This is a genomic window from Caulobacter sp. GW821-FHT05F04, from assembly GCF_059419665.1.
The window spans coordinates 1-55,711 of the sequence record NZ_JBWKSF010000002.1; the positions used below are offsets into that span (position 1 = coordinate 1).

At 68.6% G+C, this 55,711-nt stretch carries 51 protein-coding genes and 2 pseudogenes (1 of these 53 cut by a window edge); 25 read left to right on the forward strand and 28 right to left on the reverse strand.

From position 1 onward, the window contains the following. Positions 1-131: 131 nt before the first annotated feature. Both AC07R7_RS04370 and AC07R7_RS04375 read right to left on the reverse strand, forming a co-directional pair. Complete coding sequence (locus tag AC07R7_RS04370) at positions 132-2,156, reverse strand: phytase (RefSeq protein WP_494634285.1); 2,025 nt, start codon at positions 2,154-2,156, stop codon at positions 132-134. A gap of 112 nt (positions 2,157-2,268) precedes the next feature. Next, the gene (locus AC07R7_RS04375) at positions 2,269-3,750 is read right to left on the reverse strand and encodes a CYTH and CHAD domain-containing protein (RefSeq protein ID WP_494634286.1); all 1,482 of its coding nucleotides are present in this window, start codon (positions 3,748-3,750) and stop codon (positions 2,269-2,271) included. Positions 3,751-3,849: 99 nt separating this feature from the next. On the opposite strand from AC07R7_RS04375, the gene bioB reads away from it, so the two are divergent. From bioB to AC07R7_RS04390, 3 genes are all read left to right on the forward strand, one after another. Beyond that, positions 3,850-4,893: a biotin synthase BioB gene (gene bioB / locus AC07R7_RS04380; protein ID WP_494634287.1), complete on the forward strand. Its 1,044-nt coding sequence runs from the start codon at positions 3,850-3,852 to the stop codon at positions 4,891-4,893. A 639-nt stretch (positions 4,894-5,532) separates the two neighbouring features. Beyond that, on the forward strand, positions 5,533-6,474 hold the full coding sequence (locus tag AC07R7_RS04385; protein WP_494634288.1) for an IS1595 family transposase: 942 nt from the start codon (positions 5,533-5,535) through the stop codon (positions 6,472-6,474). A 57-nt stretch (positions 6,475-6,531) separates the two neighbouring features. Then, on the forward strand, positions 6,532-7,419 hold the full coding sequence (locus AC07R7_RS04390; RefSeq protein WP_494634289.1) for a hypothetical protein: 888 nt from the start codon (positions 6,532-6,534) through the stop codon (positions 7,417-7,419). A 1,435-nt stretch (positions 7,420-8,854) separates the two neighbouring features. On the opposite strand, the gene AC07R7_RS04395 is transcribed toward AC07R7_RS04390, so the two are convergent. From AC07R7_RS04395 to chvI, 5 genes are all read right to left on the reverse strand, one after another. After that, positions 8,855-9,124, reverse strand: a complete 270-nt coding sequence (locus AC07R7_RS04395) for an HPr family phosphocarrier protein (RefSeq protein ID WP_492888257.1) — start codon at positions 9,122-9,124, stop codon at positions 8,855-8,857. A 3-nt stretch (positions 9,125-9,127) separates the two neighbouring features. Further along, positions 9,128-9,535: a PTS sugar transporter subunit IIA gene (locus AC07R7_RS04400; protein WP_125154933.1), complete on the reverse strand. Its 408-nt coding sequence runs from the start codon at positions 9,533-9,535 to the stop codon at positions 9,128-9,130. Between the two features lie 75 nt (positions 9,536-9,610). Beyond that, on the reverse strand, positions 9,611-10,042 hold the full coding sequence (locus AC07R7_RS04405) for an HPr kinase/phosphorylase (RefSeq protein ID WP_494634844.1): 432 nt from the start codon (positions 10,040-10,042) through the stop codon (positions 9,611-9,613). Between the two features lie 35 nt (positions 10,043-10,077). Next, positions 10,078-11,694 (reverse strand): two-component sensor histidine kinase ChvG, encoded by a 1,617-nt coding sequence (chvG, locus tag AC07R7_RS04410; RefSeq protein ID WP_492888256.1) that lies wholly within the window; start codon positions 11,692-11,694, stop codon positions 10,078-10,080. Beyond that, positions 11,669-12,388: a two-component response regulator ChvI gene (chvI, locus tag AC07R7_RS04415; RefSeq protein ID WP_047412158.1), complete on the reverse strand. Its 720-nt coding sequence runs from the start codon at positions 12,386-12,388 to the stop codon at positions 11,669-11,671. Before chvI ends, chvG begins: the two co-directional genes overlap by 26 nt. A gap of 221 nt (positions 12,389-12,609) precedes the next feature. Here chvI and AC07R7_RS04420 point away from each other — a divergent pair, with 221 nt between their 5' ends. Continuing rightward, on the forward strand, positions 12,610-14,310 hold the full coding sequence (locus AC07R7_RS04420; RefSeq protein WP_492888255.1) for a hypothetical protein: 1,701 nt from the start codon (positions 12,610-12,612) through the stop codon (positions 14,308-14,310). A 28-nt stretch (positions 14,311-14,338) separates the two neighbouring features. Here the strand turns inward: AC07R7_RS04420 and AC07R7_RS04425 are convergent, their stop codons facing one another. The 3 genes from AC07R7_RS04425 to pseB all read right to left on the reverse strand — a co-directional run bounded on the left by AC07R7_RS04425 (position 14,339) and on the right by pseB (position 17,870). Continuing rightward, positions 14,339-15,439 carry a DUF5694 domain-containing protein gene (locus AC07R7_RS04425; RefSeq protein ID WP_494634290.1) on the reverse strand — a complete coding sequence of 367 codons (1,101 nt, stop codon included), beginning with the start codon at positions 15,437-15,439 and terminating at the stop codon, positions 14,339-14,341. 236 nt (positions 15,440-15,675) lie between these two features. After that, positions 15,676-16,833 carry a UDP-4-amino-4,6-dideoxy-N-acetyl-beta-L-altrosamine transaminase gene (gene pseC, locus AC07R7_RS04430; RefSeq protein ID WP_494634291.1) on the reverse strand — a complete coding sequence of 386 codons (1,158 nt, stop codon included), beginning with the start codon at positions 16,831-16,833 and terminating at the stop codon, positions 15,676-15,678. Next, positions 16,830-17,870 (reverse strand): UDP-N-acetylglucosamine 4,6-dehydratase (inverting), encoded by a 1,041-nt coding sequence (gene pseB, locus AC07R7_RS04435; RefSeq protein WP_492888252.1) that lies wholly within the window; start codon positions 17,868-17,870, stop codon positions 16,830-16,832. The genes pseC and pseB overlap by 4 nt, the downstream gene beginning before the upstream one ends. A gap of 132 nt (positions 17,871-18,002) precedes the next feature. Here pseB and AC07R7_RS04440 point away from each other — a divergent pair, with 132 nt between their 5' ends. Beyond that, entirely contained in the window at positions 18,003-18,422 is a 420-nt protein-coding gene (locus AC07R7_RS04440) for a hypothetical protein (RefSeq protein ID WP_492888251.1), read from the forward strand. Here AC07R7_RS04440 and tadA read toward each other — a convergent pair. Next, on the reverse strand, positions 18,419-18,916 hold the full coding sequence (gene tadA, locus AC07R7_RS04445) for a tRNA adenosine(34) deaminase TadA (protein ID WP_494634292.1): 498 nt from the start codon (positions 18,914-18,916) through the stop codon (positions 18,419-18,421). The two genes, AC07R7_RS04440 and tadA, sit on opposite strands and share 4 nt — an antisense overlap. A gap of 58 nt (positions 18,917-18,974) precedes the next feature. Here tadA and AC07R7_RS04450 point away from each other — a divergent pair, with 58 nt between their 5' ends. Both AC07R7_RS04450 and AC07R7_RS04455 read left to right on the forward strand, forming a co-directional pair. After that, the gene (locus AC07R7_RS04450) at positions 18,975-20,234 is read left to right on the forward strand and encodes a pseudouridine synthase (protein ID WP_494634293.1); all 1,260 of its coding nucleotides are present in this window, start codon (positions 18,975-18,977) and stop codon (positions 20,232-20,234) included. Positions 20,235-20,240: 6 nt separating this feature from the next. Then, a pseudogene (locus AC07R7_RS04455) lies at positions 20,241-20,333 on the forward strand (hypothetical protein); the annotation flags it as partial. Positions 20,334-20,342: 9 nt separating this feature from the next. Here AC07R7_RS04455 and AC07R7_RS04460 read toward each other — a convergent pair. Continuing rightward, entirely contained in the window at positions 20,343-21,314 is a 972-nt protein-coding gene (locus tag AC07R7_RS04460) for a CPBP family intramembrane glutamic endopeptidase (RefSeq protein WP_494634294.1), read from the reverse strand. A gap of 260 nt (positions 21,315-21,574) precedes the next feature. Between AC07R7_RS04460 and rsmD the strand changes: the two genes are divergently transcribed. Further along, positions 21,575-22,138 (forward strand): 16S rRNA (guanine(966)-N(2))-methyltransferase RsmD, encoded by a 564-nt coding sequence (gene rsmD / locus AC07R7_RS04465; protein WP_494634295.1) that lies wholly within the window; start codon positions 21,575-21,577, stop codon positions 22,136-22,138. Between the two features lies 1 nt (position 22,139). On the opposite strand, the gene AC07R7_RS04470 is transcribed toward rsmD, so the two are convergent. From AC07R7_RS04470 to AC07R7_RS04485, 4 genes are all read right to left on the reverse strand, one after another. Then, the gene (locus AC07R7_RS04470) at positions 22,140-22,415 is read right to left on the reverse strand and encodes a YjhX family toxin (protein ID WP_492888245.1); all 276 of its coding nucleotides are present in this window, start codon (positions 22,413-22,415) and stop codon (positions 22,140-22,142) included. Between the two features lie 243 nt (positions 22,416-22,658). Beyond that, on the reverse strand, positions 22,659-24,740 hold the full coding sequence (locus AC07R7_RS04475; RefSeq protein WP_494634296.1) for an AsmA family protein: 2,082 nt from the start codon (positions 24,738-24,740) through the stop codon (positions 22,659-22,661). 74 nt (positions 24,741-24,814) lie between these two features. Further along, the gene (locus AC07R7_RS04480; RefSeq protein ID WP_492837548.1) at positions 24,815-24,919 is read right to left on the reverse strand and encodes a hypothetical protein; all 105 of its coding nucleotides are present in this window, start codon (positions 24,917-24,919) and stop codon (positions 24,815-24,817) included. A 76-nt stretch (positions 24,920-24,995) separates the two neighbouring features. Continuing rightward, complete coding sequence (locus tag AC07R7_RS04485; RefSeq protein WP_494634297.1) at positions 24,996-25,595, reverse strand: hypothetical protein; 600 nt, start codon at positions 25,593-25,595, stop codon at positions 24,996-24,998. A 145-nt stretch (positions 25,596-25,740) separates the two neighbouring features. Here AC07R7_RS04485 and AC07R7_RS04490 point away from each other — a divergent pair, with 145 nt between their 5' ends. The 3 genes from AC07R7_RS04490 (at position 25,741) to AC07R7_RS04500 (ending at position 27,687) form a co-directional block, all read left to right on the forward strand. Further along, positions 25,741-26,382: an HAD-IA family hydrolase gene (locus AC07R7_RS04490; RefSeq protein WP_494634298.1), complete on the forward strand. Its 642-nt coding sequence runs from the start codon at positions 25,741-25,743 to the stop codon at positions 26,380-26,382. Positions 26,383-26,443: 61 nt separating this feature from the next. Further along, positions 26,444-26,725, forward strand: a complete 282-nt coding sequence (locus AC07R7_RS04495; protein ID WP_494634299.1) for a 4a-hydroxytetrahydrobiopterin dehydratase — start codon at positions 26,444-26,446, stop codon at positions 26,723-26,725. Positions 26,726-26,901: 176 nt separating this feature from the next. Continuing rightward, the gene (locus AC07R7_RS04500; RefSeq protein WP_494634300.1) at positions 26,902-27,687 is read left to right on the forward strand and encodes an SDR family oxidoreductase; all 786 of its coding nucleotides are present in this window, start codon (positions 26,902-26,904) and stop codon (positions 27,685-27,687) included. A 43-nt stretch (positions 27,688-27,730) separates the two neighbouring features. Here AC07R7_RS04500 and spdR read toward each other — a convergent pair whose 3' ends face one another. Continuing rightward, the gene (gene spdR, locus AC07R7_RS04505; RefSeq protein WP_492888238.1) at positions 27,731-28,288 is read right to left on the reverse strand and encodes a stationary phase response regulator transcription factor SpdR; all 558 of its coding nucleotides are present in this window, start codon (positions 28,286-28,288) and stop codon (positions 27,731-27,733) included. A 76-nt stretch (positions 28,289-28,364) separates the two neighbouring features. Continuing rightward, the gene (locus tag AC07R7_RS04510) at positions 28,365-29,765 is read right to left on the reverse strand and encodes an ActS/PrrB/RegB family redox-sensitive histidine kinase (protein ID WP_492837541.1); all 1,401 of its coding nucleotides are present in this window, start codon (positions 29,763-29,765) and stop codon (positions 28,365-28,367) included. A gap of 74 nt (positions 29,766-29,839) precedes the next feature. Between AC07R7_RS04510 and AC07R7_RS04515 the strand changes: the two genes are divergently transcribed. The 4 genes and pseudogenes from AC07R7_RS04515 to AC07R7_RS04530 all read left to right on the forward strand — a co-directional run bounded on the left by AC07R7_RS04515 (position 29,840) and on the right by AC07R7_RS04530 (position 32,771). Next, entirely contained in the window at positions 29,840-30,430 is a 591-nt protein-coding gene (locus tag AC07R7_RS04515) for an SCO family protein (RefSeq protein ID WP_494634301.1), read from the forward strand. Between the two features lie 114 nt (positions 30,431-30,544). Continuing rightward, the gene (locus tag AC07R7_RS04520; RefSeq protein ID WP_494634302.1) at positions 30,545-31,807 is read left to right on the forward strand and encodes a polyhydroxyalkanoate depolymerase; all 1,263 of its coding nucleotides are present in this window, start codon (positions 30,545-30,547) and stop codon (positions 31,805-31,807) included. Then, positions 31,749-31,990 (forward strand): annotated as a pseudogene (locus AC07R7_RS04525) (hypothetical protein); the annotation flags it as partial. The gene AC07R7_RS04520 and the pseudogene AC07R7_RS04525, both read left to right, overlap by 59 nt. A gap of 37 nt (positions 31,991-32,027) precedes the next feature. After that, positions 32,028-32,771 (forward strand): YgjP family zinc-dependent metalloprotease, encoded by a 744-nt coding sequence (locus AC07R7_RS04530; RefSeq protein WP_492888234.1) that lies wholly within the window; start codon positions 32,028-32,030, stop codon positions 32,769-32,771. On the opposite strand, the gene AC07R7_RS04535 is transcribed toward AC07R7_RS04530, so the two are convergent. Further along, the gene (locus AC07R7_RS04535; protein ID WP_494634303.1) at positions 32,768-34,729 is read right to left on the reverse strand and encodes a transglycosylase domain-containing protein; all 1,962 of its coding nucleotides are present in this window, start codon (positions 34,727-34,729) and stop codon (positions 32,768-32,770) included. The genes AC07R7_RS04530 and AC07R7_RS04535 overlap by 4 nt on opposite strands. 245 nt (positions 34,730-34,974) lie before the next feature. Here AC07R7_RS04535 and recQ point away from each other — a divergent pair, with 245 nt between their 5' ends. Both recQ and AC07R7_RS04545 read left to right on the forward strand, forming a co-directional pair. Then, the gene (recQ, locus tag AC07R7_RS04540) at positions 34,975-36,816 is read left to right on the forward strand and encodes a DNA helicase RecQ (RefSeq protein WP_492837536.1); all 1,842 of its coding nucleotides are present in this window, start codon (positions 34,975-34,977) and stop codon (positions 36,814-36,816) included. A gap of 48 nt (positions 36,817-36,864) precedes the next feature. Next, positions 36,865-37,194, forward strand: a complete 330-nt coding sequence (locus tag AC07R7_RS04545) for a hypothetical protein (RefSeq protein WP_494634304.1) — start codon at positions 36,865-36,867, stop codon at positions 37,192-37,194. A gap of 8 nt (positions 37,195-37,202) precedes the next feature. On the opposite strand, the gene mmcB is transcribed toward AC07R7_RS04545, so the two are convergent. From mmcB to AC07R7_RS04565, 4 genes are all read right to left on the reverse strand, one after another. Beyond that, the gene (gene mmcB / locus AC07R7_RS04550) at positions 37,203-37,658 is read right to left on the reverse strand and encodes a DNA repair putative endonuclease MmcB (protein ID WP_492837534.1); all 456 of its coding nucleotides are present in this window, start codon (positions 37,656-37,658) and stop codon (positions 37,203-37,205) included. A gap of 44 nt (positions 37,659-37,702) precedes the next feature. Further along, positions 37,703-38,236 carry a lipocalin family protein gene (locus tag AC07R7_RS04555; RefSeq protein WP_494634305.1) on the reverse strand — a complete coding sequence of 178 codons (534 nt, stop codon included), beginning with the start codon at positions 38,234-38,236 and terminating at the stop codon, positions 37,703-37,705. Between the two features lie 131 nt (positions 38,237-38,367). Continuing rightward, entirely contained in the window at positions 38,368-39,510 is a 1,143-nt protein-coding gene (locus AC07R7_RS04560; protein WP_494634306.1) for a ferritin-like domain-containing protein, read from the reverse strand. Between the two features lie 166 nt (positions 39,511-39,676). Then, on the reverse strand, positions 39,677-40,300 hold the full coding sequence (locus AC07R7_RS04565) for a class I SAM-dependent methyltransferase (RefSeq protein WP_494634307.1): 624 nt from the start codon (positions 40,298-40,300) through the stop codon (positions 39,677-39,679). A gap of 128 nt (positions 40,301-40,428) precedes the next feature. Between AC07R7_RS04565 and AC07R7_RS04570 the strand changes: the two genes are divergently transcribed. Continuing rightward, the gene (locus AC07R7_RS04570) at positions 40,429-40,914 is read left to right on the forward strand and encodes a GFA family protein (protein ID WP_494634308.1); all 486 of its coding nucleotides are present in this window, start codon (positions 40,429-40,431) and stop codon (positions 40,912-40,914) included. On the opposite strand, the gene AC07R7_RS04575 is transcribed toward AC07R7_RS04570, so the two are convergent. Together AC07R7_RS04575 and AC07R7_RS04580 are read right to left on the reverse strand one after the other, a co-directional pair. Continuing rightward, positions 40,911-41,330, reverse strand: coding sequence for an SWIM zinc finger family protein (locus AC07R7_RS04575; protein WP_494634309.1), 420 nt, complete (start codon positions 41,328-41,330; stop codon positions 40,911-40,913). The genes AC07R7_RS04570 and AC07R7_RS04575 overlap by 4 nt on opposite strands. Then, positions 41,327-41,728, reverse strand: coding sequence for a metallopeptidase family protein (locus AC07R7_RS04580; RefSeq protein WP_492888225.1), 402 nt, complete (start codon positions 41,726-41,728; stop codon positions 41,327-41,329). The genes AC07R7_RS04575 and AC07R7_RS04580 overlap by 4 nt, the downstream gene beginning before the upstream one ends. 154 nt (positions 41,729-41,882) lie before the next feature. On the opposite strand from AC07R7_RS04580, the gene divL reads away from it, so the two are divergent. From divL to AC07R7_RS04610, 6 genes are all read left to right on the forward strand, one after another. Next, on the forward strand, positions 41,883-44,207 hold the full coding sequence (gene divL / locus AC07R7_RS04585; protein WP_494634310.1) for a cell cycle protein kinase DivL: 2,325 nt from the start codon (positions 41,883-41,885) through the stop codon (positions 44,205-44,207). Positions 44,208-44,227: 20 nt separating this feature from the next. Further along, positions 44,228-45,226 carry a DUF1176 domain-containing protein gene (locus tag AC07R7_RS04590; protein ID WP_494634311.1) on the forward strand — a complete coding sequence of 333 codons (999 nt, stop codon included), beginning with the start codon at positions 44,228-44,230 and terminating at the stop codon, positions 45,224-45,226. Positions 45,227-45,323: 97 nt separating this feature from the next. After that, positions 45,324-46,715 carry an adenosylhomocysteinase gene (gene ahcY, locus AC07R7_RS04595; RefSeq protein ID WP_492837525.1) on the forward strand — a complete coding sequence of 464 codons (1,392 nt, stop codon included), beginning with the start codon at positions 45,324-45,326 and terminating at the stop codon, positions 46,713-46,715. 145 nt (positions 46,716-46,860) lie between these two features. Then, on the forward strand, positions 46,861-47,712 hold the full coding sequence (locus tag AC07R7_RS04600; RefSeq protein WP_492837524.1) for a bifunctional hydroxymethylpyrimidine kinase/phosphomethylpyrimidine kinase: 852 nt from the start codon (positions 46,861-46,863) through the stop codon (positions 47,710-47,712). Between the two features lie 4 nt (positions 47,713-47,716). Continuing rightward, positions 47,717-48,841, forward strand: coding sequence for a serine hydrolase domain-containing protein (locus AC07R7_RS04605; RefSeq protein ID WP_494634846.1), 1,125 nt, complete (start codon positions 47,717-47,719; stop codon positions 48,839-48,841). Positions 48,842-48,994: 153 nt separating this feature from the next. Continuing rightward, complete coding sequence (locus AC07R7_RS04610) at positions 48,995-49,789, forward strand: transporter (protein ID WP_494634312.1); 795 nt, start codon at positions 48,995-48,997, stop codon at positions 49,787-49,789. A gap of 17 nt (positions 49,790-49,806) precedes the next feature. On the opposite strand, the gene rarD is transcribed toward AC07R7_RS04610, so the two are convergent. The 3 genes from rarD to AC07R7_RS04625 form a co-directional block, all read right to left on the reverse strand. After that, on the reverse strand, positions 49,807-50,718 hold the full coding sequence (gene rarD / locus AC07R7_RS04615; protein WP_494634313.1) for an EamA family transporter RarD: 912 nt from the start codon (positions 50,716-50,718) through the stop codon (positions 49,807-49,809). A 216-nt stretch (positions 50,719-50,934) separates the two neighbouring features. Then, on the reverse strand, positions 50,935-51,963 hold the full coding sequence (locus AC07R7_RS04620; protein WP_492837519.1) for an aspartate-semialdehyde dehydrogenase: 1,029 nt from the start codon (positions 51,961-51,963) through the stop codon (positions 50,935-50,937). 96 nt (positions 51,964-52,059) lie between these two features. Beyond that, a complete protein-coding gene (locus tag AC07R7_RS04625; RefSeq protein WP_494634314.1) occupies positions 52,060-53,427 on the reverse strand; it encodes a TonB family protein in 1,368 nt (455 codons plus the stop codon). Positions 53,428-53,553: 126 nt separating this feature from the next. Between AC07R7_RS04625 and polA the strand changes: the two genes are divergently transcribed. Then, positions 53,554-55,711, forward strand: the 5' portion of a protein-coding gene (gene polA, locus AC07R7_RS04630; RefSeq protein WP_494634315.1) for a DNA polymerase I. It continues 734 nt past the right edge of the window; the window shows 2,158 of its 2,892 coding nt (coding positions 1-2,158); its start codon is at positions 53,554-53,556; the stop codon falls past the right edge of the window.

The window sequence follows — 55,711 nt, forward strand, 5'->3', positions numbered from 1 at the left end:
GGGGTGGAGCAGCCCGGTAGCTCGTCAGGCTCATAACCTGAAGGTCACAGGTTCAAATCCTGTCCCCGCACCCAAGGGTCTTTCGTGAAACAGCCGCCTTCGGGCGGCTTTTTTCGTTTCTGGGCGCCGTCTCACTCAAGTTTCAGCTTCGCCGCGATCGCCGACCATGGCGTGAGCTTGAAGTTCTGGTGCTCGGGGGGCGAGATGTTGCGGCCGTCCTGGGCGACGAAGGCGCCGGTCTCCAGGCCCGCGCCGAGCGAGGCGCTGGTCACATCCAGGCCGTCGGTCTCCGAGATGCCGTCGACGCCGTTGTCGCCATTGGCGGTCACCGCGAAGCTGCCGACATAGGCGTTGTCGCCCTCGCGGCGGAATACGGCGTAGCTGTTATTGCCCTGGCTGGAGACGACCAGATAACCTTTGCCGCCGGCCTGGGCGTAGAGGCCGACGCCTTCGAGGTCGTCCTTCAAGGCCGGGTTGTCGGCCACCCTGATGACGGCTTTCCGGGTCTGGCCGGCCTTGGCGTCGGCGCCCAGCTTCCAGAGGGCGACGTCTTCCTCGGCGACGTAGAGCGCCCCGGTCTCGTCGTCGGTGACGCAGCCTTCGGTCTGGGTGGCGAACCTGAGGTCGCGCACGGCCTGGGCGGCGACCTTGCCGGCTGGGGTGGCGGTCAGCTTCCACTGGCGCACCAGGCCGTCGGGATCGCTGATGAAGACGAAGGTCCCGCCTCTGCGGTCGCGATACATGCACAGGCCATAGGGATCCGAGAGACCGGTGGCCTGGACGCCGTCGGCGACACTGGTCAGCAGTCGGGTCTCGGGATCGATCGTGTAGAGCGCGATGGCCTTGTGGGTCCGGTCGCTGGCCGCGACCAGGGTCACGGTCTTGCCGCCCAACTTGAAGCCGCCGTGCAGGTCGACATTGTTCATCTTGCCGTCGGCCAGATATTGCAGCCGCTTGCCCGACAGGTCGTAGACCAGCAGGCCGCCCTTCTTGTCGGTGGCGATGATCGCGCTTCGGGACGGATCGGTCGGGTGGACCCAGATCGCCGGATCGTCGGCGGCGTCGCCGTCATGGCCGACCGGCTCGGTCTCCATGGTCGCCTGGACGAGCGCTGTCTTGCCGGGCTCAACCGCCGGCGCATCCTGGCCGAGCGACAGGTTCAGCGCCGAGGCGATGTCCCGCCACGACAGGATCTTGCTGTTGGCGCCGGCTTTGCGGTCGTCGGCGATTAGCAGCGCGCCGGCCGGCAGGCCTGGGCCGACGGGCGCGCGAACGCCGAACAAGCCCGAAGGCCCCTCGATCGCCGCCGTCCCGTTCGCCTGGACCTTGAAGGCGCCGAGGAAGCGGTCGCCCGCGCTCCGGTCATAGACGTTGTAGTCGCCAGCGTCGGCATTGACCGCGACCAGATAATCCGCGCCCTTGCCGCCGTTGATCACCGCCAGGCCACCCACCTCGCCGGCGATGTGGCCCAGGCGATTGATGTCGACGATGACCGGAACCGGCTCGGCCTCGGGATCGGCGTCGTAGCGCCAGACGCCGACGGCCTTCTGGGCGACATAGAGCGCGCCGCTGGCGTCATCGGCGACGCAGAACTTGGCTTCCGACGACAGGCGCAGGGTGCGGACGACGCGACCGTCGACCCTGCCGTCGGCGGTAGGGTAGAGCAGCCACTGATCAAGCTGCCCTTCGCGCCCCATGGTGAACGCGTAGAGCGCGCCGTCGCGGACGCTGCGATGCAGGCAGAGGCCTTCGCCCGAATAGCCCAGCAGCAGCGGGCGGGCGTCGATCGCCGTGGTCTCGCCGCTGGCGTGATCGCGGCCGAACAGCCGCAGGCGGCCGGCCTGGCGGTCCAGCACGGCCAGCAGGGCGCGCAGGCCGCCGTCACGGGTGTCGACCGCATAGACCTCGCCGCCCGGGATGGCCGCGATGCGCTGGCCGTCCAGGCCATAGAGCTCGAGCCCGCCCAGCTTGGCCGAGGCGGCGATCACGCTGCGCGTCGGATCCTTCGGGTCGCGCAGCAGCGCCACGGCGTTGGCGCCGCCCTGGGCGGTTGGAGCCGTGGCGCCGATGACGCCGACGCCAGGAGAGGTCTGAGCCAGGGCCGGCGCCGCGGTCATCAGGGCCAGCAGGCTGGCGGTGAGTCTCAGACGGTTCATGGCTTGGGCCCCTCGTGCTCGGCGGCCTGTCGCCCCGACCCCCGTTTCGTCCGCATACCGCGCGTCGATGACAGCCGCGTGAGACGGGGAGCAAGATTGCCGCCGATTCGCCTCACCAGAACCGCTTGGCCTCCCGAAGCGTCTTCAGCGCCTCGCGGGCCGCGTCGACGAGGTCGTCCTCGTCGTCGGCGAGGGCCACGCGCGCGACGGCGCGGGCCTGGTCCGCGTCGCCCTGAGTGGCCGTCTCGACCAGGGTCTCGCGGACGTTGCGATCGTTGAGCGCGCCCAAGGTGTCCTGCACCGCCCGCGCGGCCTCCAGGAACCGCTCGACCCGATGAGGATGGTGCGGGAACAGCGGGGCGAGATCCTCGGCCGCGTAGCGCAGGGTCTTGCCCTTCAGCCGCAGGCGATGCCGCGCCCGGGCGTCGAGGTCGTCGAAGTGCTTGGCGCGGGTTCGGACCTGCTTGAAGCGATGATCCAGCACCCGCGCGGCGAAGGCGTCGGCGCGGCCGTCGCGCACCTCGGCCAGGTCCGGATCGCGCGTCCAGGCGCCGGTCTCGAGCCAGGCCGCGGCCTCCAGCAGCACCTCGCGCGCCCGGGCGCTGGCCACCGCGGCCTCCATGCGCAGATAGGCGCTGGCGCGGGCGGCGTTCAGCGCCCGTTCGAAGTCGTCGCGACCGGCGAAGCTGGCGCGGCGACCGCCTTCGTCCCAGACGTCGCCGATGAAGACGTCGAGGTCGCGCGCCGTGTCGAACTCGGCCGCCAGCCAGTGCAGGCCTTCGTCGAGCCTCTGGGCGGCGGCGTCCTGAGCCAGCGGCTTGAAGATCTTCAGCAGCGCCCGCAGCCGGCGGGTGGCGACGCGGGCCTGGTGCACGCCCTCCGGCTCCGGCCGCTCGCGCAGCGATTCCAGCGCCGAACAGAGATGGCCCAGATCCGCGTGGCCCAAGGCCTGCAGCGTCTCGCCGACGGTGGCGTGGTGGTCCAGCGCCGCGGCCTGCCGACGAGGCAAGCCGCCCTCGTCGCCGGCGGCCAGGCCGTAGCCGCGCTCGGCCTTGCTGACCAACGACAGCCGCAAGGGCGCGTGGCGGGCGACCTCGCGCGCCAGGTCGAACAAGGCGCTGGCCGGGCCGCTCTTCAGCTCCAGCTCCAGCTCGCAGACCGGGGCCTGACGACCGCCGGCGAGGAGCTCGCCCTGGTCGAGGGCCGCCTCGATCACCGCGTCGCCCACCTCGACCAGCCGTACGGTGCGCTGGACGCGGGTGGTGAACACCGGCGCCAGGGTCTGGCCGACCAGCATGGCCGCGGCCGGGGTGCGGGACAGGGCGTCGGGGTCGGGATCGGGGCCGGCGATCCTCTCTTCCCATTCGCCGCGCGAGAACACGCCGCCGGCCGAGGCCGATTTCAGGGTCTGCTTGCGGCCGCCCTCGCCATCGCGCACCCGCAGGCCGAAGCCCGCCTTGCGCAGCGCATGGCCGGGGGTGTCGAAATAGGTGGCGTCCAGCTGGCGCACCTCGCCCTCGCCCTTCAACTGGGCCAGGGCCTCCGGCGCCGCCTCGGGTGGGATCAGGAATTTCAGTTCGATCTCGCGATCCATGACCTGACCAACTCCCGCGCGGCCCTTCGGCTCCCCTAGCGCTATGCCGCCTCGCCGACGTCTTGCCAAGCGTCATGGAGCGGTTCAAACCTGCGCGCCATGAGTAAGATCAACGCTTCGCCCGTCTCCCCGCCGGCTCGCCACGACTGGACCCTCGCCGAGGTGGAGGCGCTGTTCGAACGGCCCTTCATGGAGTTGGTGTTCGACGCCGCGACCGTCCACCGCGCCCACTTCGATCCCTCCGAGATGCAGCTGTCGCAGCTGCTGTCGGTCAAGACCGGCGGCTGCGCCGAGAACTGCGGCTATTGCAGCCAGTCGGCCCACTTCAAGACCGGGCTCAAGGCCGAGAAGCTGATGGCCGCCGACGACGTGGTGGCCAAGGCCCGCGCCGCCCGCGACGGCGGCGCCCAGCGCTTTTGCATGGGCGCGGCCTGGCGCGAGCTGAAGGACCGCGACCTGCCCAAGCTGACCGAAATGATCGGCGAGGTGAAGGCGCTCGGCCTGGAGACCTGCGCCACCCTGGGCATGCTGACCGCCGACCAGGCCAAGGCCCTGAAGGACGCGGGCCTCGACTACTACAATCACAACCTCGACACCGGTCCGGACTACTACAAGGACGTCGTCACCACGCGCACCTATCAGGAGCGCCTCGACACCCTGGCCCACGTCCGCGACGCTGGCATGAGCACCTGCTGCGGCGGCATCGTCGGCATGGGCGAGCAGCGCCGCGACCGCGCCGGCCTGCTGCACCAGCTGGCCACCCTGCCGGCTCATCCCGACAGCCTGCCGATCAACGGCCTGGTGCCGGTCAGCGGCACGCCGCTCGGCGACAAGGTGCTGGCTGAGGGCAAGACCATCGACGCCATCGAGTTCGTCCGCACCATCGCCGTCGCCCGCATCGTCTGTCCCAAGTCGATGGTCCGCCTGTCGGCCGGCCGCGAGGGCATGAGCCGCGAACTGCAGGCCCTGTGCTTCCTGGCCGGCGCCAACTCGATCTTCGTCGGCGGCAAGCTGCTGACCACGCCGCTGCCGGGCCAGGACGAGGACAGCCAGCTGTTCCAGGACCTGGACCTGCGGCCGATGGGCGGCGCGGTGCGGGTCGAGGCGCATCACCACGATCACGAGATCGTCGCGGCGGAGTAGGGCGCGCGGGCACGGCTTGGCGGCTTCACGCGGCGCGGCCGCTGAAGGCGTATGGGGAGGCGACGGAGCGGCCGGGCGAACCCGGAGACCGTGGGGTTTGTGTGTTTCGGCTCGCTTGACCGCTCCGCCAGGCTGTTCTTGCCCGTGAGGATGGGGGGCGTGAGCGTCTTTCAGCTCGGGACCCCACTAGCCCCCGGACGGGCGCGGACCAAGTCGATCGGCTACATCCGTCTCGACCCCGACGATCCACGATAGGCGGCTTGTACGATCACCGCCCTGTCGCTCCGCTGTCGGCTTGAACCCCGGACGGCTCCGTCACCCGCGTGCGCTCCTAAAGAGTAAGCGACGTGGCGTGATAGCGCCGCTCGGGAGCCGCCAGCGGCCCCGCTCAACCTATCCCCGCCGCCGTTTTGGGCCGGATCCAAACGCCCTCCCCCGCGACGGGGACGCATTGAGTATCGCGGCGGATTCGACGCCGATGATCCAGGGGCGCGAAAAATCGACAAGTCATTGATTTCGTGGGGTTCGACGCCGCGAACGCCGGGGACAGAGCGCCCTCAATCCCCTCTCTCTTAGAGGGGGGTTATATACTTGACAAAGCAGACCTGACGGCTAGGTTAGCTGTCAGGAGCCGCCGCTATGAATCTGACCTCGCCGATCTTCCAAGACGCCGATAAAGCCCGTGAGCATCTCGAAGCGCTCCGCTGGCCGCAAGGTCCGATCTGCCCGCATTGCGGCGTGGTGGATGACGCTACCGGCCTCAAGGGCAAGGCTCACCGTCCCGGCCTCTATCAGTGCAACGCTTGCCGCGAGCAGTTCACGGTCACGGTCAAGACCGTGTTCGAGAAGTCAAAGATCCCGCTCAACAAGTGGCTGCTGGCGACCTACCTCATGTCGTCCAGCAAGAAGGGCGTTTCGGCTCACCAGATCGGCCGCACGCTCGGCGTGACCTACAAAACCGCTTGGTTCATGTGCCACCGCATCCGCGAGGCCATGACCGAACGTTACGCGCCCGCTCCGATGGGCGGCGAAGGCAAGATCGTCGAAGTCGACGAGACCGTCATCGGCGGCAAGGAGAAGAACAAGCGCCTCTCCAAGCGCAATCCGAAGAACATCGGCGCCGTGGGTAAGCAAATCTGCTTCTCCCTGGTCGAGCGCCAAGGCCGCGTTCGCTCGTTCCACGTCCCAGCCGTCAACGCCAAGACGCTGCGTCCGATTATCACCCAGCACGTTCGCCGCGAGACCGCGCTCATGACCGACGACGCGGGCCAATACCGTATCATCGGACCCGAGTACGCACGCTATGAGACGGTCAACCACGGTATCGAAGAGTACGTGCGCGGCGACGTGTACACGAACACGATTGAGGGCTTCTTCTCGATCCTTAAGCGCGGGATCAACGGCATCTATCACCACGTCTCGGAAGCGCACCTGTCGCGCTACCTGTCCGAGTTCGACTTCCGCTATTCGAATCGTTCGGCGCTAGGCGTGAATGACGCCATGCGTACCGACGAGGCTCTTCGCATGATCGGTGGTAAGCGCCTGACTTACAGGAGTTCTAATCAAGGCGCGTACACGTAAACAGAAGGCAAAACGCCTCCAACGCCTGCGCAAGTCGACTACGACGACTTAGGGGCTTTGGACGACGGAGCAGCCCGATTCTTTTTTTTGTGCGGGGTCGGCGGCGTATTCACCAATTTCAGCAGCGTTCGCTCGAACGCGGCTGCTGCTTCCTCTTTAGGTTCGCTGGTCATGGGAATTACGTTTAGCAGCCCCCGCCATCTCCTCGCTAGCGCAGACGATCACATTCAGGAAGTCACCCAGCGAATTTCGCGCATCCCATATGACGGGGAATGGGAGCGCGTCATCGATACGGATGCGGATACCGGCGAGCAGGTCCACAAGGTTAAATACCGAATTTCCATTCCGCCGCTCGTGTGCGTTCGCGCTTTCAACATCGTTACGGAATTGCGAGCCGCTCTCGATCACGCAGTTTACGCCGCCTCTGTCGCCACAGGTTCTCGAGCCAAATACACTCGTACGGCCTTCGCATTCGGCGATGATCCCGCCGCCTACATAGCCGAGATTGATAAGCGCTGCGCTCACGTCCCACCGGACATCAAAACGCTGCTTTACGGGCTCAATCCGTACCCAGGAGGGGATGAAACCCTCTGGCGACTCAACAAGCTGAGGAACGTCAAAGACCACAGGCGTTTGCTTGTGCCACTGGTCTCGATTGCCGCTTTGAAGCTGAATGGGTCGATTGCGGCTGGTCCAGTCGGAGGGCGGATCGCCTTCAATCTCAAAGCTCCGGCAAATGACGAGATCACAATCATACGCCTGCCGGCCGGAGCGACAGCGGATTACAATTTGGAGCTCGCCATTAGAGTAGCGTTTGGCGATCCCGAAGAGCTCGCAGGAACGCCCGTCGTAGACTTTCTCATCATGGCGCGGAGCGCCGTTCTCAAGATCATCGAGTTTTTGGAAACGGAGACGGCCCTCCTCCTCAGAAGGCGAGCCACCTAGAGAGAAAGGCCCCCCGCTCGAATCATCGGCCGTTTCGGCTTGCTTTGCCAAGTATATAACTCCCCTCTTAGAGAGAGGGAGAGGCCCATCGCGCCGCGATGGGAGGGTGAGTGGTTACACCCGGGGCCGGCGTGCCGGCACATCGCTCGCAGCGGAGCCAAGATCGTCCACGGGTTTCGCCTACCCACTCACCCTCCCACGCCTGCGGCGCGGGCCCCTCCCTCTCTTCATGAGAGAGGGTTTTCGATGCGCGACCTCTTCCCGTCCAAGACGCCTTCCGCCCCGGAAGAGCGCCCCCCTTACATCTCACGGCGAGACGATCGCAGGGCTGTCCAGGTCACTCAAGGCCGACGCTCCGCGTCGCCGCGCGCGGTCGCCGGAGGCGAGCCTTGACTGACCTGATCAGCCCTGCACGCTGCAGCCTCCAAGAGATCTAAGGATCGCCCCGACCAAGGCCGGCTTTCGACCGATTGTGTTGAAAAAGTCCGCCGGGCTTAGCGGACGAGGCGTATCTGTGCGTGAACGCTCACGCCGCAGATTGAACCGTTCAGAAAACTGGATCGACCGGCATTATTCGTGCTGAAAATGAGCCTGTGAAATCGTGGGATCGACTTTTCAACACAATCGACCCTTAGCTGACGCCATAGTGGTCCGCTTCGGGACGGGAAGCCCCGAGCCGCAGTTAGTGCCCGCGAATGGCCGCCCGCGACTCATCGCGGTTTAGGGCTGCAGTTCATCAGCCTCGCCCGCCCGATTACAGTTTAGGCCCGCCGTCTCTGACGACGGGCCCGGCGGACGAATTCAGTCGCAAGTGCCGAACACAGAGTCCTCGGAATAGCCGGACCGCTGTCCGAACGACCTCACAGTCCCGTCGCAATAGTAGCGATCCCATCCCACTTCTACTCGCTCCCCAGTCGAGGGAGAATGCTCCGGTGACGCCTCATATAGATACTCATAGTAGATCGTCTCCCGGTAAAAACGGGGAAGCGCGGTCGAAACCGCGGGGATAGAGGAAATGGCCAGAGCGACTATCAGCGAGGCTCGAACGAAGCGCTTCATACGTAGTCTCCTCAACGGGCGGAAGTGCCCCGCCTGAAACTCACCATAGGTTGTGTGCTTTTGCAAATGCGGGGTTGATCTCTTGCGGTTAAGTCGCTTGCGCTGGCGGCCTACGCGCGATCGAGTGTTTCCGAGCTAGGCCGCCACGCCGGCGGCGGCTTTCCACCGAGGCTGTGTGAAAACACCCGCGCTGAAAATTTTGCGGGCATTTTCTTTCGCCTATGGATGAGTTTCCATCCGATCTCGAAAGGCTCAACCCGTTTGGGCTAAACAGCAGAATATTTTCTACTGAGAAATGCCCGCTCCGACGTTTTTACACAGCCTCCACCCTTAGCGGTCATCCCGAACGCCCGCCTCACGGCAGGCCCCGCGCCCCCTACCGCTCCTCGTCGAACCGGTTCGCCACCAGTTCGCACAGCGCTTCCACCGCCGGCCCGGCCTCGGGGCCTTCCGCGCTGATGTCGATGGTCGAGCCGATGCCGGCGGCCAGCATCATCAGGCCCATGATGGACCGGGCGTCGACGGACGCGCCGTCGCGGCTGACGGTCACCTCGGCGTCGAAGCCGGACGCCATCTTCACGAACTTGGCCGAGGCGCGGGCGTGCAGGCCGCGCTCATTGACGATCTCGACCGTTCTTGACGTCATTCCCTACTTTTCCCCCGCGAGCACGTAGGAGGCCACGGAGATATACTTGCGTCCAGCCTCTTGGGCGTGGGCGACGCAGGCCTGCAGGGTCTCGCGCTGGCGCACGCTGGCCAGCTTGATCAGCATGGGCAGGTTCAGGCCGGCGATGACCTCGGCCTTGGTCTGCTCCATGACCGAGATGGCCAGGTTGCTGGGCGTGCCGCCGAACATGTCGGTCAGCAGGATGACGCCGTCGCCATCGGTGTCGACCTCGGCGCAGGCCTTCAGAATGTCGGAACGGCGGCGTTCCATGTCGTCTTCGGGGCCGATGCAGATCGCCTTCACGGCGGCCTGCGGCCCGACCACATGCTCCATGGCGGAGATGAACTCTTCCGCCAGACGCCCGTGCGTCACGATCACGAGCCCGATCATGCCTTGTATCTCAACAGGGATCCCCATTCCCGTGGCGACCGGGAGAGCGTCGCGCGGGCGGCCTTGATACGCTCGTTAGGAGGCGACTCCAAGAGACTGCATCATGCGTCTTATTTTCGCCGGGGCGGCGGGTTCTCGCGGCCACAGGTCGAAAACGGGAACGGAAACGCCCGTGATCGTCTCGGTGCGCGGATCGGGCAGGCGCTCGACGGCGGCGGGGTCGGCGACGCAGCGGATGACCAGCGCCACTTCGCAGAAGGGCAGGGCGCCGGCGTCGAGCACGCCCAGGCCCCGCACCTCGATGAGGCCCGCCAGGGTTTCCGGCGCCTTGCCGTAGAGGCGCCCGTTGGCGGTGAAGACCACGACCCGGTCGTCGGCGACCAGCCGGAAGCCGGCGTCGAGGGCGCGCAAGGCCAGGTCGCTCTTGCCGACGCCCGACGGCCCCTCGATCAGGGCGCCGCGCCACAGGCCGCCCTGGCGCCGGGCGATCAGGCCGGCGTGACGGATCTCGGACGGCGCGCCCGGCGGGGTCTCCGGCCGAATCACTCCCGGACTTCCGGCAGCTCGACCACGAAACGGGCGCCGATCACCGCCCCGGCTTCGTCCTTGCGGTTCTCGGCGTGGATCTGGCCGCCGTGCGCCTCGACGATCTGACGGGCGATCGACAGGCCCAGGCCCGAATTGCCGCCGAACGCCCGGCCCTTGGGGCGTGAGGTGTAGAAGCGCTCGAAGATGGTCTCCAGATTGTCGGGCGGCATGCCGGGGCCGTCGTCGTCGACGATCACGGCCACGGTCGACTTGCCGCGCGGCCGGATCAGGGAGATCCGCACCTCGCCGTCGTCCGGGCTGAACGAGCGGGCGTTGTCGATCAGGTTGCGGAACACTTGGCCGATCGGCGTTTCGCGGGCCAGCACCAGGATCGGGCGGGAGAGGTCGGCCTCGAACCGCACCCGCACGCTGCCCGGCGCCGGGCCGGCGCGCAGCTGGGTCTCGTACAGGCTGGCGACCTCGGCCAGCAGCTTGGACAGGTCGATCGCCTTGGGATGCTCGCGCGACAGCTCCGCGTCCAGGCGCGAGGCGTTGGAGATGTCGGTGACCAGGCGGTCCAGGCGGTTGACGTCGTTCTGCAGGATGGCCAGCAGCCGCGCCCGGGCGGCGGGGTCGGTGACCAGGTCCAGGGTCTCGATGGCCGAGCGGATCGAGGTCAGGGGGTTCTTGATCTCGTGGGCCACGTCGGCGGCGAAGCGCTCGATGGCGTCCATACGCTCGGACAGCGAGTGGGTCATGTCCTCCAGCGAGCGCGACAGGTCGCCCAGTTCGTCGCGGCGCTCGGACAGGTCGGGCAGGGAGATGGCGCGCGCGCCTTGCAGGCGCACATGGTCGGCGGCCCGGGCCAGGCGCAGCACCGGCACGGCGATCAGGCGGTGCAGCATCACGCTGGACATCACGATCGCGACCATGGCCACGATGATGAACGGCAGCAGGGCCTTGCGCTCGGCCGAGATGATCTCGTCGACGTCGCCGGCCTCCAGGGTCAGGACCCCCAGCACGGCGCGGACATGCTGGATCGGGATCGACACCGACACCACCCGCTCGCCGTCCTCGGCCACGCGGGTCCCGGCCACCGGCCGGCCCTTCATGGCCTGGGTGATCTCGTTGGCCAGCGCCTTGCGGGCCTTCTCCGCGCGGGCCTGGGCGGCGGGGGTCAGGTGCGGCGGCGCGTCCTTGTCGCCCGGCTTGCGAGCGGGCGGCAGCACCTTCCAGTCGACGCGGTCGGCGACCACGAACGAGTCGGCCAGCGTCTTGCCGTGGGCGTCGAACAGCCGGGCCCGCTGGTTGCGCGGGATGAACAGCACCTGCAGCAGCTGGCTGGCGACATAGGGGTCGAGCGCCGGCTCGGGTTCGCCGACCGTGGCGGTCTGGTCGATGACGTTGGCGATCAGCTCGCCCTGGGTGGTCAGGCTGTCGATGCGGGCGGCGATCAGGCCGCTGCGCAGTTCGTTCAGCACCAGGGCCCCGACGACGACAATCGCCAGGGCCAGCACGTTCAGGACGATGATCAGCCGGCCGAGCCTGGACCCGCGCGGCCAGACGAAGCGTCGCCTGGCCTTGGGGGCCTCGAGGCTCTCGGCCTCAGGACTCGCGGTAACGGTAGCCAACGCCGTACAGGGTCTCGATGGAGTCGAACTCGGGATCGACCTGACGGAACTTCTTGCGCATGCGCTTGATGTGGCTGTCGATCGTGCGGTCGTCGACATAGACCTGATCGTCGTAGGCGGCGTCCATCAGGTTGTCGCGGCTCTTCACGAAGCCCGGGCGCTGGGCCAGGGCCTGCAGCAGCAGGAATTCGGTGACGGTCAGGCGCACCGGCCGGCCGTCCCACAGGCTGTCGTGGCGGGCCGGATCGAGGGTCAGCTTGCCGCGCTTCATGACCTTGGAGCCCGCCGCCGCCGCGGCCGAGCCGGCCATCGGCGCCAGGTCCTCGTCGTCCGGACGGGCGCGGCGCAGCACGGCCTTGACCCGCTCCAGCAGCAGGCGCTGGCTGAACGGCTTGTGCATGTAGTCGTCGGCGCCGAGGTTGAAGCCGAGGATCTCGTCGATCTCGTCATCCTTCGAGGTCAGCATGATCACCGGGATCTCGGACGTCTGGCGCAGGCGCCGCAGCACCTCCATGCCGTCCATGCGCGGCATCTTGACGTCGAGAATGACAAGATCGGGCGGGCTGGCCTCGACGGCCTCGAGACCCGAGGCTCCGTCGTAATAGGCCTTCACCGCGTGACCGTGGCTTTCCAGGGCCAGCGAGACCGATGCGACGATGTTCTCGTCGTCGTCAATGAGCGTAATGGCGGCCATCTGATCGTTCTTGTCCTTAGCCTTATCTTGCTTCGGCCGATCCTATCGGTCGAACGTCCTGGCTTCAACGCGTGGCGCGGTAAAGCTTTCCCTGCTTCTTCCTGGCCTTTGCGGCTCCAGAAAGGCGCGATTGCGGCGCTGGCGGCCGTCGGGCGCGGGTTCCCTCAACCTCACCTTAAGGTCTGAAAGCCCATAGTGAGGCCTCCTGAAGCGGGGCGGGCATGAGCCAAGTCCATTACGAGTTGTTTGTCCGGCGGAAAGTCGGGGCCCAGTGGACGCTGGAGATCGCCTCGGAGAACCGTGCGCACGCGCTGCAGGTCGCCGAGGACGTGCTGGTCCAGAACCGCGCCGTCGCCGTGCGCGTCAGCAAGGAAACGCTCGACGAGGCCACCGGCGAATACAAGTCGATCGCCATCTTCACCAAGGGGCTGGTCGACGGCGGCAAGCCCAAGAAGGAGGTCGAGGACCGCGACCCCCTCTGCGTGCAGCCGGCCGACCTCTACACCGCCCACGCCCGCGACCGCATCGGCCGCCTGCTGGAAGGCTGGCTGGCCCGGCACAAGGCCACGCCGTTCGAACTGCTCCACCGCCCCGATCTCGTCGAGAAGCTCGAGGCGTCCGGCACCGACCTGCAGCACGCGCTGCAGAAGATCGCCATTCCGGAAGCCGAGGCGCGCGGCCAGTCCGTGCACGAGGTCATCCGCCACTTCCAGGGCCTGGTCGAGCGCACCGTCGCCAACCTGATGAAGGCCTTCAAGAAGGGAGCCCTGCCGGACCTCGACAAGGAAGGCTTCGCCAGGGCCGCCGAGCGCCTGGTCGCCGACCCGGACCGCGCCTTCCTGCTGGGGGCCGGCGTCGCCGCCTCGATCGCCCCGGCCGTCAGCTGGTCGGCCAAGATCGCCCGTCTGCTGGACCTGGCCGACGCCGCCCCGGAGGAGCCGCGCGCCCGCTTCGCGGCGCTGCAGGCCATCGAGCAGCCGCTGGCCGAGATCATCGGCTCGCGCGCCGGCATGGCCGACCTGCTGGACACCACCAACGAGGATCTGGGCGTCACCCTGGCGGCCATGACCCGGCTGACCGGCGGCGTCGCCGTCGAGGCCCTGATCAAGATCGAAGCCAGCGTCCGCGGCTGCATGCCGGAGCTGTCGGGCACGGCCCGGCGCCTGGGCGAATGGCTGGCCGGCGATAACTTCCCCTCCGTGCGCAAGGCCATCGCCGAACGCGTGCTGACCGAGCTGAACGGCGTTCGCCGCCTCAAGCCCACGGACGCCGAGGCCGAGATCGAATATCTGCGCGCCTTGGCCATGAGCCTGACGGCCGCCGCTGGCCGCATCCTCCAGGCCGAGGACATCCAGAACGCCTTCACGACCCGCTCCAAGACCCTGTTGAACGGCGACTTCATCGAGGCGCTGCTGGGTCGAGACCGTTCGGCCTATGAAGAGATCAAGATGCTGATCCGCCTGGCCGAGAACGTCATGGGCGCGGTCAACAAGCGCAACGCCGCCCGTTGGCTGAACGCCAATATCAGCGCCATGCGCTTCGAGAAGGAACTGCGCGCGGGGCCGGACTCGCCGGTCGCCAAGCTCGGCAACCTGGCCGGCCTCCAGCGCCAGCTGGTCCGCTCGGGCCTGGTGCGCGAGGACTTCGAGCCGCTGTGCGTCAAGCTGGGCGAGATCGGCGCGCTGATCGAGGCCGACTCGCGCCTGCTGACCATGCTGGTCCGCGCCCCCGCGCCGCTGCCGCACCGTCTGCAGCTGCTGGCCAAGCTGGCTCTCGGCGAGGCCGGTCCCACCGGCCCGGTCGCCGACAAGGCCCGGGTCGAGGCTCTGAAACTGGCCCGCGATCCGACCTCGCGCGAACAGCTCCAGGGCTCGCCGCAGACCATGGATCTGCTGAAGACCCTGCTGGGGCAGGCGGCTTAGGGGGCGCTTGCCACCGGAGCTAGCCGCCTCACCGCAGCACCGCGTCCGCGCTGACCAGCCGGACGTCGTGCATCTGGTTCAGATAGGCCTCGTAGTAACCCTTGTGCGACGCGCCGACGATGGCGAGCATCCGCATGCCCGGGTGCTGGCCCAGTACGTCGCGGATATTGCCGACCATGCGCAGGTTGCGGGTCTCCCAGTAGCCGAGATACCGCCGGCCGAAGCCCTGGGGCGACGGCTCGACGAACGCCGCGCCGAAGTCGCCCCTGAAGGCCATCAGCTGGGCGTTGGCGCTGTTGTAGGCCCGGTAGAGGTTCAGCACGCCGTCCGGCTTGTCGAGGTCGGCCTCCAGGCGCTGGCTTTCGGCCCGGCGGGCGTGGCTGACAGGGTTGTCCCAGGCCGCCCGGATCGCGGTCTCGAAGGCCTTGGATTCGGCCGGGTCGGGACTGTCGGGCGTGTCGGCCGAGTGGTCGTCGACGCTCCACACGCGCTCATGGCCCAGGCGCGCGGCCACCACCGCGGCGATCAGGGTGGACTCGTTGCGGCGGACCTTGAAGGACTCCAGATAGGCGGCCAGCTCGTCGTTCAGGCCGTCGCCGGCCCGGCGCTCGGCCTCCGGCAACCGCAGCCACTGCACTAGGGCCGAATTACGCTCGCCCGCCGCCATGAACACCGCCGCCAGGCGCCGGCGCTGAGCCGCGGTGGGCTGGGCCGGCCAGGTGGCCAGCAGGCGCTCGGCCTCCGCGTTGGCGGCGGGCGCGTCGAGGCCGACGGCCTGGCCCGCCTTGGTCGGATCGTAGCAATAGCTCTTCACCGTCTCGGCGTAGCGGGCTGGGTAGCGGCGCAGGGCGTCGCACTGCAGGCCCGACAGGTCCTCGGTGGCGATGCCGGTCGGCTTCCAGGCCGTCAGGCGGTCCACCAGCGGCGCCAGCAGCGCCATGTCGAAGGTCTTGGGCAGGCCCGACAGGTGCGCCGTGCCCAGCACCAGCACCTCGTTGGCCTTGCCGGCGGGCGGGCCCTTCAGCGTTTCGGGATGGAAGGTGGGCATATAGTCCTGCGCCTGGGCGGCGCCGGCGATGACCGCCAACGCCCCAACGCCGGCGACGAGAACACGAACGGTGCGAAACATGGAGGCCCCTCGGATAGCTGCTTAAGCTTAGGGGCCCGGAGGAGGGCGAACGGAGGCGCCTGTCTTTTATTTAATGATCGTCTCTCCGGTCACCCAGGTGAGCGGGGACACCTAAATCTTGTCATTCCGGCCGAAGCGAAGCGTAGAGCCGGGACCCAGGGGCGGCCGGCGCTGAGGTCACGCACCCCCTAGGTCCCGGACAGCGCCTAAGGCGCTTCCGGGATGACAAGCGAGGGTTACCCCAGGATCCCCGCCAGCGCGTCCACGACCCGCTCGACATCGCCGTCGGTCATGGTCGGATAGAGCGGCAGGGTCAGGCAGCGCGCGTACCAGGCGTCGGCCCCGGGCAGGTCGGCCAGACCCTGGCGGTTCACATAGTAGGGCTGACGGTGCACCGGGATGTAGTGGACCTGCGTGCCGATGCCGCCGGCCTTCAGGCTGTCGACGACCGTGCGGCGCGACAGGCCCTCGGCCTCGAAGTCGATCAGCACGGTCAGCAGGTGCAGGGCCGGGTTCGAATGGGCTGGGCTCGCGGCCAGACGCACGCGTGGGACGCGTTCGGCCAGCCGCTTGGCGTAGAGCGCGGTCAGTTCGCGCCGCCGGGCCACGAAGCGGTCCAGCTTGTTCAGCTGCGACAGGCCAAGCGCGCACAGCACGTCCGGGATGCGGTAGTTGAAGCCCAGCTCCGGCATTTCGTACCACCAGGGATCGCCGCCGGGCTCGCGGACCATGCCGTGCGAGCGCAGCAGCCGGACCTTGGCCGCCAGGGCCGCGTCGTTGGTGGTCAGCATGCCGCCCTCGCCGGTGGCGAGCGTCTTGACCGGATGGAACGAGAAGCTGGCGAAGCTGGAAAAGGCGCAGTCGCCGACCGGGTGGGCGGTTCCGCCGAAGGTTCCGACCGAACCCAGGGCGTGGGGCGCGTCCTCGACCAGCACCGCGCCGGAGGCGCTGGCCATGGCCTTCAGAGCCGGCAGGTCGCAGACGTCGCCGCGCAGATGGACGGGCAGCACCGCCTTGACCCGCTTGCCAGGCGCGCCGTTCAGGGCGCGGGCCAGGGTGTCCGGGGTCATCAGGCCGCTGTCGGGATCGACATCGGCGAACACCACCTCGGCTCCGACGTAGCGGGCGCAGTTGGCGGTGGCGAGAAAGGTGATCGACGGCGCCACGCAGACATCGCCCTCGCCGACGCCTAGGGCCATCATCGCCAGATGCAGGGTGGCCGTGCCGTTGGAGACGGCGATGGCGTGCTCGGCCCCGACCTTTTTCGCGAAGGCGGTCTCGAAGGCCTCGACCGTCGGGCCGGTGGTCAGGAAGTCGCCGCGGAGGGCCTGCGCGACGGCCGCGACGTCGTCGTCTTCGATCGTCTGCCGGCCGTAGGGGAGGAAGCCGCTCATCGCGCGGCCTTCTCCTCCAGCATGGCCAGCAGGCCCTGGGGCGTCAGCCAGTCCTGGTTGTTGTCGCTGCTGTATGAGAACTCCTCGGCCACGCGCCGGGCGCCGTCGGCTTCCGAATAGGGCGTGCGGCCGAACTCGGCGAAGTTGGGCTCGATGGCGTAGCGATCCTCGAACTCGACGGTGGCGCGGGCGTCGTCGGCGCTGATCATGATCTCGTGCAGCTTTTCGCCGGGACGGATGCCGACCACCTTCATGCCGGCGTCCGGCGACATGGCCTTGACCAGGTCGGGCATGGCCATGGACGGGATCTTCGGCACGAAGATCTCGCCGCCGCGCATCATGGTCAGGGACGACAGCACGAAGTCGACGCCCTCGTTCAAGGTGATCCAGAAGCGGGTCATGCGCGGGTCGGTGACCGGCAGTTCGGTCGCGCCCTGGCTCAGCAGGCGGCGATACAGCGGCACGACGCTGCCGCGCGACCCCACCACGTTTCCATAGCGAACAACCGCGAAGCGGGTGCCGATATCGCCCGACAGGTTGTTGGCGGCCACGAAGGTCTTGTCCGAGGCCAGCTTGGTCGCGCCATAGAGGTTGGTCGGATTACAGGCCTTGTCGGTCGACAGGGCCACGACTTGTTTGACGGCGTTGTTCAGGCTGGCCCAGACCACGTTCTCGGCGCCCATGATGTTGGTGTGGATGCACTCGGACGGATTGTATTCGGCCGCCGGCACCTGCTTCAGGGCCGCGGCGTGGATGACGATGTCGACGCCGCGCAGGGCCAGGGTCAGGCGCTCGCGGTCACGCACGTCGCCGAGGAAGAACCGCAGCTTGCCGTAGGTGGCCTCGTCGAACTGCTCGCGCATTTCGAGCTGCATGTCGCTCTGCTTCAATTCGTCGCGGGAATAGATGATCACCTTCCGCGGCGCGTAGCGGCGCAGGACGGTCTCGATGAAGCGCCGGCCGAACGAGCCGGTGCCGCCGGTGACCAGGATCACCTTGCCGTCCAGATCGAGGGATTTGGGGGAAAAACGGCCCAAGGACTGCCTCCTGCGACGTTCGTCCGCCCTAGAGGCGCCCAGAGCGGGCGTGGCGACGAATCGTGGTTAACGCCCCTGTGTGCGCTCGCAGGCGTAAAGAGGACGTCAACCCCGGTGCGGTAGCAAGGCGACATGCGCCGAAACCGCCTCCTTCCGATCGCCCTGATCGCCGCCCTCGCCGGCGGCTCCCTGGCCGCGCCGACGGTCGCCTTCGCCAGCGCTCATGGCAAGGAAGAGAAGAAGGCGCCGCCGACCTATTTCGCCCTGGATCCGATCAACGCGGTGGTCCTGCGCCGTGACGGCCGCCGGGGCGTGATGACCGTCGAGGCCGGCATCGAGGCCAAGGATCCCAAGCTGATGGAGCGCGCCCAGGCCTCGACGCCTCGCCTGCGGGCGGCTTTCGCCCAGGTGCTGATGGTCTATGCCGCCGGCCTGCGCGGCGGCGTCCCGCCGGACCTCGACTATGTGGCGCGCGAGCTGCAGAAGGCCTGCGACCAGGTGGTTGGCAAGCCCGGCGCCAAGGTCCTGCTGGGCTCGACCCTGCTCAGCTAGCTTTTGGTTTTTCTGCGGGCGCGGAAGAATCCCCGCAGCAGCTCGGCGCTCTCTTCGGCCAAAACACCGCCCGTCACCTCCGGCCGCCAGTGGCAGGTGGGTTGAGCGAAGAACTTCGGGCCATGGACCACGGCCCCGCCCTTGGGATCCTCGGCTCCGAACACCACCCGGCCGATCCGCGCGTGGCTGATCGCGCCGGCGCACATGGCGCAGGGCTCCAGGGTGACGACCAGGGTCAGGTCGGTCAGGCGGTAGTTCTCCAGCTTCGCCGCCGCCGCGCGCATCGCCGCGATCTCGGCGTGGGCCGTGGGGTCGTGGGCGGCGATCGGGCCATTGCCGGCCGTGGCGATGACCTCGCCGGTCCTCGGATCCAGGATCACCGCGCCGACCGGTGTCTCGCCGGCCTCGGCCGCCGCGCGGGCGGCGTCGAGGGCCAGGTGCATCATGCGCCGATCCTGCTCCAAGTCTTGATCGTCGGGGAGATCGGTGTGCATTACCTGAACCTGAAACAGCCCATCGAGAGATGCGCCCAGCCCGAGAAGGACGCCGAAAATGACCAAGCCACACGATCCCCTGTACGAGCCTGAACTCGACGGTCAAGACGGCGAGCTCGACGGCGGTCCTGGCGAACGCGTCGCCAAGGCGCTAGCGCGGGCCGGCGTGGCCTCGCGGCGCGAGGTCGAGCGGCTGATCGAGGCGGGTCGCGTGGCGATCAACGGCAAGGTGCTGACCACGCCCGCGGTCAAGGTCCAGCCCGGCGACTTCCTGACCGTCGACGGCCAGCTGGTGGCCGAGCGCGAGCCGACGCGGATCTTCCGCTACCACAAGCCCACCGGGCTGATGACCACCCACAACGACCCCAAGGGCCGGCCGACGGTGTTCCAGTCGCTGCCCAAGGAGCTGCCGCGCCTGATCTCGGTCGGACGCCTGGACCTGAACTCCGAAGGCCTGCTGCTGCTGACCAATGACGGCGAGCTGTCGCGCGCCCTGGAGACGCCCAGCAACGCCTGGGTCCGCCGCTACCGCGCCCGCGCCTTCGGCGACACCACCCAGGCCAAGCTGGACACGCTGAAGGACGGCATTACCGTCGAGGGCGTCAAGTACGGCTCGATCGAAGCCAAGATCGACAAGGCCCACGACAAGGCCGGCGGCGGCAAGAACATCTGGATCACGGTCAGCCTGTCGGAAGGCAAGAACCGAGAGGTCCGCAAGGTGCTGGAAGCCCTGGGCCTGAAGGTCAATCGCCTGATCCGCATGTCCTACGGCCCGTTCGCCCTGGGTCCGCTGGAAGCCGGCCAGATCGAGGAGGTCGGTCCCCGGGTGATCCGCGAGCTGATGGAAGGCATTGTCTCCGAAGAGAACATGCCGACGGGCGATCGTCCGAAGTTCAACGGTATCGCCAGCGCCGTGAAGGCCCCCGGCACGCCGGGCGGCGGCGACCTGCAGCGCCGGGGCGTTCCGCGCGCCGACCGGGCGGTGGTCCTCGACGCGCCGCAAAAGTCCGAGAAGCCGGTTTACAAGGCCGGCTGGGCCAAGCCGAAGAAGAAGGTCTCGCCCCACGCCCCGGCCAAGGGGGCCAGCAAGGGCATCGCCGCGCCCAAGGCCAAGCGCGCCCCCAAGTCGATGGAGAGCAAGTTCATCGACATCGGCAAACCCGCCGCGCGCGGCAAGCCGGCGGGCAAGTCGCTGGGCAAGCCAGTGGACGGCGCGGCGCGGCGTGTGTCGGAGAAGCCGGGCAGGGCGGCCCCGCGTCCGGGAGCGGCCAAGCCCTCGCGCGGTCCCGCCCCGCGCGGTGGTCCGCCTAAGCGCTGAGGAGCCGAGACCCTCGTCCTTCGACAAGCTCAGGATGAGGGTCTCTAGACCGACGTCGGCATTCGTCCTCACCCTGAGCTTGTCGAAGGGCGGGGACGCGGTTCGGCGCTAAGCCGCCGCTGGGCTCGAGCCGCTGGTCCAGCGGCGCAGGGCCGGCCAGCGCACCGACAGCTCGGCCACGCCGATGAAGCCGGCCAGCACCACCAGGGCGCTGGCGATCAGGCCGGCCTTGAACTCGTGCGGCGAGTCCGGACGGGTGGTCATCGGCCGGATCAGCAGCAGGATCACGGCGTTGTTGGCCGCGTGGGCTCCGATGCCCAGCTCGATGCCGCCCAGGCGCAACGCCATCCAGGTCAGGCCCGCGCCCATGGCCGCGCGGACCAGGAAGGCGTCGATGTTCGGATCGAAGTGGATGGCCGCGAACAGCAGGCCGTTCAGCACCATCAGCACGATGGGGTCGCGGACATAGGCCGCGCTCTGCTTCAGCAGCCAGCCGCGAAACACCAGTTCCTCGGCGGCCGCGGCCAGGATCAGCAGGGCGATGGCCATGGTCGCGTAGAGCGTGCGGCCCACCAGGTTCGGCGAGACCTTCCACAGCGGCGGATCCAGCGACTCGCCCAGGGCGGCGGCGACGCCGGTGACGGCGATCATCACCCCCCCGACCAGGACGAGCCCGCCCAGCAGCAGGCGCCAGCGCACGGGCTGGCCGCGATTGATGTAGTCGGTGATGCGGCGGTGGTGGATGGCGCCGGCCGCGAACACGAAGCCGACCGCCGCGCCCAGGTTCACACCGGCCAGCACGGCCAGGAAGAACAACGACTGCCGCGCCGTCGGCTCGGTCAGGTTCGGATCGGAAAAGACGCTGAACAGGTCGCCGGCCGCCGGCGCGCCGTCCAGGCCGCTGACCACCAGCAGGCTGATCAGGGTGGCGCTGGTCGCGCCCAGCAGGCCCGCCACGGCGCCGGCCAGCATGCCGACCGGCACGGCGAAGACCGTCCGCCACGGGTCGCGGTCATAGGGCGACAGGTCGGCCAGAAAGCGCGAACGCTTCACCGCCTCCATCAGCTCGCCCATGCGCATCGTCCGCTCGCCTCTCGCCACGCGTTGCTGGCTTCCGGGCCGACTAAGAGGGAAGGGGCGCGATCTTGTAAAGCGGGTGCTTGCCGCAGCGCGCGCGGGACGGCACACATCCGGTTACGGGTTGTAAGGGGGGCGGGCATGAGTGACGGGGTTTCGGGCAGGGGCGACACGGGCGCGGGGCGCCGGCACAGGCTGATGCTCGTCTTCGGACTCTCCTGGCTTGGCCGCCGGATCGTTTCGTCGCCGGCGAAGGCCGCCTGATGCGCATCGTCTCGGGCCAGTATCGTGGCAAGGCCATCGTCGCGCCGCCGGGGGAGGCCACCCGCCCCACCTCCGACCGCGCCCGCCAGGCGGTGTTCAACATCCTGGAACACGCCGCCTGGGCGCCGGAGCTGCACGGCGCGCGGGTCATCGACGTGTTCGCCGGCTCGGGCGCGCTGGGGCTGGAGGCCTTGTCGCGCGGGGCCGGCTTCTGCCTGTTCGTCGAGACGGACGACGCCGCGCGCGGCGCGATCCGCGAGAACATCGACGCCATGCACCTGTTCGGCGTCACCCGCGTGCACCGCCGCGACGCGACCGACCTGGGACCCCGCCCGGCCAGCGCCGGAGCGCCGTTCGACATCGCCTTCCTCGACCCGCCCTACGCCAAGGGCCTGGGCGAGAAGGCCGTCGCCGAACTGCGCGCCCACGGCTGGCTGGCCCCCGGCGCGATCCTGATGTTCGAGCGCGGCCGGGGCGAGATCGACCCGGTTCTGGAAGGCTTCGAGCAGATCGACGCGCGCGACTACGGCGCCGCGCGCGTGCTGTTCTACAAGCTGCTCTAACTCACCACGCCTTCGCGCCCACCCGGTTGTCGAGCTGCGCCCGCAGATGGCCCAGCCCCAGCCGGGTGATCCGGTAGGGGCCGCCGTCCTGGCTGGCGATCAGCCGCTTGCGCTTCAGCGACTGGAAGACGCCGACCGTGCAGTCGGTCAGCGCCCAGCCGTCGCGGGTGATGCAAGGCGCCGAGATGATCTTACCCTTCTCGTCGCGTTCGAGTTCGATCCGGCCGCCCTGGGCCAGCGCGTGCAGCGTCCTTTGCTGCGGTTTGGAGATGTTCAAGGGATTGTCCGAGAGATCGAGGCATACGATCGCGCATCCGGCCAGCGGATACGCGGGCGGATAGCGGGCCTAGCGACTTTCGAACCGAGGTTCGGAGCCTGTTAGGCCCGCGCCTCGCGCACAATCTCGGACATGAACCACACAAGAGAGGTTGGTGACGGGAAGATGGGGCAAGAGCCAGCGAAGCTCAAGGTCGGGTCTTCGGCTGGACGTTCGGAACATCCGCGCGAGCCCAAGCGACCGCTACTTCTTGACCTTCGCCGCCGTCGTCTGCCCGACCTTCACCGGCGCGCCCTGCTGGCGGGCCTCGGAAACCAGGCCCGCGCAGTCGGCGTCCTTGGCCTCGCCGGTGGTGATGAGGGGCAGCAACGCCGCCAGCGGGTTGATCAGCGAGCCTAGGGCCGCGGCGACGCCGCCCTGGCCCAAGGTCTTGCTGACGTCGAGGCCGGTCTTGGGGGCCATGATCGGGCCCTTGATGGTGATCGGGATGAACAGGCGCACCAGGCGCGGCTTCTTGCTGTCGCCCTCGATGCGGAAGTCCATGCGCTCGGTGGCGAGGTTCACCGTGCCGCGGCCCTTGGCCAGCACCACGCCAGTGTCGGCGACCAAGGTGGTGGTGGTCATGACGCCGTTCCTGACGTCGAAGTCGGCGACGGCGCAGCGCACCGGCGTCTCCTTGTCGCTCTTGGACAGCAGCAGGAGCAGACCCTTGGAGGCGTTGACGCCCAGCAGCTCGGCGAAGGCCTGGCGGATCTGGCCGCGCGGGGCGACCAGGGTGACCGAGCCGTCGGCCGTGGAGGCGGCGCGGTGGACGCTGTTGCCCGTGCCGGTCAGCTTGGCGCGGGCCATGACCGCGCCCTCGATGGCCGGCCTGCCCTGGCTCTTGATCGGGATGAAGTCCTCAGTGCGGCCGTTCAGCAGGCGCACGTCGATATCGGTCTTCGGCGTGGCCGGGCGGGCGTCGAGGCGCACGGTTCCCTTCAGGTCGCCGCGCGAGAAGGTCAGGGCCAGCGGGTCGACGGTCAGCACGCCTTTCTCCAGGACCACCTCCGCGCTGACCTTGCGCAGCGGCAGATTGGGCGCGTTCACGGTCTCGGCGCGGTAGCTGACCTTGGCGTCCATGGCGCGGATACGTTCGACCTGCAGGGTGGCGTCGGGCAGCAGGCGCTGGGTGGCGTCACGTTGCGCGGCCTCGACCTTCTGGCCGGCCGAGGCGGTCTCGCCGCGACCGGTGGCCGGAGCGGCGCCGAACAGGCTGCCCAGGTCGTCGAAATCCAGCCGGCGCGAGCGCAGGTCGGCTTCCAGATAGGGCCGCTCGCGACCCGTCAGCACGAAGAGGTCGCCACGGATGTCGCTGTCGCCCACGCGGCCCGACAGCTTTTCGAAGTCGTAGCGGTCGCCCCTGCGGACCAGATGGCCCGAGACCTTGTAGGGCGGGGTGTTGGGCAGGGTCAGGCCGGTCAGGTCGTGCAGGCGGTTCAGGTCCGCGCCGGATACGGTCAGCTGGGTCTCGAAGCGACCCAGATCGAACGGCTTGATGACCTTGCCCTGCGCCGTGACGCGGGTCGAGCCGGCGCGGATGTCGGCGTCGAACGGGTAGGGACGGCTGGGCGAGATGTTCAGCAGCGGGCCGCCGGTGACCTGGGCGACGAAGGCGGACCGGTTCAGGCTGCCCTTGCCCTCCAGCACGAAGCGGCCGCCCCTGTCGCCGGCGCGTTCCTGGGCGTTGACCGTGCCGACGAACAGCGCGCCGCGCTGGCGGTCGTCGACCCGCAGCTGGCCCTCGTTGATCACGAAGCGCTGGACGGCCGGCAGCTTCAGCGGCTTGTCGCTCTTCCTCGCGCCGAAGGTCCAGTTGGCCCGGCCGTCCTTGTCGCGCAACAGGCGCACGTCGGCCTTGTCGATGGCCAGGAACGGCAGGATGACCTGGCCGCGCAGCAGCGGCAGGATCTTGATCTGCACCGCGATGCGCTCGACCTGGGCCATCTGGCCGGCCTGTGGATCGACCGACTTGGCCCAGGCCGGCTGGCCGATCCGCACGCCAAAAGCCTCGGCCTTGGGCGAGAACGACCAGGGATGGACGCGCAGGTCGCCGGTGATCGCCACCTCGCGCTGCAGCTGGGCCGAGGCGTAGCGGCCGATCGGGCCGCGCAGCCAGTTCCAGTCGAAGACGACCAGGAAGACGATGATCGCCGTGACCAGGGTCAGAGCCGCGCCGATGCCGATCCGGGCGCGCCGCGACAGGCCTCGGAACGGGTTCCGGGGCGGCCTGGGCGCGGGCGTGACGTCGAGCGTGGACAGGATCGTGGCTCCGGTTGAACCCACACAACGCGTGAGCCGGGCGATCCTGTTCCAATTTGAAGCGAAACGACCTTCAGGCCGGTTCCGGGATCAGCCCGTCAGTAGACGAGACCGATCCGGCAGACGACCACCCCCGCGATGATGAAGACGGCGATGGCCACGAGTTCATAGGCCTTGAAAAACGGCCGGCTTGGCGTGCGCATGATGAATAGTTCCCCCGTCCCATTTTGGTGCAACTCGACGCTTCCGGCGCAAGGGCGGCGCCACCCACTTTGGGGTTTAAGGCGCCTTTCCGGGCCAGATCAGGTAACCGGCCTCGTCGCGCCCGGCGGCGACGTAACCGGGGTAGGGAGAGCCGTAGCCATACGGCGGCGGATAGTTCTCGCCCTGGCCCCCACGGCCATAGGCGTAACCGCCGCTGTATGAGCTGCTCTCGTACGCGTACTGTGATCGCGAATTGCGACTATCGTACCGGCGCTCGCCGTAGCGATCACCGGCATGGGCGTAGCCGCCCGGATAGCCACGGTCCGCGCAACCGCCGCAGCCGCCACAGTCGGTCGTGTACCCGCCCTGGTAACCGCCCTGATACCCGTAGGCGGGCGCGCCCTGCGTCTGGACGTCGAGGCGACCGCCGCCATAGCCGTGACCGTAGCCGCCGCCATAGGCGCTGTCGCACTCGATACGATCCCAGCGATAGGCGCCGCCCGGACCGGTGACCCGGCGTGAGAAGCACTGGCCGGGCGCGGCGTTGGGCGGCAGGATCTCCGGACCCGGCGGGCCGCCGACGCCGCCAGGGCTCGAACCGGCCAGCGCGGGCGCGGCCGTCAGGACGGCGGCCGTGGCGAGGGCGATCGTGGTCAGGCGGCGAAAGGCGATCATGGGCGACTCCGGACGAGGGTTAACAAAACATTTCCAGCGCGGTCGCGAGCGTCCTTTCACCCGTCGCGCGAGCGTGGCCGTGGCGGCTTCCCCTCACGCCGCGAGACGGGTAGCGTTGCGTCAAACATCTGTTTGAGGGGCGGCCATGGCGATCGAGGCGGTGATCTGGGATTTCGGCGGGGTGTTCACCACCTCGCCGTTCGAGGCCTTCCGCCGCTACGAGACCGAGCGCGGTCTGCCCAAGGACTTCATCCGCACGGTCAACGCCACCGACCCCGACGTGAACGCCTGGGCCCGGTTCGAGCGGGCCGAGATCGACGCGGCGGCCTTCGACGGTCTGTTCCTGGAGGAGGCGACGCGCCTGGGCCATGCGGTCCGGGGCGCCGAGGTGCTGCCGCTGCTTTATGGCGACCTGCGGCCTCGGGTGCTGGAGGCGCTGAAGGCCTGCAAGGCGCGGTTCAAGGTCGGCTGCATCACCAACAACGTCCCCACCGGCCATGGACCCGGCATGGCCCAGAGCGCCGAAAAGGCCCTGGCGGTCGGCGAGATCATGGCCCTGTTCGACGCGGTGATCGAAAGCTCCAAGGCCGGGGTGCGCAAGCCGGATCCGCGCATCTACCAGATGATGTGCGAGCGGCTGGGCGTCGCGCCGGATAGGTGCGTCTACCTTGACGACCTGGGGATCAACTGCAAGCCGGCGGCGACCCTGGGCATGACGGCGATCAAGGTGTCGGGCGAGGCTCAGTTGTTGGACGACCTTGCCCAAGCGACCGGTTTGGCGTTCTGAGAGGGAAACCCCAGAAGCCCGTGCCCCACGGGCTTCTCTTCATCGTCGGAAGAGAAAACCCATGCCCCGTCCCAAGATCGGCGCAGACGCCGCGCTCGCCCAGCTTTCCGGCTGGAGCGCGGCTTCCGGCAAGGACGCGATCACCAAGACCTTCAAGTTCGCGGACTTCAATCAAGCCTTCGGCTTCATGACCCGCGTGGCGCTGATGGCCGACAAGCTCGACCATCACCCGGAATGGTTCAACGTCTACAACCGCGTCGAGGTGCTGCTGACGACGCACGACGCGGATGGTGTGACGGACCTGGACGTGACGCTGGCGAAGTTCATGGACAGCGCCGCCTAGGACTTTCCTCTCCTTCTGGGGGAGGTGGATTCGCGCGAATACGCGCGGAGACGGAGGGGGTCTGTGTAGGCGAGACCGAGCTGTCCCCCTTCCCCAAGAGGGGGAGGAGAGATTTCGGCTTCCCCTGTTCTCATGCCCGGTTCAAACTGTTGTTTGAACAATCGGGAGGACGCCGCATGGCGCAGAGCACGGGCCGGGTCGCCGGCAAGAAGGCCTTCATCACCGGCGGGGCCCAGGGCCTGGGCGCGGCGGCGGGGCGGATGCTGGCCAAGGAAGGCGCCAAGGTCGCCCTGGCCGATCTCAACCTGGCCGGCGCCCAAGCCGTGGCCGACGAGATCAACGCCGCCCACGGCGCGGGCACGGCCTTTGCCTACCTGCTGGACGTCACCCAGGAAGACCAGTGGATCGAGGTGCTGGAAAAGGCCGCCGGCGACATGGGCGGCCTGTCGGTGCTGGTCAACAACGCCGGCATCGGCGGCGACGGTCCGATCGAGAGCCTGGATTTCGCGCTCTGGAAAAAGGTGATGTCGGTCAATGTCGACTCGGTGTTCCTGGGCGCCAAGCACGCCCTGACCCACATGCGGGCCCACCAGCCCGGTTCGATCATCAATCTGAGCTCGATCGCCGGCCTGATCGCCAACGGCAACTCGCCCGCCTACAACGCCTCCAAGGCGGCGGTCTGGCTGCTCAGCAAGAACATCGCGCTGTACTGCGCCAAGATGAAGCTCGACATCCGCTCGAACTCCATCCACCCGACCTTCATCGACACCCCGATCCTGGAGGGCTTCACCTCGCGGTTCGGCAAGGAGGAGGCCTTCGCCAAGCTGGCCCGTCAGGTGCCGCTGGGCCGCATCGGTGAGCCGAACGACATCGCCAACGCGGTGCTCTATCTCGCCAGCGACGAGAGCAAGTTCATGACCGGCGCCGAGATCAAGGTCGACGGCGGCATCTCGGCGATGTGATGGGATAAATCCTCCCCCGTGTCGCGGGGGAGGATCTTGCATCTCAGCGCGGCGCGCGTTTCGCCAGGATCCGCTGCAGCGTCCGCCGGTGCATGTTCAGCCGGCGCGCCGTTTCCGACACGTTGTGGCCGCACATCTCGTAGACGCGCTGGATGTGCTCCCACCGCACGCGGTCGGCGCTCATCGGGTTTTCCGGCGGCACCGGAGCCGCGTCCTTGGCGGCCAGCAGGGCGCGGGCCACGTCGTCGGCGTCGGCGGGCTTGGAGAGGTAGTCGACCACCCCCGCTTTCACCGCCGCCACGGCCGTGGCGATGTTGCCGTAGCCCGTCAGCATGATGACCTTGGCGTCGGCGCGGGCGTCGCGCACCGCCTCGACCACCTTGAGGCCCGAGCCGTCCTCCAGCCGCATGTCCAGCACCGCGTGGGCCGGGGCATGGCTGCGCAGAAGGGTCAGGGCCTCGGCCACGGACGCGGCCAGCGTCACCTCGAACCCTCGCTGCTCCAGCGCTCGACCCAATCGGGTCCGCAGCGGAGCGTCATCATCCAACAAGAGCAGCGTCTTGTCCGGCAGCGCCGAAACCAGCTCACCGATATCCGCCATAGAAGTCCGCGCCTCCCCAGCGCCAATACTCAACAGGCCAAATAACAACCCATACTTTCGTGCTTCCGCGTCGTACTCAAGCCCCCGCGAAACCAGGAGCTTCCAAGGCCGGACGAGGCCAGCGCGCCGAAACCACCGCCCCCCCCCGGCGACCATTACGGAAATCCACTGTCGCGCCGGTTCGTTCCAGCAAGGTCTTCGCGATAAAGAAGCCCAGACCCATGCCGATGTGCCCCGTTCGCGAGCCTTCCGCGCCCGGACGGGTCGTGACATAGGGCTCGCCCAGCTTGGCCAGCACCTCCGGCGAGAAGCCCGGACCGTCGTCGCGCGCCTCGATGACGATGTAGCGAGCGTCGAAGCGGGCGATGACGATCACCTCGCCCCTCGCGAAATCGACCGCGTTCTCGACGATGGAGGTCATGGCGTGGATGATCTCCGGGCGCCGCCAGATGTCCGGGGCGGTCTCGCCCGAAGGACCGTTGACGACCGCTTCCACGCGGACGCCATGCACCAGGTGCGGCTCGATCACGTCCTGGACCAGCTGCACCAGGCTCATGCGCTCGTGCACGGCGTCCTGGGCCTCGGGCATCTCGGTCAGGCGCTGGAGAATCTCGCGGCAGCGGGCCGCCTGGCCGATCATCAGCTCGGCGTCCTCGCGGGTCTGCTCGTCGGGCGCGTTGCGGGCCATTTCGCGGGCCACCACCGAGATGGTCGCCAGCGGCGTGCCGAGCTCGTGGGCGGCGGCCGCGGCCAGGGCGCCGAGGGCAGATAGACGCTGCTCCCGGGCCAGCACGGTCTCGGTGACGTTGAGGGCCAGCTCCATCCGCGCGGACTCGCTGGCCGCCTGCCAGGCATAGGCGGCGGTCAGGATGATGCCGACGATCCGCGCCGACACGATGGTCCACAGCATCAACGGGTTGGGCTCGAACGGCCACGGACGGCCGTTTATGGTCGGCAGCGGCATGTGGAAGATCGCCAGCAGCACCGAGGCGGCGATGGCCAGGGCGCCCAGGCCGAAGGCGTAGCGGGCCGGCAAGGTCGCCGCCGCCAGGGTCACCGGCGCGATCAGCAGCAAGGCGAAGGGGTTGTGCGCGCCGCCGGTCAGATAGATCAGGCCCGACAGCTGCAGGATGTCGAAGGCGATCTGGGCGGTGGCCTCGCCGTCGCGGGCCAGGCGCTGGCCGCTGGAGGCCAGGCCCAGCAGCACGTTCAGCCAGGCCGAAAGGGCGATCAGGGTGAAGCACAGCGCCCACGGCACCTGCAGCTTCAGAACCAGTCCGGAAATCAGCAGAACGGCGGTCTGGCCGACCACCCATAGCCAGCGCTGCGCCAGAAGGGTTCGCACCCTTAAGCGTCCGCGGCGCAGTCCTGGAGCTGTCCAGGACCAGGCGTCGTCTTGCGCCGGTTCGTCGCCCGGCTTATCGAGCCCTTTGTGACGTTGATCGTCGGGCGCTCTCGCGAACGATACGTCAGTCATGGTCGCAGGATTGTCCAGAATTGCGCGCTTTGCGAGAGCAAAAGGACAAGCGGCAAGAAAAGGATGAAAAGCACATGCCTCGCCACCGCCTTGTCCTGATCCTGGCCTGCGTCCTGGGGCTCGCCGTGACCGCGGGCCTGGCGTGGCGCGCCGGCGTGTTCAAGTCCCAAGCGTCCGTCGCGGTCGGCGGGCCGTTCCAGCTGGTGAACCAGAATGGCGTTCCGACCACCGAGAAAGCGCTGAAAGGTAAATGGAGCGCGGTGTTCTTCGGTTTCACCTACTGCCCCGACGTCTGCCCGGGCACGCTGCAGGGCCTGGCGGCGGCGACCGACCAGCTGGGTCCCAAGGCCAAGGACCTGCAGATCGTCTTCATTTCGATCGACCCTGCCCGCGACACGCCCCAGCAGATGAAGACCTATCTGTCGGCCGACTATGTGCCGAAGACGACGATCGGCCTGACCGGGACGCAGGAGCAGGTCCAGGCGGCCGCCAAGGCCTACAAGGTCTACTACGCCAAGGTCGGCGACGGCCCCGGCTACACCATGGACCACTCGACGGCGATCTACCTGATGGACCCCAAGGGGCGCTTTAAGACGGTGATCCCCTACAACCTGCCGCCGGCGGATATCGCACGCCGGATCGCCGACGCGATGCGCGAGGGCTGAGAACGCTACCACTCCGGCGTGAGGCGGCCCCATGACGCGGCGCCAATCGCTGTGAAAGGTAGACTCTCTTAGGCTTTGGCGTGCTATGTTGCGATGCAACATCGCGAGTGCGCCATGCTCTACGCTCTACATGAGGCGGCTTATTACGCCTCCACGCCGATGCGCCTCGCGGCGCGGGCGGCCCGGGACTTCTGGGGATCGCCGCTGAATCCGGCCGCCGACTCGGCCGTCGGCCGACATATGCACGCCGGCGCGGATCTGTTCGCCAACGTCACGCGCCGCTACGGCAAGCCCAAATGGAACCTGGACACGATCAGGGTCGGCCAGGTCGACGTCCGCGTCCGTGAGACCGTGGTCTGGCAAAGCCCCTGGGCGCGGGTGATCCAGTTCGACCGCGACATGGCCGACATGCGCCGGGCCGGGAAGTTTTCGCTGGATCCCGCCGTGCTGATCGTCGCCCCGCTGTCGGGCCACTACGCCACCCTGTTGCGCGGCACGGTCGAAGCCTTCCTGCCCGACCATTCGGTGTTCATCGTCGACTGGGTCAACGCCCGCAACGTCTCGGTGCTGGAAGGCCGCTTCGACTTCCACGACTATATCGACCACATCATCGAGATGCTGGCCGTGCTGGGGCCGCGCCCGAACGTCGTGGCCGTCTGCCAGCCCGGGCCGCCGGTCCTGGCCGGCGCCGCCCTGATGGCCGAGCGGAACCATCCGTCACGCCCGGCCAGCATGACCTTCATGGGCTCGCCGATCGACGCGCGCCTGTCGCCGACCGTGACCAACCAGCTGGCCGAGGAAAAGCCGTTCACCTGGTTCCAGTCGAACATGATCTACACCGTTCCGCCGCCCTATCCGGGCGCGGGCCGGCGCGTCTATCCGGGCTTCGTCCAGCTGGCCAGCTTCATGAGCATGAACGCCGAGCGCCACCAGGAGGCCCACCGCCGCTACTTCGAGCACCTGGTGACCGGCGACGGCGACAGCGCCGACAAGCACCTGGAATTCTATGACGAGTATTTGTCGGTGTTGGACTTGACGGAGGAGTTCTATCTCCAGACCATCGACATCGTCTTCCAGCAGTACCTGCTGCCCAAGGGCGAGCTGACGCACCGCGGGACCTTGGTGAAGCCCGAGACGATCACCGACATCGGCCTGATGACGGTCGAGGGCGAGAACGACGACATCTCCGGCATCGGCCAGACCCAGGCCGCCCACGGCCTATGCGCGAACATCCCCGACGACCTGAAGCTGGACTATGTGCAGCCCGGCGTCGGCCACTACGGCGTGTTCAACGGCCGCCGCTTCCGCGAGGAGATCTATCCGCGCGTGCGCCGCTTCATCCGCAAGTGCGACCCGCACTTCGAGGAAGAGGCTTAGGGGCCGAGCGACCGTCCCCGCCCTTCGACAGGCTCAGGGTGAGGACGAATGTTGGCGCCGCGCTAGTGTCCTTATCGATTCCGAAGTTCGTCGGAGCTTGCCACAAGCGCTTGCGAACTTCGGAATCGGGACACTAGAAATCCTCACCCTGAGCTTGTCGAAGGGCGAGGATTGCGGGCCCGCTTGCGGCGCGAGCCAACGCACCCGATCTTAAGCCCCGATGTTCGCGCTCAAGGCCCAACGCTTTTCCGACGGTGATCGACTGGAGATCGGCGGCTGGCCGGTTCGCCTGCGGGTGGACGGCCGGGCGCGGCGGATTTCGCTGCGCGTCGACCGGGCCCGGTCCGAGATCGTCGCCCTGGCTCCCAATCCTAAGCGCCTGAACGAGGCCGTGGCCTTCGCCCAGGAGAAGTCCGGCTGGATCGCCAAGCAGCTGGCGGCCCTGCCCGAGCGGATGAACCTGGCGCCCGGCGGGATCCTGCGGCTCAACGACAAGGCCTATCGCCTCGAGGTCGGTCCGGGGCGGGCTCGCCTTGACGACGCCCATGGCGATGGACCCCGCATCGTCGCGCCCGACGACGCCAACTGGGGGCTGAAGGTCATCCGCCTGGCCAGGCGCGAGGCGCTGGCCGTGCTGACCGAGCGCACCGCCGTCCATGCCGCGGCCCTGGGCCGGCCGATGCCGTCGGTGGCGGTGGCCGATCCCAAGGCGCGCTGGGGCTCCTGCCGGCCGGCGACATCCAGGGCTCCGGCGGCGATTCGCTACAGCTGGCGCCTGATCCTGGCCCCGGCGGTGGTGGCCGACTACGTCGCCGCCCACGAGTGCGCCCACCTGATCGAGGCCAACCACGGGCCGCGCTTCTGGGCGCTGTGCGAGCGGCTGGCCGGTGATCCCGCGCCCCACCGCGCGTGGCTACGGGCCCACGCGGCGGAGCTGCACGCGATCGGGGCTTCGCCGACCTAGTAGGGCAGCTGGTCCGCCGGCGGGGCCGCGCCGGAGGGGGTTTCGGCCGCCGGGCCTTCCGGACCTGGGGTGGTGTTCATCAGATCGCCGATCGGGTCGGTGTTCTCGACCGGCGGAGGCTCGACCATGCCGCCCGGGATTGGGGTGGCCTTCAGGCGGGGCAGGGCGGCCGACATGAAGGTGCGCCAGATCTCGGCCGGGGCGCCGCCGCCGGTGACCCGCTTCATCGGGGTGTTGTCGTCCTTGCCGGTCCAGACGGCGGTGACAAAGCCGCCCGTGTAGCCGACGAACCAGGCGTCCTTGTAGTCGCTGGTCGTGCCGGTCTTGCCGGCGATGTCATAGCCGGCGACCTTGGCGCGCGTGCCGGTGCCCGAGGCCACGACCTGGCGCATCATCTGGTTCATGTACTGCAGGGCCGGCGAGCCGATCACGGCCGAGCGGGCCTGGCGATCGACGCTGTGGTCGTACAGCACCTTGCCGCTGGCGGTGCGGATGCGCTCGATGCCGTAGCCCTTGGCCATGAAGCCGCCGTTCGAGAACGGGGCGTAGGCCTGGGCCATCTCCATCGGCGAGACCTCGACCGCGCCCAGGGCCATCGACGGGTCCAGCTGGATCTTGCTGGTGATGCCGAGACGACGGGCGGTGGCGGCGACATTGCTGGTGCCGACCTCGTTGGCCAGCCGCGCGGCGACCGTGTTGATCGACTGAGCCAGGGCCGTCTGCAGGGTGATCGGGCCCAGATACTTGTTGGTGTAGTTCCTCGGTTCCCAGTTGCCGATCTTGACCGGCTCGTCGACGACCATGACGGCGGGCGTGCGGCCCTGCTCCATGGCGGTCAGATAGACGAACGGCTTGAAGGCCGAGCCGGCCTGACGGCGGGCGGTGGTGGCGCGGTCGAACTGGCTGTCGGCATAGTCGGCGCCGCCGACATAGGCGCGAATACGGCCTTCGCCGTCGATGGCGACCAGCGCCGCCTGCTGCACGCCCTGGGCCCCGTGGCCATCCACGCCCAGCTTCACGGCGCGCTCGGCCGAGACCTGGATCGGCAGGTCCAGCGTGGTCTCGACGACCAGGTCCTCGGTCGGTTCGCCGACCAGCGAGCGGACCTGGGCGTCGATATAGTCGGTGAAGTACTGGGCGCGCTGGTTGGCCAGGGTGGCCGAGACCCGCACCGGCTCCTTGAAGGCCTCGTCGCGCTGCTCGGGCGTGATGGCCTTGATGCGCACCATCTCGTCGAGGACGATGGTGGCGCGGCGGGCGGCGCGCTCCTTGGCCGAGACCGGCGAATAGCGGGCCGGACCCTTCATCATTCCGGCCAGCAGCGCGGACTCGCCGATGGTCAGGTCCTTGGCGGGCTTGTTGAAGTAGCGCTGGGAGGCGGCCTCGATGCCGTAGGCGCCCGCGCCGAAATAGACCCGGTTCATGTAGAGGGCCAGGATCTGCTTCTTGCTGAACTTCATCTCCAGCCAGACGGCCAGGATCAGCTCCTGGGCCTTGCGGCGATAGTTCTGGGCCGGGCTCAGGAACAGGTTGCGGGCCAGCTGCTGGGTGATGGTCGAGCCGCCGCGCTGCGGGCCGTCATGGGTGGCGTTCCACGCCACCGATCGCATGATGCCCCAGGGGTTGAAGCCGAAGTGGTGGTAGAACTGCCGGTCCTCGATCGCCACGAAGGCGGCCGGCACGTATTCCGGCAGGGCGTCGATATCGACCGGCGGCGCGTACTGGCTGCCGCGCACCGCCAGCAGGGCGCCCGAGCGGTCCAGATAGTTGATCGAGGGCTGGCGCTTGACGTCGTAGAGCTTGGACGTGTCCGGCAGATCGCTGGCGAACACCGCGAAGAAGGCGACGATGAAGATCAGGCCCCAGACGCCCAGGACCGTGCCCCAATAGACGAGGGCCTGGAGCGGGGTGCGCTGCGGCCTGGCCGCCTTGTTCCCGCCGAAGGGTCCGTTCGCCATGGTCTTCCTGTTCCAAGATGCGGCCGCGAGGAGGCTCACGCTCGCGCGTGTTCCGTTTAGCCGAAGCCCACAGAACGCGCGACAAGATTGACGAGAGGTAAATGCGACCCGAGGCGCTCTTGTGGCGCTCGACCGATCGTGGCGATATGCTACCTGGAATTGAGTAAGCGAGAGGCGCGGTGATCATGACGTCCTGGGGGCCCCAACACTTGGCCTGGGGGCCGGACGCTGCCAAAAGAGCGCCCGTGTATGTTCCTCCCGAATCCCCAGAACTCGACCACGCCCGCGACGTCTTGCGGCGCACCTTCGGCCACGCCGATTTCCGAGGCATGCAGGCGGGGGTGATCAACGAGATCCTGGCCGGGCGCAGCGCCATGGCCGTGCTGCCGACCGGCGGCGGCAAGAGCCTGTGCTATCAGATCCCGTCGCTGATCCGGCCCGGGCTGGGTCTGGTGATCTCGCCGCTGATCGCGCTGATGGCCGACCAGGTCCAGGGCCTGCGCCAGGCGGGCGTGGCGGCCGAGCGGCTGGACAGCAACGTCTCGATGGACGAGCGCTCGGACATCTGGCGGCGCATCGACGCCGGCGAGGTCGACCTGCTGTACCTGTCGCCCGAAGGCCTGATGCAGCCGTGGATGCTGGATCGCCTCTCGCGCACGCCTCTGGCCCTGGTCGCCGTCGACGAGGCCCACTGCGTTAGTCAGTGGGGGCACGACTTCAGGCCCGAATACCGGATGATGGGGCGGCTGGCCGAGCTGTTCCCCAACGTGCCTCGCCTGGCCGTCACCGCCACCGCCGACGCCCGGACCCGCGACGACATCCGCGCCGAACTGCGCCTGCAGGGCGCGGCCGAGTTCGTCGACAGCTTCGCCCGGCCCGAGTTGGCCCTCTCCGCCGAGCGCAAGCGTGGCAAGGGCCATGACCGGGTGGTCGAACTGGTGCTGGAACGTCCTGGCCGGGCCGGCGTCGTCTATGCCGGCAGCCGCGACTCCACCGAAAAGCTGGCCGAGAAGCTCAACGCCGAGGGCGTTCCGGCCCTGGCCTATCACGCCGGCCTCGACAAGGCCGTCCGCGCCAAGCGGCTGGAGGACTTCCTGGAGGCCGACGCCGCGGTGATGGTGGCGACGATCGCGTTCGGCATGGGCGTCGACAAGCCCGATGTCCGCTTCGTGATCCACGCCGACCCGCCGGCCGCCATCGAGGCCTATTGGCAGGAGGTCGGCCGCGCCGGCCGCGACGGCCAGCCGGCCGAGGGCATCACGCTCTACGGCTCGGCCGACATGGCCTGGGCCGGCCGCCGGATCGAGACCAAGGACGCCCCCGACGAGGTCAAGCAGGCGCAAGGCCGCAAGCTGCGCCAGTTCTATTCCATGCTGGAGGGCGTCACCTGTCGCGCCGCCGCCGTCCGTCGCTATTTCGGCGAGGAGGGCGTGGCCCGCTGCGGGGTCTGCGACGTCTGCGTCTCGCCGCCGACCGGCATCGACGCCACCGAGGCCGCTCAGAAGGCGCTGTCGGCCGTCCACCGCATGGGCGGCCGGTTCGGGCGCGGGCGCTTGATCGAACACCTGCTGGGCAAGACCAAGGACGTCACGCCGCAGGAGGCGCAGCTGCCGACCTTCGGCATCGGTCGCGAGTTCAGCCAGCCGGTGTGGCGCGACCTGTTCGACACCCTGATCTTCGAGGGCCTGCTGCGCGAGGATCCCAATGACGGCCGGCCGTTGATCGGCCTGGGCGACGTCGAGGGCGTGCGCCAGGTCTATCGCGGCGAGCGCCGCGTCGCCCTGCGCCAGATGGCCGAGGCGCCGGAGACCGGCCGCTCGACGGGCGCCCGCAAGCGCCGCGAGGGCAAGGCCCTGACCATCCCGACCGAGAACCAGGTCCTGTTCGAGGCCCTGCGCGCGTGGCGCAAGGAGCAGGCGCAGGCGCAGCACGTGCCGCCCTACGTCATCTTCCACGACGCCACCCTGGCCGAGATCGCCGCCGCGCGTCCGGCCACCCTGGCGGCGCTCGGCAAGTCCGGCGGCGTCGGCCAGGGCAAGCTGGATCGTTACGGCGAGGCGGTTTTGAAGGTCGTGCGGGAGAACTAGACGGCTCCCCGCGCGTTAGCTCCCCGTCAAGCCGAGGAGCCTCCCCCCATGACCGACGTCAGCAGCTTTACCCCGAACGACGCCTCGTCCGCCGCCGCTGCGGCCGTTGACGAGGCCAGGAAGACGACCGCCGAAAAGACCAAGCGCGCCAAGGAAGCGGTGACCAAGTCCGTCAAGTCGGCCCGCGAGACCGCCACCGAAGTTGCCCAGCAGACCCGCACCTTCGCCGAGCAAAAGGCCAAGGTCGGCGCGGCCTGGACCCGCGACAAGGCCCAGGTGGTTCATCACACCGCCGAGGAACACCCGATCGGCGTGGCCTTCGGCGCGTTCGCCATCGGCCTGGGCGTGGGTTTCCTGATCGCGCGGAACCTGGACTAGCCAGACCTTTAGAGACTCAGGCGCTCGGCGTTCACGCCCGCGGCCCGCAAGGCCGCGAGGCGGGCGAACGCCAGCGTCAGGGCCTTGCGACGCGCTGGCGCCAGGGGCGTGAGCGGGGCCTCGCGCACGACCGCGCCGCCGAAGCCGTCGGCGACGACCAGCCCCGGCTCGTCCGGCAGGACGCCCTCCGGGAAATGCGGCGCGACGGCGAAATAGAACGCGTCGCAATAGGGTGCGTACTCGCCCCACTTCCGGTCGACCCGGAAGTCCTCCAGCCCCGACTTCACCTCGACGATCAGCACGTCGCCCTTGGGTCCCAGCGCCATCAGGTCGGCGCGTCGTCCATTGGGCAGGGTGACTTCAGCGAGCGGCGCATAGCCCAGATCCACCAACAGTCGCGCGGCGCCGCGCGTCACGTTCAGGGTGGTTTCAGGCCGGCTCTGAAGCTGGATAATCACGTCCATCGACGGAATAGTGTTCCAGCTTTGTTCGCGGATCAAGAGGGGCGCTAAGGCGCTGGCTGCTTCGTCGGCCGCAGCATGCCCACGTCATAGCCAAGCGCCTTGGCCCGCGCGGTCAGCGCCGCGCGGTCAGCTTCGGTCGGCAGCTCGCGCGACAAGAGCCACAGATAGCGTCCCGAGCCCTCGCCGACGATCGACCAGCTGTAGTCGTCGGCGTGGTCCATGACCCAGTAGTCGCCGAAGAACGGGCCGAAGAAGCTGACCTTCAGCTTGGCGTTGGTCGTGATGTCCACGACCTTGGCCTTGCCCTCGGCGACCTTCACCGGGCCGTCCACGGCGCCCTGGCGGCAGGTGTTGAGCACGCGGATCAGGCCGTCGGGGCGCCTGGAATATTCGGCGGTGACGCCTTCGCAGCCCTTCTCGAAGCGCATGTCGTAGCGGGCGACCTCGTACCACTTGCCCAGGTAGCGATCGAGCTCCACGGCCTTGGCCGGCTGCGGCGGATTGGGATTGCCGCTAGGGCCGGAGACGCAGGCGCTCAGCGACAGAACGAGCGGCAGGGCGAGGAGGGCGGCGCGCATGAAGACTCCGGGGCGTGAACGCGTGACCAGATACGACGGCCCGCGGCCGCCGGATGATAGCGCGGTCCAAAAACGACGACCGCCCCGCCGGGGTTCCGGCGGGGCGGCTAAGCTCTGGCGCCGGGGCGCGACTACTCGGCGGCGATGCTGACGGCGCCGACTGGACGATCCTTGAAGTTGATGGCTTGCAGGTGGCGGATGCCTTCCTCGGCGATGTCGTCGCCGACCATCCGCTCGCCCTCACCCTTCAGTTCGTCGAGATCGACATACATGGCGTAGAAGGCCTTGGTGCGGTCGGTGATGATGCCTGCGTTGAGCAGCGTCTTGACCAGCACCCGGAAGATGTTGGTCTGCTCCTTCATGTTCTCCCGACGCACGTCGTCGGTCATGATCTTCCCGTACTCCTCGACCACCTTGTCGGGATCCAGGCCGAATTCGGCATAGAGGTCCAGCTGCTGGTGCGGCGAGACGAGGTTGAACAGCAGGGTCTGGAAACAGTGCGCCGCCCAGTCCTCGATGATGGCGTGTTCCTCGGGCGACAGCTTGGGCACGGTGCGGTCGGCCCAGATCTTCCCGAACTTGTGGTGGAAGGCCTCGTCGGTCATCACCAGCTGCAGCAGGCGCTTGCCCACGGGATCGTTGATATTGTTGTAGAAGGTGGCGAAGGCGCCCATGGCCAGACCTTCGACCAGCATCTGCATGCCGATGATCTTCTTGTAGACCTCGGGCGCGCCGATGATCTCGACCAGCAGGGTCTTCAGGGCGGGGCCGCATTCGACCGGCTTGCCCCAGCGGGCCTTGATGTATTTGGCGAAGGCCGTGACGTGGCGGGCCTCTTCGCGCGTCTGGTTGGCGGCATATTCCTGCGCGCCCTGGTCCTTCAGCACGTGGCACAGGCTGGCCGACAGGTTCAGCGCGCCCTGCTCGCCGTGCAGGATCGACGAGAAGCTGCGCAGCACCGACTGGTTGATGAAGCGGATGCGCGTCTTCGGGTCGGACAGGTGGTTGGAGACGTAGTCGGTCGACAGGGCGATGACCATGTCCTCGGGAACCAGGGCCTGGTTCTCCATGTCGAACGGCTCGTCGAAGTCGATATAGGTCTTGTCCAGCGGATCCCAGAAGTGGTCGTGGGTCGCCGAGATGATCTTGTCGAAGGCGCTGGAGCGGTTGCCGTAGCGGTCGAGTTCGAGCATCGACTCGAAGTCGTCCGGCGCGACCGCGTCGTACATGGCGTCCTTGGTGATATTCCGGTCTTTAGAGATTGGGTCGGTCATGTCGGCGCTCCCTATCGGCCGTGCGATGTCCAGCGGGCAGGGTCCGTCTTGCGCGGATCTCGGCCCATCTGAACACTGTCAACTCAGTTGAGCGGACGGGTCAAACAAAAAATGACGGAGGCGTCAGGTTTGCTGGCGTGGCTGGGCTGGGACGCGGCCAGCCTCTCTAGGCGACGCTCGCGGCGCCCCGCTCGCACCAGCCCAGCGGACGCGGCGTCTTGTCGAGATAGAAGCGGTGGTTCTCGTCCAGGCGGAAGCCGGCCGCCTGGACCGCCGCCGAGACCGGCCGCGTCAGGTGACAGCCGCCCGCCAGGCGCTTCCACAGCGGTTCGATGCGTCGCTGCCAGCGCGCCGTACCGGCGTCGGGCGTGAGGCCATGCTCGCAGAACAGGAAGCGGCCGCCCGGCCGCAGCACCCGCCGAGCCTCGGACAAGACGGCGGCGGGCGAGCGGACCGAGCACAGGGTGAAGGTGCACTGCACGGTGTCGAAACGGGCGTCGCCGAACGGCAGGCTCTCGCCCTCGCCCGCGACGATCTCGACCGCCAGGCCCTCGGGGCGCGGGGCGGCCTGGGCGAGGGCGCGCAACTCGGCGGAGGGGTCGACGCCGGTGACGCGGGTCACCGTGGCCGGGTCGTAAAAGGCGAGATTCAAGCCGCCGCCGACGCCGAGCTCCAGCACCTTGCCCCACGCCTGGGGCACGATCTTGGTCCGCTGCTCGCGAAACGCCGGCGCGCCGCAAGCGCAGCACAGCAGCTTGGGCAGGATGTAGCGCTCGTACAGCGTCGCCATGGCGTTTTCCCCCTTTTTTGAGTTGGCAGCAGAGCGGCGCGGGGCGGGTTTGGTCAAGCCGGCCTGCTGTCAGATCTGGCAGCAGTGCGCTTTATTCGGAAACGGCCAGTCGCTTCGGAGTTCTCCCCATGCCCAAGCCCCTCAAACCGCCCGCCGAGGAGGCCGAAGGCGCGTGCGCGTGCGGGGCGGTGCGGGTCGCCATCGGCGTGCCGGCGCGGTGGGCGTTCCACGACCACTCGGCCGCCAGCCGCCGCGCCCAGGGCTGCGCCTATGTCACCTACACGGCCAGCTACCGCAGCCGCTTCCGCTGGCTGGAGGGCGAGGACCTCGTCACCCGCCACGAGCACGAGGGAACGACCCGGGGCTTCTGCAGTCGCTGCGGGACGCCGATCTTCATGGAGCGCAAGCGCGCCCCGACCATGATCAACCTGCCGCGCGCCCTGTTCGAGACCCGCACCGGCCGCGAGCCGCGCTACCACACGTCGCTCGACCAGGCGCCGGACTGGGCCTATGGCGGCGGCAAGCTGGTCCCGCTGAAGGGCTATCCGGGCGTGATGTGGGAACGGCCGAAACCGAAGGCCAAGCGCAAGGCGCCGATCGACGACTTCCTCTAGCGCCCTTCCAGCGCCGCCAGCACGGCCGGCTGCACGCGGGCCAGTTCGGCGAGGCGTTCGATCAGGGCGTCCTTGCTGTCGAGGGCCAGGCCGTCGCGCAGTTTCGCCATGCGCTCGCGGACCTTGGCCAGGTCGGCGGCGTTGGCGGCGGTGACCACGGCCGCCTGATGCTTGCAGGCCCCGAACTTCTCGAAGCCGGGGCAGGTGCACAGGCCTTCGCCGGCCGGAGCCCACAGCTGCACGACATAGAGATCGCCGACGCTGCCGGTGACGTGGGCGGTGACCTTCTCGTCCTCGATCGAGACGAGGTCGACGGCGCCGGCCTCGGCCATGGCCGCGCCGGTGTCGAACCAGCGCTCGTCCATGCGCTCGCGCCAGGTGTCGGTGTCGAAGAGTTGGCTGGGATTGGGGCTCATGCCTCGTCCTCGATGCGGTGGATGTCGTCGTCCGACAGGCCGAAATGGTGGCCGATCTCGTGGACCAGCACGTGGGCGATCAGGTCACCGAGGCTGACGTCGCCGCGCTCGGCCCACTCGTCCAGGATCGGACGGCGGTAGAGAAACACGCGCGACGGCTCGGTTCCGTAGTCCAGCACCGAGCGGCGGCCCAGGTCGACGCCCTGATAGAGGCCGGTCAGCTCGAAGGCGTCCTCGATGTCCAGGCCGTCCAGGACCTCCTCGGCCGCGAAGTCGTCGACCCGGATGACCACGTCGCCGGTCAGCTTGCGGAATTCGTCGGGCAGGGCGTCGAAGGCCAGCCGGGCCAGGGCGGCGAAGTCGTCGAGCGACGGGGCGAGGCGGTCGGACCAGGTCATGGGTCTCCAAATAGAGCGATTGGAGCGTTAAGCCACCGGGTGTCGCGATGAAATCGCGACCGACCGCCACACCCGACCTTGATCGCGCTCTGGTCATGGCCCGACTAATCTGGGATTCTGATTCGACGACCCGCTGGGGTAAGCGACGCGCCTGATGACTTCGTACGACCTGATCCTCGCGGCCGTGGCCGGCGCGGTTTGTCTCGCCATCTGCGTCACCCTGTGGTCGCTGGGGCAGCGCCGCGGCTATGAGGCCCGCATCGCCGCGCTGAAGGCCCGCCTTAGCCTGCAAGGCGGCGACGCCCTGGACGCGCCCGCCTGGGTCGAAGCCTTCGACACCGCCGTGATCGCCGTCGAGGGCGGCCGCGCCGATCTGGCCGCCGGGGCCGAGGGTCTTTCGGCCTGCGCCCAGGTGCTGGGCGTGGAGGCCCGCGTCGACGCGGTGATCGCCGCCCTGGGCGGGGCCGATCCCGACCATGCCCACAAGCTGACGGCGCTGTTCGAGCGCGGCGAAGCCTGCGCGTTCGAAGCGCGCGGGGCCGCGGGCTGGGTTTCGGTCGAGGGCCGCGCGGTCGGGGCGCTGGCCTGGCTGCGCCTGATGGCCGGCAGCGGCGGCGATTCCGGCCTGCCGTCGGCGTCCCGCTTCGCAGCCTTCGTCGACAGCGTGGCCGAGCCGGCCTGGATCGCCGGGGCCGACGGCCAGGCCGTCTGGGGCAACGCCGCCTTCGTCCGCGCCGTCGGGGCCAGCTCCGCCTCCGCGGCCGCCCTGGCCGGCAAGAGCTTCGACCGCGCCGCCGACGCCCTGGTCGTCGAGGCCGTCGAGAAAAGCGCCAACGGAGAAGGCCGCCGCGAGGCCGTGCGCTGGATCAACCTGGAAGGCCGCCGCCGCGCGTTCCGCCTGTCGGCCCAGCCCCTTGAAGGCGGCGGGGTCGGGGTGTTCTGCGCCGACGTCACCGAGATCGAGGATGTCCGCGACGCCTTCAAGAAGCACGTCGAGGCCCACGACGAGACCCTGAACCACATCGCCGAGGCCGTGGCGATCTTCAGCGCCACGCGGCGGCTGTCGTTCCACAACACCGCCTTCGCCGAACTGTGGGGCCTGGAGCCGGCCTGGCTGGCCGACCGTCCGACCCATGGCGAGATCCTGGATCGCCTGCGCCAGCGCCGTCGCCTGCCCGAGACCATCGACTACGCCGTCTGGAAGGCCGCCGAGCTGGCCCGCTACGAGGACGTGGGGCCTCAGGCCGACGACCTGTGGCACCTGCCCGACGGGCGGACGCTGAAGGTGGTGCGCCAGCCCCATCCGCTGGGCGGCATGCTGCTGATCTATTCCGACATCACCGGCGAGCTGCGCCTGAAGGCCCAGTACAACGCCCTGATCCAGGTGCAGCAGGCCACGCTGGACAAGCTGAACGACGCCGTCGCGGTGTTCGGTTCTGACGGGCGCCTGCGCCTGCACAACGAGGCCTTCGAGACCTTCTGGAACGTCAGCGCCTTCGCCCTGGAGGCGGCCGGCGACTTCGAGGGCGTGGTCGAGCTGTGCGTGCCGCGCCTGCACGACCTGGCCTTCTGGCGCGAGCTGAAGGGCCGGGTGGCCGATCCCGATCCGCAGATGCGCGCCCCGACCTCGGGCGAGGTTCGCACCTCGGACGACCGCATCGTCGTCTATCAGAGCCGGCCGCTGCCGGACGGCGCGACCCTGATCGCCTTCGCCGACGTCACCGACACCCGCGACCTGCAGTCGGCCCTGGCCGACCGGTCAGCCGCCCTGGCCGAGGCCGAGCGGCTGAAGCGCGACTTCGTCGGCAACGTCAGCTACGAACTGCGCACGCCGCTGACGACGATCATCGGCTATTCGGAGCTTCTGGAGCGCGCCGACGGCATCTCCGAGCGCGGCCGCAACCACGTGGCCGCCGTCCGCGCCGCCGCCACCCAGCTGGCCCGCTCGATCGACGACGTGCTGGACATGGCCCAGATCGACGCGGGCGAGATGGCGCTGGAGATCGGGGACATCCGCGTCTCCGACCTGCTGCTCAACGCCCAGGAACACGCCCTGAAGGACGCCCAGCTGGGCGCGGTGACCCTGGCGGTCGAGTGCGACGAAGAAGTCGGGCTAATCCGCGGCGACGGCAAGCGCCTGGCCCAGACCCTGGACCACCTGGTCGAGAACGCCCTGCGCCAGACCCCGCCGGGCGGCCGCGTCACCCTGTCGGCCCGCCGCGCGCTGGGCGAGGTGCGCCTCGACGTCTCCGACACCGGCCGGGGCGTGCCGTTCCACGTCCAGGCCCATATCTTCGACCGCTTCGTCGGCCGGGATCGCGGCGGGCCTGGCCTGGGCCTGGCCCTGGTCAAGGCGCTGGTCGAGCTGCATGGCGGCTGGGTGGCGTTGGAGAGCGAGCCGGGTGCCGGCTCGACCTTCACCTGCCACCTGCCCGAAACTCAGCAGCCTGGCGCGATGCAGCCGGAGCTGAGCTTCTAGTGCTGCGGGCGACGGTCCTCATGGCGGGGTTGCTGCTGGCCGGTTCCGCCGCCGCTAGCGACGGTACGGCGACCTTCAAGGACTGGTGGGCGGCCTGCGACAACGTCCGGGTCTGCACGGCCTATGGCTTTCCGCCGGACGAAGAGGGCGGCGCGGTCCTGCGCGTCCGTCGCGCGGCGGAAGCCGGCGCGATCCCCGAGTTCGACATCAACCTCGCCGCCGAGGCGGGCAAGGGCATCAACGGTCCGCTGAGCCTGGCCGTGGACGGCAAGGCCGTGGCCCGCACCGGGGCGCCGGAGGGTTCCGACGACGATTTCCGCGGCTGGACGGTCAGCCCCGCGCAGGTTCCGGCGCTGCTGGCCGCGATCGCACGCGGCCGGGCCCTGACGGTGCGGTCCGGCGATCGGACAGTCGTCACCCTGTCGCTCAGCGGCGGCTCGGCCGCCCTGCGCTGGATCGATGATCGGCAGAAGCGCGCCGGCGGCGTCACCGCCCTGGTCGCCAGGGGGCCGTCGCCGGCCTCGGCCGTACCCGCTCCACCGTCCCTGCCGGTCATCCGCGCCGCCAAGCCGGTCAGCCAGACCGGTCTGACCGACACGCCGCCCCGGGCCGTGCTGGACCGCCTGAAGGGCTTCGAATGCGAGGCCAAGCCGCCGGAGGCGCCATCGTCCAGCCGCCTGGCGTCGGGCATGGTGCTGTGGACCATCCCCTGCTGGGTCGGGGCGTATCAGATCAGCTCGGCCCTGGTGCTGGCCGACGAGAAGGGCGGCCATGTCCGCCTCGTCGACCTCGGCGGGCCTGGAGATGTCAAGGAACGAGCCATGGCGACCAGCGCCGAGTTCGACGCCGACCGCCAGGAACTGCACAGCTACGCCAAGGGCCGAGGCGTCGCCGATTGCGGGATCGCCACCACCCACGCCTGGACCGGAAAGGCCTTTGTGTTGACCGAGCGCACCGAGCTGTCGGCCTGCCAGGGGCTGTCGCAGGACTTCTGGGTCACCACGTTCCGCGCGCGCTGAGCGTCGGACATAAAGATATCTTTATGCGTTAATTGCTAGGAAGGGTCGGGCGCGCTATAAGCCGCTCAAGATCCCATCCGACCGCAGGAGCCCGACCGTGGCCGACTATATCGTCAAGGACATCTCGCTCGCCGATTTCGGCCGCAAGGAAATCGCCATCGCCGAGACCGAGATGCCGGGCCTGATGGCCACGCGCGCCGAGTACGGCCCGGCCCAGGTCCTGAAGGGCGCCCGCATCGCCGGCAGCCTGCACATGACCATCCAGACCGCCGTGCTGATCGAGACGCTGACGGCCCTGGGCGCCGAGGTCCGCTGGGCTTCGTGCAACATCTTCTCGACCCAGGACCACGCCGCGGCCGCCATCGCCGCCTCTGGCGTGCCGGTGTTCGCCTTCAAGGGTGAGAACCTGGTCGAGTACTGGGAATACGCCCACAAGATCTTCGAGTGGCACGACGGCGGCTACCCGAACCTGATCCTCGACGACGGTGGCGACGCCACCCTGCTCTGCGTGCTGGGCCCGAAGGCCGAGAAGGATCCGTCGATCCTGAACAACCCGCAGAACGAGGAAGAAGAAGCCCTCTACGCCGTGATGAAGAAGTATCTGGCCGAAAAGCCGGGCTTCTACTCGGCCATCCGCGCGGCCATCGGCGGCGTGTCGGAAGAAACCACCACGGGCGTGCACCGCCTGTACCAGATGGCCGCCAAGGGCGACCTGCCGTTCCCGGCCATCAACGTCAACGACAGCGTCACCAAGTCGAAGTTCGACAACCTGTACGGCTGCCGTGAATCGCTGGTCGACGCGATCCGCCGCGGCACCGACGTCATGCTGTCGGGCAAGGTCGCGGTGGTCTGCGGCTACGGCGACGTGGGCAAGGGCTCGGCCGCCTCGCTGCGCCAAGGCGGCGCCCGCGTGATCGTCACCGAGATCGACCCGATCTGCGCCCTGCAGGCGGCGATGGAGGGCTACGAAGTCCAGACCCTGCAGGACGTCGCCGACAAGGCCGACATCTTCGTCACGGCGACGGGCAACAAGGACGTCATCACGGTCGACGACATGCGCCGGATGAAGAACAACGCCATCGTCTGCAACATCGGTCACTTCGACTCGGAAATTCAGATCGCCGGCCTGCGCAACTTCAAGTGGGACGAGATCAAGCCGCAGGTCCACCACGTGGAATTCCCGGACGGCAAGAAGATCATCGTCCTGTCGGAAGGCCGTCTGGTGAACCTGGGCAACGCCACGGGCCACCCCTCGTTCGTGATGTCGGCCTCGTTCACCAACCAGACCCTGGCCCAGATCGAACTGTGGACCAACAAGGCCAAGTACGAAAACCAAGTCTACACCCTGCCCAAGCACCTGGACGAGAAGGTCGCCTTCCTCCACCTGGAAAAGCTGGGCGCCAAGCTCTCGACCCTGCGCAAGGATCAGGCCGACTACATCGGCGTGCCGGAAAAGGGTCCGTTCAAGCCGGACCACTATCGCTACTAATAGCGACATCCGCGGCGCCAGTTTCCGTTGCGGAAATCGTTTGAAACAAGAGGAAAGGCCCGCCGGCGACGGTGGGCCTTTTCTTTTTCGGCCACAGGTCGGGACGCCCTATTCAAGTCCGCATTGCTCGGCTAATCGCTTTGCCATGCCGTTAGCCTTGATCATCTCCAGCCACGTCGCCGGCAGCCAGGTGGGCGCGACGGCGCAAGCCACCGCCCTGGCGCAGTTCCGTATCGACTCAATGGTCGTGCCGACCGTGCTGTATGGCCGCCATCCCGGCTGGGGCATCCCCGGCGGGGCGCCGGTGCCGATCGAGGTGTTCGAGGGCATGATGGACGGGATCGAGGCCAACGGGCTGTTCGGCCTCGTCGACCTGGTCATCACCGGCTATTTCGCCACCGCCGCCCAGGTGCGGGCCGCCGCGCGGGTCATCGACGCCGTGCGAGAGTCTCCCCGCCCGAACGGCGCGGCCACTCGGCGGCCCACCGTCATCGTCGATCCGACCATGGGCGACGCCGGCAAGGGCCTCTACATCCCGGCCGAGACCGCCGACGCCATCATCGCCGACCTGATCCCCCGCGCCGACGTCGTGGCCTGCAACAGCTGGGAGCTGCAGAAGCTGACCGGCACGGACGCCCGCGACCCGCAGAGCGCCATGCGCGCCGCCCGGCTGCTGGGCAAGATCACTCTGGTTTCATCCGTGCATCGCGGGGCCGAGATCGGCGCCGTGCTGGCCGACAAGAAGGAGGCGTGGCTGGCCGCTCACGCCAAGGCCGAGCGCTCGCCCAACGGCACCGGCGACCTGCTGACCGCCCTCTACGCCGCCTCGATCCTGGAGGGGCAGACCTTCTCGTACGGCCTGGCCCGCGCCGTCGGCGGGGTGGCCGAGACGGTCACCGCCGCCAATATCTGGAACGCGCCAGAGCTGCCGATCGTGGCCATGGGCGCACGGATCAAGCAGACCTCGCCGACGGTCCGTATCGAGCGGCTGGCTTAGGATGGTGGGCGAAATCACCGGCCTCTGCCCCGACCGTTTCGCCCGCGTGCGCGAGGCGTTCGAAGCCAACTTCGTCGATGGAGGCGAGCTCGGCGCGCGCTTTTCGTTCGCCGTCGATGGCGAGATCGTCGTCGACCTGATGGGCGGCTTCGCCGACCGCAAGCGCGAGGTCGCCTTCGGTCCCGACACGCTGACGGCCCTGTTCTCGACCACCAAGGCCGTGGCGGCCCTGATGGTCGCGCGCCTCGTCGACGAGGGGCGCCTGGCCTACGACCAGCCCGTCGCCGACGTCTGGCCGGAGTTCGCGCAAGCCGGCAAGGGCGCGGTCACGGTGGAGCAGGCCCTGTCGCACCAGGCCGGCCTGTCGGGGTTCCCGGACGAGACCGACCCGACCCTGTGGTTCGACTGGGACGCCACCTGCGCGAAACTGGCCGCCATGGCTCCGCTGTTCCCGATCGGCTCGGCCAGCGGCTATCACCCGGTCACCTACGGCTACATCGCCGGCGAGATCTTCCGCCGCGTCGACGGCCGCACCATGGGGACGGCCCTGCGTGAGGACATCTGCGCCCCGCTGGGCCTGGATCTCTGGATCGGCCTGCCCGACAGCGAGCACGACCGCGTCGCCGACCTGATGCGCCCGACGGCCCTGCCCAAGTTCGGCGAGATCAACGCCGCCGTGACCGCCGCCTTTCTCAAGCCCTGGTCTTCGCCCGGCGGACGCGGCGCGGCCGAGTGGCGGCGGGTCGAGATCCCCTCGGCCAACGGTCACGCCACGGCCGAGGCCCTGGCCCGCCTGATGGGCGCCCTGGCCACCGACGGGACCCTGGGCGGCCGCTCGATCATCACCCCGGCCGGGATCAAGGCCGCCAGCGCCCAGCGCATCATCGGCCAGGACCTGGTGCTGCCCTTCGTGATCAGCTGGGGCGCGGGCTTCATGCGCAACGAACCCAACATGTTCTACGGCCCGACGCCCGAGGCCTTTGGCCACTCGGGCTGGGGCGGCTCGTGCGCGTTCGCCGATCCGGCGCGGGGCGTGTCGGGGGCCTATGTGATGAACAAGCAGGGCGCCGCCCTGATCGGCGATCCGCGCGCCGTGCGCCTGATCGAGGCGGCTTACGCTTCGCTTTAGGTCCCCCTCGTCCCGATCTCCCCGGCGAGAGCCGGGGCCCAGGTCCAGCCGTGGCTTTCAGACTATCTTGGCGCCTTAGACCCTATGATCTGGGCCCCGGCCTTCGCCGGGGAAATCGGATTTCGGAATAGCCATCGAGTCGGGAGACGTCGAATGACGCGCGCTCTTGCTATCGCAACCCTGTTGCTCGCCCTGGCCGGCGCGGCCCACGCCGAGGATCGCGACTTCTGCGCGGACCGGCCCGGCAAGGGCTCGCCGCCGTGCGTGCTGGACAAGGGGCGCTTCCAGGCCGAGCTGGGCGGGGTCGACGCCGCCTTCAGCCGGGGCGGCGGGGTCTCGGTCGACGATGTCTCCTACGGCGGGCTGGAGCTGCGGCTGGGCCTCACCTCGACCGTCGAAGGACAGCTGACCTGGACCGCCCACGAGCGGGTGAAGACCAACGACCACGGCGTCGTTTCGACCGTCTCGGGCGCGGGCGACCTGGGCCTTGGCCTGCGGTGGTCGCTGAAGAACCCCGGCGGCGACGGTCTTTCGGCCGCGATCCAGCCCTATGCCACCGCCCCGACCGGCGCCAACGGCATCGGCGGCGATCTGTGGCGGGGCGGGGTGATCGTCCCGCTCTCGATCCCGCTCAACGCCGACTGGTCGCTGAGCCTGTCGCCCCAGGTCGAGGCGCGCGAGAACGCCAGCGGGTCTGGTCGCCACGGCGGCTACGCCCTGGCCGGCGGCGTCGGCCGCGCGGTCGGCCCGGTGAACCTGGGCGCGGAGCTGTGGGTCGATCGCGACGACGACCCGTCGGGCCATGTCACCCAGGCCAGTTTCGACCTCACCGCCGCCTGGACGCCCAAGGCCCTGCACGACGTCCAGCTGGACGCCTCGGCCTATGTCGGCCTCAACCGCCAGACGCCGGACCTGGAGCTGGTGGTCGGCCTGGCGCACCGCTTTTAGGACCCATGGCCCGGTCTTCAGGCCGGCGCCAGGACCTTGGTCCTCTTCCAGGCTCCGTAGGCGAAGGTCGCCACGCCCAGCCAGATGAACACGAACGACAGCGCCCGCAGCGGCGTGAAGGCTTCGCCGAACGCCACGCCCAGCAGGAACTGGAGCGTGGGGGCGATGAACTGCAGGAAGCCCACGGCGCTGAGCGGCAGGCGGCGGGCCGACCAGGCGAACAGGGCCAGGGGGATGACCGTGGCCGGACCGGCCAGGGCCAGCAGGCCCGTGACGGCGGCGCCGTGGCCGAAATGGCCCTGTCCCGTCGATTGCAGGTGCAGCACATAGGCCAGGCCCGGCAGCGCCAGATAGGCGCATTCGATGAACAGGCCCGTCTGGGCGTCGGCCTTCACCTGTTTGCGCAGGATGGCGTAGGCGCAGAAGGTGGCGGCCAGGCCCAGCGAGACGATCGGCAGGTGGCCCAGGGCGATGGTCTGGATGGCGACGCCGACGGCCGCGAAGCCGATGGCGACCTTGCCCTCGCCGGTCATGCGCTCGCGGAACAGCAGGGCGCCGGCGGCCATGTTCATCAGCGGGTTGATGTAATAGCCGAGGCTGGCCTCGATCACGTGGCCGGCGTTCACCGCGAAGACATAGATCGTCCAGTTGCCGAAGATCGCCGCCGTCGACAGCAGCAGCATCCCCAGCGTGCGCGGCTGGCGCAGCACCCGCGCGACCTGGCCGCCCTGCCGGGCGATCAATACCAGGCCGCCAGCCCACAGCACCGACCACAGCGTCCGGTGGGCGATCATCTCCCAGGAGGTGGCGCCCAGGTTCGACAGCAGGTGGAAGTAGAGGGGCAGGAAGCCCCAGAGCACGTAACAGCCGACGCCGGCGACATAGGCGGAACGACTTTCGGCCGAGGAACTCGCTGAACTGGGCGGCATGGGACCAAACCTTTCGGCGGCGTTTGTCTCAGCCGGCAAGTTCGCCGTCCGCCCGCATCTTGCTGAGCTTTCCAAAATCCGATCTTCCCGGCGAAGGCCGGGACCCAGATCTCAAGGCGCTTGGGCTGATGGGAAGCGCGCGGAGCCGATAGCGCCAGCCCCGCGCTCTTCCATCTGGGCCCCGGCCTTCGCCGGGGAAATCGGATCTAAGGAACCCTAGGCCGGGGTCTTCTGCCTGATCAGGCCCTTGTCGTGCAGGAGCTGGGCGATCTGCACGGCGTTCAGCGCCGCGCCCTTGCGCAGGTTGTCGGCCACGCACCACAGAGCGATGCCGTTCTCGACCGTCGGGTCGGTGCGGATGCGCGAGACATAGACCGGGAACTCGCCGGCGCTTTCCTTCGGCGTCATGTAGCCGCCGTCCTCGCGCTTATCGATGACTTCCACGCCTTCGGCGTCGCGCAGGATCTCGCGGACATCGTCCTCGTCCAGCGGGGTCTCGAACTCGATGTTCACGGCCTCGGCGTGGCCCACCATGACCGGCACGCGCACGCAGGTGGCGGTCAGCTTGATCGACGGATCCAAGATCTTCTTGGTCTCCATCATCATCTTCCACTCTTCCTTCGTGTAGCCGTCCTCCATGAACACATCGATGTGCGGAATGACGTTGAAGGCGATCTGCTTGGTGAACTTCTTGGGCGGCGGGGCGCCCAGGACGAACACGCCCTTGGTCTGCTCCCACAGCTCGTCCATGCCTTCCTTGCCCGCGCCCGACACCGACTGGTAGGTCGAGACGACGACGCGCTTGATCTTGGCTTCGGCGTGCAGGGGGGCCAGCACCACCACCAGCTGCGCGGTCGAGCAGTTGGGATTGGCGATGATGTTCTTCGGCAGCTTGTCGACGGCGTTCGGGTTCACTTCCGGCACCACCAGCGGCACGTCCGGATCCATCCGGAAGTGGCTTGAGTTGTCGATGACGATCGGACCGGCCGCGCCGATCTTCTCGCCCCAGGCCTTGGAGATGGCGCCGCCGGCGCTCATCAGCACGATGTCGACCGTCGAGAAGTCGAACTTCTCCAGGTCCTCGCAGTGCAGGATCTGGTTGCCGAACGAGACTTCCACGCCGATGGATTTGCGGCTGGCGATGGCGTGCATCTTGTCCACGGGGAATTTGACTTCCTCGAGGATGTTGAACATCTCGCGGCCCACATTGCCCGTGGCGCCGACCACGGCGACCCGGTAACCCATCGCGCTCTCCTGAAACTGTGCCCGCGTACCGCGCGGAGCGTGGTTCGTTACGCTTCATGGTCCAGGCGCGCAAGGCGAGGAAAGTTGGCGGGGCGATCAGCCCGGCTTGCCAGCTGGAGCGGCGGGCTCGTCCTGGGCCTTCACGTCCAGGGTGAACTGCACCGGGATGGTGATGGTCAGGCCGTCGACCGTATCGCCTTCCCGCGTCCAGGGGTTCATGCGCATGGCCTTGACCGCCTCGACCGCCGCCGCGCCGAAGCCAAGGTCGGCAGGGTTTTCGCGCGCGGGCTTGCAGCCGGTCAGTTCGCCCGTGGCGGTGACCGTGCAGGTCGCCGCGCCGAGGCCGGACTTGACCCCCGCCTTCGCGGCCGCCTGCGGATAGACCTCCGCCATGCCCTCGGCCGACAGGGTGCGAATCCAGCGCGGCTTGGTCAGCTTGCGGGCCTCCGGCGCGGCCGGATCGCGGAATCGGAAGGGCAGATCGATTTTGTAGTCCTTGAAGGACTTGGCGTCGGCCGGGCCGATATTGACCAGGAACAGCTTCGAGAGGTCCTGGGCCGCCTTGCCGAAACCCTTGCCGCGCGGGTTTTCGGAGATCACGTCGCAGCTGCGCAACTGGCCGGTCTTCATGAGGACGCAGCGCAGGGCGGCCTGGCCGAACGGTTCGCCGGCCGCGGCCTTGGGCCACGCGGCGTCGAGCTCGGCCAGGGTGGGCGCGCGGCTCCAGGGCGGGTCCAGCACGATGGAGGTGCTGTTGATCGGCGCCCCGCCGGGGGGCTCCTCCCAGGTGATCGGGATGCTGACGTCGCCGCCCGGCACGGCGCGGCCGCCCCGGATCTTGGGCGACATCCGAAACTGCGGAGCCAGCTGCAGGCCGGCGCCGCCGAAGTCCATGCCTTCGGGCGATTCCGAGAGGACCCGGCAGGCTTCGAGGAAGCCCTCGACCGTGGCCTTGCAGCGGATCACGGCCTTGCCGCCGACGCGCCTGTCCAGCGCCTTCTTGGGGAAGACATTGGCGATCTCGGCGCCGTTCGGCTTGCGGATCCAGCCCGGATTGGCGTCGCCGGGGGCCAGGAACTCCAAGCTGGTGCGAACCGGGCGGCCCTCGACCGAGGCGCCGTGGGCGTCCTTGGTCGCGATCCGCTCGTAGCCGACCACCGACAGGGCGGCTTCGCCGAAGCCCTGTCCGACGGGATCCTCGCGCAGCACCTTGCAGTCGGCCAAGCGGCCGCCCTTGTCGGCGACGCAGCCCAGCACGGCCTTGCCGGTGACGGTCGCGCCCTTGGGGAAGGCGGCCTTCATCCTGGCCTCGGGCACGTGGGTGACGAAGTTTGGCCGCCAGCCCGAGGGCGGGGCGTCGTCTTCGGTCTGGGCCAAGGCGGCCGTGGCCAAGGTGGCCGTGGAAAGGGCGGCGGTGGAGAGGCCGGCCGTGAGCAGGGCCAGCAGGAGAGTGCGCGACAGCACGGGAAACCCCAGGAACCAGCCAGCGCACGACCCCTTCGTGGCTCGACCTTAGGTGGAGCCTAGGCGATCCATTTGCGCGCCGCCAGAGGGTTCCCGACGCACCTTCCGCCCCCTATGTTGCCGGCCATGACCGACGCCGCCGCGCCCCCGCTTCCGAACGTTTCCGACCTGACCCAGGACGGGCCCGCCGTCCGGCTCTTTCTCGTGGATGGCTCGGCCTATCTGTTCCGCGCCTATCACGCCCTGCCGCCGCTGACGCGCAAGAGCGACGGCCTGCCGGTGGGCGCCGTCCAGGGCTTCTGCAACATGCTGTGGAAGCTGATGCGCGACATGCAGGGCGACACGCCCACCCACCTGGCGGTGATCTGGGACCACTCCGAGAAGACGTTCCGAAACAACCTCTACGACAAGTACAAGGCCCACCGTCCGCCGCCGCCGGAAGACCTGATCCCGCAGTTCCCGCTGGTGCGCGAGGCCACCCTGGCGTTCGGCGTGCCGGCCATCGAGCTGCCCGGCTACGAGGCCGACGACCTGATCGCCGCCTATGCCTGCAAGGCCCGCGAGGTCGGCGGCGAGGCGGTGATCGTCTCGTCCGACAAAGACCTGATGCAGCTGGTCGGCGACGGCGTCTCGATGTTCGACCCGATGAAGGGCGTGCGGATCGAGCGCGAACAGGTGTTCGAGAAGTTCGGCGTCTATCCGGACAAGGTCGTCGACGTCCAGGCCCTGTGCGGCGACAGCGTCGACAACGTCCCGGGCGCGCCGGGGATCGGGATCAAGACCGCTGCTCAGCTGATCACCGAATATGGCGACCTCGACACGCTGCTGGCCCGGGCGGGCGAGATCAAGCAGCCCAAGCGCCGCGAGACCCTGATCGAATTCGCCGACCAGATCCGCCTGTCGCGGGCCCTGGTCAAGCTGGACTGCGACACGCCGCTGCCGCAGCCGCTGGACGAGTTGACCGTGCGCGAGCCGGACAAGGAGGTCCTGGCGGCCTTCCTCGAACAGATGGAGTTCCGCACCCTGGCTCGCCGGGTCGGCGACGGCTCGGCCGCCGCCACGCCGGGCACGCTCGAGCGGGCTCCGGCCCAGCCCAAGGCCCCGGTCAGCACGGTCTCCTACATGGGCGCCGCGGCCCGCGCCGCCGCCAGCGCGGTGGCCGAGCCGGTCAGCATCGACCATGCGGCCTATGTCCGTATCCAGGATCTCGACACCCTGAAGGCCTGGGTCGCCAAGGCCACGGCCAAGGGCGTGGTGGCCTTCGACACCGAGACCGACGCCCTGTCGTCGGCCACGGCCGGTCTGTGCGGCGTGTCGCTGGCCATCAACGCCGGCGAGGCCTGCTACATCCCGGTCGGCCACTGCGAGAAGGACGGCCTGGCGCTGGAAGCCGCCGCCGACCTGGTGCAGATCCCGCTGGACGAGGTCATCGCCACCCTGAAGCCGCTGCTGGAGGATCCGGCGGTGCTGAAGGTGGCGCAGAACGCCAAGTACGACATCGCCGTCCTGGCTCGGTACGGGATCCAGGTCGCGCCGATCGACGACACCATGCTGATCTCCTACGTGCTGGAGGCGGGCCTGCATGGCCATGGCATGGACGAGCTGTCGGAGCTGCACCTGGGCTACAAGCCGATCCCGTTCAAGCAGGTGGCCGGGACGGGCAAGGCCCAGATCAGCTTCAAGCATGTGGGCCTGAACGAGGCGACGGCTTACGCCGCCGAGGACGCGGACGTCACCCTGCGCCTGTGGCAGACGCTGAAGCCGCGCCTGGCGCGCGAGGGCCTGGCGACTGTCTACGAGACGCTGGAACGGCCGCTGCCGGCGGTGCTGGCGATGATGGAGAACAACGGGGTCAAGGTCGATCCCGAGGCGCTACGCCTGCTCTCCAACGAGTTCTCGCTACGTATGGCCAAGTTCGAGGCGCGCGCCCAGGAGATCGTCGGCCGCCCCTTCAACCTGGGCAGCCCCAAGCAGATCGGCGACGTGCTGTTCGGCGAGATGAGCATGAAGGGCGGCAAGAAGACCGCCACCGGCCAGTGGTCGACCGACAGCGACGTGCTGGAAAGCCTGGCTTTGGAGCACGAGCTGCCGCGCGTCCTGCTGGACTGGCGCCAGCTGTCCAAGCTGAAAGGCACCTACACCGAGAACCTGGTCGCCGCGATCGCCGAGTCCACGGGCCGGGTCCACACCTCCTACGCCCTGGCCGCGACGACGACGGGCCGCCTGTCCTCGTCCGACCCGAACCTGCAGAACATCCCGGTCCGCACCGAGGAAGGCCGCAAGA

Bases quoted from the DNA above. Each gene is read 5' to 3' on its own strand.
- AC07R7_RS04370 (WP_494634285.1), bottom strand. From the start codon at position 2,156: ATGAACCGTCTGAGACTCACCGCCAGCCTGCTGGCCCTGATGACCGCG.
- AC07R7_RS04375 (WP_494634286.1), bottom strand. From the start codon at position 3,750: ATGGATCGCGAGATCGAACTGAAATTCCTGATCCCACCCGAGGCGGCG.
- bioB (WP_494634287.1), top strand. From the start codon at position 3,850: ATGAGTAAGATCAACGCTTCGCCCGTCTCCCCGCCGGCTCGCCACGAC.
- AC07R7_RS04385 (WP_494634288.1), top strand. From the start codon at position 5,533: ATGAATCTGACCTCGCCGATCTTCCAAGACGCCGATAAAGCCCGTGAG.
- AC07R7_RS04395 (WP_492888257.1), bottom strand. From the start codon at position 9,124: ATGACGTCAAGAACGGTCGAGATCGTCAATGAGCGCGGCCTGCACGCC.
- AC07R7_RS04400 (WP_125154933.1), bottom strand. From the start codon at position 9,535: ATGATCGGGCTCGTGATCGTGACGCACGGGCGTCTGGCGGAAGAGTTC.
- chvI (WP_047412158.1), bottom strand. From the start codon at position 12,388: ATGGCCGCCATTACGCTCATTGACGACGACGAGAACATCGTCGCATCG.
- AC07R7_RS04420 (WP_492888255.1), top strand. From the start codon at position 12,610: ATGAGCCAAGTCCATTACGAGTTGTTTGTCCGGCGGAAAGTCGGGGCC.
- AC07R7_RS04425 (WP_494634290.1), bottom strand. From the start codon at position 15,439: ATGTTTCGCACCGTTCGTGTTCTCGTCGCCGGCGTTGGGGCGTTGGCG.
- pseC (WP_494634291.1), bottom strand. From the start codon at position 16,833: ATGAGCGGCTTCCTCCCCTACGGCCGGCAGACGATCGAAGACGACGAC.
- AC07R7_RS04440 (WP_492888251.1), top strand. From the start codon at position 18,003: ATGCGCCGAAACCGCCTCCTTCCGATCGCCCTGATCGCCGCCCTCGCC.
- tadA (WP_494634292.1), bottom strand. From the start codon at position 18,916: ATGCACACCGATCTCCCCGACGATCAAGACTTGGAGCAGGATCGGCGC.
- AC07R7_RS04450 (WP_494634293.1), top strand. From the start codon at position 18,975: ATGACCAAGCCACACGATCCCCTGTACGAGCCTGAACTCGACGGTCAA.
- AC07R7_RS04460 (WP_494634294.1), bottom strand. From the start codon at position 21,314: ATGCGCATGGGCGAGCTGATGGAGGCGGTGAAGCGTTCGCGCTTTCTG.
- rsmD (WP_494634295.1), top strand. From the start codon at position 21,575: ATGCGCATCGTCTCGGGCCAGTATCGTGGCAAGGCCATCGTCGCGCCG.
- AC07R7_RS04480 (WP_492837548.1), bottom strand. From the start codon at position 24,919: ATGCGCACGCCAAGCCGGCCGTTTTTCAAGGCCTATGAACTCGTGGCC.
- AC07R7_RS04485 (WP_494634297.1), bottom strand. From the start codon at position 25,595: ATGATCGCCTTTCGCCGCCTGACCACGATCGCCCTCGCCACGGCCGCC.
- AC07R7_RS04490 (WP_494634298.1), top strand. From the start codon at position 25,741: ATGGCGATCGAGGCGGTGATCTGGGATTTCGGCGGGGTGTTCACCACC.
- AC07R7_RS04495 (WP_494634299.1), top strand. From the start codon at position 26,444: ATGCCCCGTCCCAAGATCGGCGCAGACGCCGCGCTCGCCCAGCTTTCC.
- AC07R7_RS04500 (WP_494634300.1), top strand. From the start codon at position 26,902: ATGGCGCAGAGCACGGGCCGGGTCGCCGGCAAGAAGGCCTTCATCACC.
- spdR (WP_492888238.1), bottom strand. From the start codon at position 28,288: ATGGCGGATATCGGTGAGCTGGTTTCGGCGCTGCCGGACAAGACGCTG.
- AC07R7_RS04510 (WP_492837541.1), bottom strand. From the start codon at position 29,765: ATGACTGACGTATCGTTCGCGAGAGCGCCCGACGATCAACGTCACAAA.
- AC07R7_RS04515 (WP_494634301.1), top strand. From the start codon at position 29,840: ATGCCTCGCCACCGCCTTGTCCTGATCCTGGCCTGCGTCCTGGGGCTC.
- AC07R7_RS04520 (WP_494634302.1), top strand. From the start codon at position 30,545: ATGCTCTACGCTCTACATGAGGCGGCTTATTACGCCTCCACGCCGATG.
- AC07R7_RS04530 (WP_492888234.1), top strand. From the start codon at position 32,028: ATGTTCGCGCTCAAGGCCCAACGCTTTTCCGACGGTGATCGACTGGAG.
- AC07R7_RS04535 (WP_494634303.1), bottom strand. From the start codon at position 34,729: ATGGCGAACGGACCCTTCGGCGGGAACAAGGCGGCCAGGCCGCAGCGC.
- AC07R7_RS04545 (WP_494634304.1), top strand. From the start codon at position 36,865: ATGACCGACGTCAGCAGCTTTACCCCGAACGACGCCTCGTCCGCCGCC.
- mmcB (WP_492837534.1), bottom strand. From the start codon at position 37,658: ATGGACGTGATTATCCAGCTTCAGAGCCGGCCTGAAACCACCCTGAAC.
- AC07R7_RS04555 (WP_494634305.1), bottom strand. From the start codon at position 38,236: ATGCGCGCCGCCCTCCTCGCCCTGCCGCTCGTTCTGTCGCTGAGCGCC.
- AC07R7_RS04560 (WP_494634306.1), bottom strand. From the start codon at position 39,510: ATGACCGACCCAATCTCTAAAGACCGGAATATCACCAAGGACGCCATG.
- AC07R7_RS04565 (WP_494634307.1), bottom strand. From the start codon at position 40,300: ATGGCGACGCTGTACGAGCGCTACATCCTGCCCAAGCTGCTGTGCTGC.
- AC07R7_RS04570 (WP_494634308.1), top strand. From the start codon at position 40,429: ATGCCCAAGCCCCTCAAACCGCCCGCCGAGGAGGCCGAAGGCGCGTGC.
- AC07R7_RS04575 (WP_494634309.1), bottom strand. From the start codon at position 41,330: ATGAGCCCCAATCCCAGCCAACTCTTCGACACCGACACCTGGCGCGAG.
- AC07R7_RS04580 (WP_492888225.1), bottom strand. From the start codon at position 41,728: ATGACCTGGTCCGACCGCCTCGCCCCGTCGCTCGACGACTTCGCCGCC.
- divL (WP_494634310.1), top strand. From the start codon at position 41,883: ATGACTTCGTACGACCTGATCCTCGCGGCCGTGGCCGGCGCGGTTTGT.
- AC07R7_RS04590 (WP_494634311.1), top strand. From the start codon at position 44,228: ATGGCGGGGTTGCTGCTGGCCGGTTCCGCCGCCGCTAGCGACGGTACG.
- AC07R7_RS04600 (WP_492837524.1), top strand. From the start codon at position 46,861: ATGCCGTTAGCCTTGATCATCTCCAGCCACGTCGCCGGCAGCCAGGTG.
- AC07R7_RS04610 (WP_494634312.1), top strand. From the start codon at position 48,995: ATGACGCGCGCTCTTGCTATCGCAACCCTGTTGCTCGCCCTGGCCGGC.
- rarD (WP_494634313.1), bottom strand. From the start codon at position 50,718: ATGCCGCCCAGTTCAGCGAGTTCCTCGGCCGAAAGTCGTTCCGCCTAT.
- AC07R7_RS04620 (WP_492837519.1), bottom strand. From the start codon at position 51,963: ATGGGTTACCGGGTCGCCGTGGTCGGCGCCACGGGCAATGTGGGCCGC.